This window comes from Nonomuraea sp. 3N208, from assembly GCF_052245935.1.
In the GTDB taxonomy this organism is placed as follows: domain Bacteria; phylum Actinomycetota; class Actinomycetes; order Streptosporangiales; family Streptosporangiaceae; genus Nonomuraea.
Map to the genome: position 1 here is coordinate 1 of NZ_JBQQBR010000012.1, position 55,667 is coordinate 55,667.

The 55,667-nt window shown below is 70.0% G+C and carries 55 protein-coding genes and 1 pseudogene (1 of these 56 running past the window's edge); 39 read left to right on the top strand and 17 right to left on the bottom strand.

The window, feature by feature from the left end:
* Together ACTWPT_RS19265 and ACTWPT_RS19270 are read right to left on the bottom strand one after the other, a co-directional pair.
* Positions 1–316 (bottom strand): annotated as a pseudogene (locus tag ACTWPT_RS19265) (carbohydrate ABC transporter permease); the annotation flags it as partial.
* On the bottom strand, positions 313–1,161 hold the full coding sequence (locus ACTWPT_RS19270) for a carbohydrate ABC transporter permease (protein ID WP_443178795.1): 849 nt from the start codon (positions 1,159–1,161) through the stop codon (positions 313–315). The pseudogene ACTWPT_RS19265 and the gene ACTWPT_RS19270, both read right to left, overlap by 4 nt.
* A gap of 222 nt (positions 1,162–1,383) precedes the next feature.
* Here ACTWPT_RS19270 and ACTWPT_RS19275 point away from each other — a divergent pair, with 222 nt between their 5' ends.
* Entirely contained in the window at positions 1,384–2,397 is a 1,014-nt protein-coding gene (locus ACTWPT_RS19275; protein WP_443178796.1) for a LacI family DNA-binding transcriptional regulator, read from the top strand.
* 54 nt (positions 2,398–2,451) lie between these two features.
* Here the strand turns inward: ACTWPT_RS19275 and ACTWPT_RS19280 are convergent, their stop codons facing one another.
* On the bottom strand, positions 2,452–3,150 hold the full coding sequence (locus tag ACTWPT_RS19280) for a response regulator transcription factor (RefSeq protein WP_443178797.1): 699 nt from the start codon (positions 3,148–3,150) through the stop codon (positions 2,452–2,454).
* Between the two features lie 268 nt (positions 3,151–3,418).
* Here ACTWPT_RS19280 and ACTWPT_RS19285 point away from each other — a divergent pair, with 268 nt between their 5' ends.
* From ACTWPT_RS19285 to ACTWPT_RS19345, 13 genes are all read left to right on the top strand, one after another.
* Positions 3,419–3,883 (top strand): hypothetical protein, encoded by a 465-nt coding sequence (locus ACTWPT_RS19285; protein ID WP_443178798.1) that lies wholly within the window; start codon positions 3,419–3,421, stop codon positions 3,881–3,883.
* A gap of 162 nt (positions 3,884–4,045) precedes the next feature.
* A complete protein-coding gene (locus tag ACTWPT_RS19290; protein ID WP_443178799.1) occupies positions 4,046–4,612 on the top strand; it encodes an NADPH-dependent FMN reductase in 567 nt (188 codons plus the stop codon).
* A 10-nt stretch (positions 4,613–4,622) separates the two neighbouring features.
* Positions 4,623–5,585: an ATP-binding cassette domain-containing protein gene (locus ACTWPT_RS19295; RefSeq protein ID WP_443178800.1), complete on the top strand. Its 963-nt coding sequence runs from the start codon at positions 4,623–4,625 to the stop codon at positions 5,583–5,585.
* On the top strand, positions 5,582–6,424 hold the full coding sequence (locus ACTWPT_RS19300; protein ID WP_443178801.1) for an ABC transporter permease: 843 nt from the start codon (positions 5,582–5,584) through the stop codon (positions 6,422–6,424). The genes ACTWPT_RS19295 and ACTWPT_RS19300 overlap by 4 nt, the downstream gene beginning before the upstream one ends.
* Before the next feature lie 44 nt (positions 6,425–6,468).
* Positions 6,469–7,197: a class I SAM-dependent methyltransferase gene (locus ACTWPT_RS19305; RefSeq protein WP_443178802.1), complete on the top strand. Its 729-nt coding sequence runs from the start codon at positions 6,469–6,471 to the stop codon at positions 7,195–7,197.
* Positions 7,198–7,292: 95 nt separating this feature from the next.
* Positions 7,293–8,495: a cytochrome P450 gene (locus ACTWPT_RS19310; protein ID WP_443178803.1), complete on the top strand. Its 1,203-nt coding sequence runs from the start codon at positions 7,293–7,295 to the stop codon at positions 8,493–8,495.
* 39 nt (positions 8,496–8,534) lie between these two features.
* Positions 8,535–11,828 (top strand): ATP-binding protein, encoded by a 3,294-nt coding sequence (locus ACTWPT_RS19315; protein ID WP_443178804.1) that lies wholly within the window; start codon positions 8,535–8,537, stop codon positions 11,826–11,828.
* 180 nt (positions 11,829–12,008) lie between these two features.
* A complete protein-coding gene (locus tag ACTWPT_RS19320) occupies positions 12,009–12,260 on the top strand; it encodes a hypothetical protein (protein WP_443178805.1) in 252 nt (83 codons plus the stop codon).
* On the top strand, positions 12,226–12,726 hold the full coding sequence (locus tag ACTWPT_RS19325) for a DUF6879 family protein (protein ID WP_443178806.1): 501 nt from the start codon (positions 12,226–12,228) through the stop codon (positions 12,724–12,726). Before ACTWPT_RS19320 ends, ACTWPT_RS19325 begins: the two co-directional genes overlap by 35 nt.
* 17 nt (positions 12,727–12,743) lie before the next feature.
* Positions 12,744–13,604, top strand: coding sequence for a helix-turn-helix domain-containing protein (locus ACTWPT_RS19330; protein ID WP_443178807.1), 861 nt, complete (start codon positions 12,744–12,746; stop codon positions 13,602–13,604).
* A 63-nt stretch (positions 13,605–13,667) separates the two neighbouring features.
* Positions 13,668–13,877 (top strand): hypothetical protein, encoded by a 210-nt coding sequence (locus tag ACTWPT_RS19335; RefSeq protein ID WP_443178808.1) that lies wholly within the window; start codon positions 13,668–13,670, stop codon positions 13,875–13,877.
* A gap of 29 nt (positions 13,878–13,906) precedes the next feature.
* The gene (locus ACTWPT_RS19340) at positions 13,907–14,041 is read left to right on the top strand and encodes a hypothetical protein (protein ID WP_443178809.1); all 135 of its coding nucleotides are present in this window, start codon (positions 13,907–13,909) and stop codon (positions 14,039–14,041) included.
* Positions 14,041–15,186, top strand: coding sequence for a methyltransferase domain-containing protein (locus ACTWPT_RS19345; protein ID WP_443178810.1), 1,146 nt, complete (start codon positions 14,041–14,043; stop codon positions 15,184–15,186). Before ACTWPT_RS19340 ends, ACTWPT_RS19345 begins: the two co-directional genes overlap by 1 nt.
* Here ACTWPT_RS19345 and pyrH read toward each other — a convergent pair.
* On the bottom strand, positions 15,173–15,892 hold the full coding sequence (pyrH, locus tag ACTWPT_RS19350) for a UMP kinase (RefSeq protein ID WP_443178811.1): 720 nt from the start codon (positions 15,890–15,892) through the stop codon (positions 15,173–15,175). The genes ACTWPT_RS19345 and pyrH overlap by 14 nt on opposite strands.
* A gap of 130 nt (positions 15,893–16,022) precedes the next feature.
* On the opposite strand from pyrH, the gene ACTWPT_RS19355 reads away from it, so the two are divergent.
* Together ACTWPT_RS19355 and ACTWPT_RS19360 are read left to right on the top strand one after the other, a co-directional pair.
* On the top strand, positions 16,023–16,496 hold the full coding sequence (locus tag ACTWPT_RS19355) for a hypothetical protein (RefSeq protein ID WP_443178812.1): 474 nt from the start codon (positions 16,023–16,025) through the stop codon (positions 16,494–16,496).
* Positions 16,496–16,822: a winged helix-turn-helix domain-containing protein gene (locus ACTWPT_RS19360; RefSeq protein WP_443178813.1), complete on the top strand. Its 327-nt coding sequence runs from the start codon at positions 16,496–16,498 to the stop codon at positions 16,820–16,822. The genes ACTWPT_RS19355 and ACTWPT_RS19360 overlap by 1 nt, the downstream gene beginning before the upstream one ends.
* Here the strand turns inward: ACTWPT_RS19360 and ACTWPT_RS19365 are convergent.
* Positions 16,814–17,734: an AEC family transporter gene (locus tag ACTWPT_RS19365; RefSeq protein WP_443178814.1), complete on the bottom strand. Its 921-nt coding sequence runs from the start codon at positions 17,732–17,734 to the stop codon at positions 16,814–16,816. The genes ACTWPT_RS19360 and ACTWPT_RS19365 overlap by 9 nt on opposite strands.
* A 72-nt stretch (positions 17,735–17,806) precedes the next feature.
* On the opposite strand from ACTWPT_RS19365, the gene ACTWPT_RS19370 reads away from it, so the two are divergent.
* Positions 17,807–18,769 (top strand): NAD-dependent epimerase/dehydratase family protein, encoded by a 963-nt coding sequence (locus tag ACTWPT_RS19370; RefSeq protein WP_443178815.1) that lies wholly within the window; start codon positions 17,807–17,809, stop codon positions 18,767–18,769.
* A gap of 35 nt (positions 18,770–18,804) precedes the next feature.
* Here ACTWPT_RS19370 and ACTWPT_RS19375 read toward each other — a convergent pair whose 3' ends face one another.
* Positions 18,805–19,212, bottom strand: coding sequence for a cupin domain-containing protein (locus ACTWPT_RS19375; protein ID WP_443178816.1), 408 nt, complete (start codon positions 19,210–19,212; stop codon positions 18,805–18,807).
* On the bottom strand, positions 19,209–20,204 hold the full coding sequence (locus ACTWPT_RS19380) for a branched-chain amino acid transaminase (RefSeq protein ID WP_443178817.1): 996 nt from the start codon (positions 20,202–20,204) through the stop codon (positions 19,209–19,211). Before ACTWPT_RS19380 ends, ACTWPT_RS19375 begins: the two co-directional genes overlap by 4 nt.
* 133 nt (positions 20,205–20,337) lie before the next feature.
* Between ACTWPT_RS19380 and ACTWPT_RS19385 the strand changes: the two genes are divergently transcribed.
* Positions 20,338–21,555, top strand: coding sequence for an MFS transporter (locus tag ACTWPT_RS19385; RefSeq protein WP_443178818.1), 1,218 nt, complete (start codon positions 20,338–20,340; stop codon positions 21,553–21,555).
* A gap of 2 nt (positions 21,556–21,557) precedes the next feature.
* Here ACTWPT_RS19385 and ACTWPT_RS19390 read toward each other — a convergent pair whose 3' ends face one another.
* The 5 genes from ACTWPT_RS19390 to ACTWPT_RS19410 form a co-directional block, all read right to left on the bottom strand.
* Positions 21,558–22,823, bottom strand: coding sequence for an ABC transporter substrate-binding protein (locus tag ACTWPT_RS19390; RefSeq protein ID WP_443178819.1), 1,266 nt, complete (start codon positions 22,821–22,823; stop codon positions 21,558–21,560).
* Between the two features lie 5 nt (positions 22,824–22,828).
* Positions 22,829–23,818 (bottom strand): branched-chain amino acid ABC transporter permease, encoded by a 990-nt coding sequence (locus ACTWPT_RS19395; RefSeq protein ID WP_443178820.1) that lies wholly within the window; start codon positions 23,816–23,818, stop codon positions 22,829–22,831.
* A gap of 67 nt (positions 23,819–23,885) precedes the next feature.
* Positions 23,886–24,767: a branched-chain amino acid ABC transporter permease gene (locus ACTWPT_RS19400; RefSeq protein WP_443178821.1), complete on the bottom strand. Its 882-nt coding sequence runs from the start codon at positions 24,765–24,767 to the stop codon at positions 23,886–23,888.
* Positions 24,768–24,769: 2 nt separating this feature from the next.
* Positions 24,770–25,486 (bottom strand): ABC transporter ATP-binding protein, encoded by a 717-nt coding sequence (locus ACTWPT_RS19405; RefSeq protein ID WP_443178822.1) that lies wholly within the window; start codon positions 25,484–25,486, stop codon positions 24,770–24,772.
* Positions 25,483–26,307 carry an ABC transporter ATP-binding protein gene (locus tag ACTWPT_RS19410; RefSeq protein ID WP_443178823.1) on the bottom strand — a complete coding sequence of 275 codons (825 nt, stop codon included), beginning with the start codon at positions 26,305–26,307 and terminating at the stop codon, positions 25,483–25,485. Before ACTWPT_RS19410 ends, ACTWPT_RS19405 begins: the two co-directional genes overlap by 4 nt.
* Positions 26,308–26,485: 178 nt before the next feature.
* Between ACTWPT_RS19410 and ACTWPT_RS19415 the strand changes: the two genes are divergently transcribed.
* From ACTWPT_RS19415 to ACTWPT_RS19450, 8 genes are read left to right on the top strand one after another with little or no spacing between them, the layout of a single operon-like run.
* Positions 26,486–27,868 (top strand): PucR family transcriptional regulator, encoded by a 1,383-nt coding sequence (locus tag ACTWPT_RS19415; protein WP_443178824.1) that lies wholly within the window; start codon positions 26,486–26,488, stop codon positions 27,866–27,868.
* Positions 27,855–29,360 (top strand): long-chain-fatty-acid--CoA ligase, encoded by a 1,506-nt coding sequence (locus tag ACTWPT_RS19420; RefSeq protein WP_443178825.1) that lies wholly within the window; start codon positions 27,855–27,857, stop codon positions 29,358–29,360. Before ACTWPT_RS19415 ends, ACTWPT_RS19420 begins: the two co-directional genes overlap by 14 nt.
* 23 nt (positions 29,361–29,383) lie before the next feature.
* The gene (locus ACTWPT_RS19425) at positions 29,384–30,151 is read left to right on the top strand and encodes a sulfite exporter TauE/SafE family protein (protein WP_443178826.1); all 768 of its coding nucleotides are present in this window, start codon (positions 29,384–29,386) and stop codon (positions 30,149–30,151) included.
* A 41-nt stretch (positions 30,152–30,192) separates the two neighbouring features.
* Positions 30,193–31,716: an ABC transporter substrate-binding protein gene (locus tag ACTWPT_RS19430; protein ID WP_443178827.1), complete on the top strand. Its 1,524-nt coding sequence runs from the start codon at positions 30,193–30,195 to the stop codon at positions 31,714–31,716.
* Positions 31,713–32,657, top strand: coding sequence for an ABC transporter permease (locus tag ACTWPT_RS19435; protein ID WP_443178828.1), 945 nt, complete (start codon positions 31,713–31,715; stop codon positions 32,655–32,657). The genes ACTWPT_RS19430 and ACTWPT_RS19435 overlap by 4 nt, the downstream gene beginning before the upstream one ends.
* Positions 32,654–33,421, top strand: a complete 768-nt coding sequence (locus tag ACTWPT_RS19440) for an ABC transporter permease subunit (RefSeq protein WP_443178829.1) — start codon at positions 32,654–32,656, stop codon at positions 33,419–33,421. Before ACTWPT_RS19435 ends, ACTWPT_RS19440 begins: the two co-directional genes overlap by 4 nt.
* Complete coding sequence (locus tag ACTWPT_RS19445; RefSeq protein WP_443178830.1) at positions 33,421–34,872, top strand: ABC transporter ATP-binding protein; 1,452 nt, start codon at positions 33,421–33,423, stop codon at positions 34,870–34,872. The genes ACTWPT_RS19440 and ACTWPT_RS19445 overlap by 1 nt, the downstream gene beginning before the upstream one ends.
* Positions 34,869–35,417 (top strand): GNAT family N-acetyltransferase, encoded by a 549-nt coding sequence (locus ACTWPT_RS19450; protein ID WP_443178831.1) that lies wholly within the window; start codon positions 34,869–34,871, stop codon positions 35,415–35,417. The genes ACTWPT_RS19445 and ACTWPT_RS19450 overlap by 4 nt, the downstream gene beginning before the upstream one ends.
* 190 nt (positions 35,418–35,607) lie before the next feature.
* Here the strand turns inward: ACTWPT_RS19450 and ACTWPT_RS19455 are convergent, their stop codons facing one another.
* Entirely contained in the window at positions 35,608–36,330 is a 723-nt protein-coding gene (locus ACTWPT_RS19455; protein ID WP_443178832.1) for a hypothetical protein, read from the bottom strand.
* A gap of 234 nt (positions 36,331–36,564) precedes the next feature.
* Here ACTWPT_RS19455 and ACTWPT_RS19460 point away from each other — a divergent pair, with 234 nt between their 5' ends.
* Positions 36,565–37,398: a hypothetical protein gene (locus tag ACTWPT_RS19460; protein ID WP_443178833.1), complete on the top strand. Its 834-nt coding sequence runs from the start codon at positions 36,565–36,567 to the stop codon at positions 37,396–37,398.
* On the opposite strand, the gene rarD is transcribed toward ACTWPT_RS19460, so the two are convergent.
* Positions 37,292–38,254, bottom strand: coding sequence for an EamA family transporter RarD (rarD, locus tag ACTWPT_RS19465; protein WP_443178834.1), 963 nt, complete (start codon positions 38,252–38,254; stop codon positions 37,292–37,294). The two genes, ACTWPT_RS19460 and rarD, sit on opposite strands and share 107 nt — an antisense overlap.
* A 17-nt stretch (positions 38,255–38,271) precedes the next feature.
* Complete coding sequence (locus tag ACTWPT_RS19470; protein WP_443178835.1) at positions 38,272–39,303, bottom strand: LacI family DNA-binding transcriptional regulator; 1,032 nt, start codon at positions 39,301–39,303, stop codon at positions 38,272–38,274.
* A 129-nt stretch (positions 39,304–39,432) separates the two neighbouring features.
* On the opposite strand from ACTWPT_RS19470, the gene ACTWPT_RS19475 reads away from it, so the two are divergent.
* From ACTWPT_RS19475 to ACTWPT_RS19510, 8 genes are all read left to right on the top strand, one after another.
* Positions 39,433–40,809: an ABC transporter substrate-binding protein gene (locus ACTWPT_RS19475; RefSeq protein ID WP_443178836.1), complete on the top strand. Its 1,377-nt coding sequence runs from the start codon at positions 39,433–39,435 to the stop codon at positions 40,807–40,809.
* Complete coding sequence (locus tag ACTWPT_RS19480) at positions 40,809–41,699, top strand: carbohydrate ABC transporter permease (protein WP_443178837.1); 891 nt, start codon at positions 40,809–40,811, stop codon at positions 41,697–41,699. Before ACTWPT_RS19475 ends, ACTWPT_RS19480 begins: the two co-directional genes overlap by 1 nt.
* The gene (locus ACTWPT_RS19485; RefSeq protein WP_443178838.1) at positions 41,696–42,538 is read left to right on the top strand and encodes a carbohydrate ABC transporter permease; all 843 of its coding nucleotides are present in this window, start codon (positions 41,696–41,698) and stop codon (positions 42,536–42,538) included. Before ACTWPT_RS19480 ends, ACTWPT_RS19485 begins: the two co-directional genes overlap by 4 nt.
* Positions 42,539–42,561: 23 nt before the next feature.
* Complete coding sequence (locus ACTWPT_RS19490) at positions 42,562–44,586, top strand: glycoside hydrolase family 2 protein (RefSeq protein ID WP_443178839.1); 2,025 nt, start codon at positions 42,562–42,564, stop codon at positions 44,584–44,586.
* Positions 44,587–44,946: 360 nt separating this feature from the next.
* Positions 44,947–45,390 carry a signal peptidase I gene (lepB, locus tag ACTWPT_RS19495; protein WP_443178840.1) on the top strand — a complete coding sequence of 148 codons (444 nt, stop codon included), beginning with the start codon at positions 44,947–44,949 and terminating at the stop codon, positions 45,388–45,390.
* 32 nt (positions 45,391–45,422) lie between these two features.
* Positions 45,423–45,938, top strand: a complete 516-nt coding sequence (locus ACTWPT_RS19500) for a MauE/DoxX family redox-associated membrane protein (protein WP_443178841.1) — start codon at positions 45,423–45,425, stop codon at positions 45,936–45,938.
* Between the two features lie 14 nt (positions 45,939–45,952).
* Complete coding sequence (locus ACTWPT_RS19505) at positions 45,953–46,498, top strand: TlpA family protein disulfide reductase (RefSeq protein WP_443178842.1); 546 nt, start codon at positions 45,953–45,955, stop codon at positions 46,496–46,498.
* Between the two features lie 5 nt (positions 46,499–46,503).
* On the top strand, positions 46,504–48,372 hold the full coding sequence (locus tag ACTWPT_RS19510) for an ABC transporter ATP-binding protein (RefSeq protein ID WP_443178843.1): 1,869 nt from the start codon (positions 46,504–46,506) through the stop codon (positions 48,370–48,372).
* 67 nt (positions 48,373–48,439) lie between these two features.
* On the opposite strand, the gene ACTWPT_RS19515 is transcribed toward ACTWPT_RS19510, so the two are convergent.
* Positions 48,440–49,261 (bottom strand): AfsR/SARP family transcriptional regulator, encoded by an 822-nt coding sequence (locus tag ACTWPT_RS19515; protein ID WP_443178844.1) that lies wholly within the window; start codon positions 49,259–49,261, stop codon positions 48,440–48,442.
* A 260-nt stretch (positions 49,262–49,521) separates the two neighbouring features.
* Here ACTWPT_RS19515 and ACTWPT_RS19520 point away from each other — a divergent pair, with 260 nt between their 5' ends.
* From ACTWPT_RS19520 to ACTWPT_RS19530, 3 genes are all read left to right on the top strand, one after another.
* Positions 49,522–52,749, top strand: coding sequence for a BTAD domain-containing putative transcriptional regulator (locus tag ACTWPT_RS19520; RefSeq protein ID WP_443178845.1), 3,228 nt, complete (start codon positions 49,522–49,524; stop codon positions 52,747–52,749).
* 92 nt (positions 52,750–52,841) lie between these two features.
* Complete coding sequence (locus tag ACTWPT_RS19525) at positions 52,842–53,984, top strand: FAD-dependent monooxygenase (RefSeq protein WP_443178846.1); 1,143 nt, start codon at positions 52,842–52,844, stop codon at positions 53,982–53,984.
* 33 nt (positions 53,985–54,017) lie between these two features.
* Positions 54,018–54,575 carry a hypothetical protein gene (locus ACTWPT_RS19530; protein WP_443178847.1) on the top strand — a complete coding sequence of 186 codons (558 nt, stop codon included), beginning with the start codon at positions 54,018–54,020 and terminating at the stop codon, positions 54,573–54,575.
* Here ACTWPT_RS19530 and ACTWPT_RS19535 read toward each other — a convergent pair.
* Positions 54,565–55,383 (bottom strand): SAM-dependent methyltransferase, encoded by an 819-nt coding sequence (locus ACTWPT_RS19535; protein WP_443178848.1) that lies wholly within the window; start codon positions 55,381–55,383, stop codon positions 54,565–54,567. The two genes, ACTWPT_RS19530 and ACTWPT_RS19535, sit on opposite strands and share 11 nt — an antisense overlap.
* A 275-nt stretch (positions 55,384–55,658) precedes the next feature.
* Between ACTWPT_RS19535 and ACTWPT_RS19540 the strand changes: the two genes are divergently transcribed.
* Positions 55,659–55,667, top strand: partial view of a hypothetical protein gene (locus ACTWPT_RS19540; protein ID WP_305924348.1) — the 5' portion only. 177 nt of this gene lie beyond the right edge of the window; only the first 9 of its 186 coding nucleotides appear in the window; the start codon lies at positions 55,659–55,661; its stop codon lies beyond the right edge, outside the window.

The following is a 55,667-nucleotide window of genomic DNA, read 5'->3' on the forward strand; positions in this document are numbered from 1 at the left end:
TGCACAGCATCCCCACCATGAACGCGCCCTTGCCCCTGAACTGGTACCGGGCCAGCGCGTAGCCGCCGGCCAGGGCGACGACCGTGGTGGCGACCAGGGAGGCGAGGCCGACGAGCAGGCTGTTCTGGAAGAAGATGGCGAAGCCCATCCCATTCCAGACCGTGTCGAAGTGCTCGAACGTGATCGGCCACGGCACGATCGACGTGGATCCCCGCGGCCGGAACGCGAAGACCAGCATCCAGTAGAAGGGCACCAGCGTGAACAGCAGGTACAGGCCCAGCGGTACGTAGATCTGCCAGCGGCGCGCCCCCCTCATGACTTGGCTCCGAACTTGCTCAGCCGCAGGTAGGCGATGGAGAAGAAGGTCAGGATCAGGAACGCGACCGTGGTCAGTGCGGTGGCGTAGCCGAAGTTGTGGGACTGGGCTGCCTGCTGCGCGACGTACAGCGGCAGCGTGGTGGTCTGGTGTGCGGGACCGCCGCCGGTCAGCGTGTAGAGCAGGTCGACGTTGTTGAACTCCCACACCGAGCGCAGCAGCGTGGACAGGATGATCGCGTCCCTCAGGTGCGGCAGCGTGATGTGCAGGAATCTGCGCATCCGGCTCGCGCCGTCCACGGCGGCGGCCTCGTACAGGTCCTTCGACACCGACTGCAGGTCGGCCAGGAGCAGGATCGCGAAGAACGGCACCCCGCGCCACAGCTCGGCCAGCACGGCCGCCCAGAACACGGTGTCCGGGTTCGCCAGCGGCGCCGCACCGTAGTCCATCAACCCCATGTCCGCCAGATAGCGCGACATCCCGGTGAACGGGTTGTACAGCAGCACCCAGATCGCGGTGGTCAGCACTCCAGAGACCGCCCACGGGGAGAAGACCAGCGCCCGTGACAACGCCCGGCCGACGAAGCTCTCGTTGACGATCAGCGCGAGCGCGAGCCCGAGCAACAACTGCAGCACGACCTCGACGACCACCCACTTGACGCTGAAGCCGAGGCTCTGCCAGAAGATCGGGTCCTCGAACAGCAGCGTGCGGAAGTTCTCCAGCCCGGCGAAGCCGTTGTCCCAGGGTTTGGTCACGTTGTAGTGCTGGAGGCTGTAGTAGAGCACGCTGCCCATCGGGTAGACGAGGAACCCGAGCATCGCGATCAACGACGGCGCGATCAGCAAATATGGTGTCCAAGGTCCCGCTCGGCGTGGTGGCGCCAACGTGCACGACTCCTTTGAGGGGCAGGGGGTGCAATCGGTTGCAGGAAACGTTGCGGTAGCACGACCGCAACGTCAATGGGACGGGAACGCGCCGGGCCCCACCATCAGGGCAAATGCCGAAATCTCGAAATTTTCGGTGCCATGGCCTGGCCTTTTACCCGGCATGCGGAGAAGGTGGGGGGCATGACCGCCGAAGACCAGCCCCAGCGGTTGCCCAAGCTCGCGGTGATCGCCCGCGAGGCCGGCGTGTCCGTCGCAACCGTTTCCAAAGCACTCAACGGCAGATCCGACGTCTCCCCGCACACCCGCCGCCTGATCGCCGAGGTGCTGGAGCGGCGCGGCTACCCCAGGCAGCGGGTCAAGCCGGCGCGCGGCAGCCTGGTCGACGTCATGCTGCAGGGCCTGGACTCGGTGTACGCGCTGGCGATCCTCGGCGGCGTCGAGGACGCGGCCTGGCGGCTGGGCATGGACCTGGTGGTCTCCGCGGTGGTCGACCGCACCAAGAACGGCCAGCCGCCGCCCGCCTGGCTGGACCGGATCAGTGCCCGCGACAGCGCGGGCGTGCTGCTGGTCCGCACGTCGCCGACCGCCACGCAGCGGACATGGCTGGCCGACCACGGAATCCCGGCGGTGATCGTGGATCCCCGGCGCAAGCCCCCGCCCGGGGTGCCGGTCGTCGTCTCGGCCAACCGGGCCGGTGCCAGGGCAGCCACCGAGCACCTCATCAACCTCGGGCACGAACGCATCGCCATCGTCACCGGGCGCCCGGGGGTGCCGTGCGCGGCCGAGCGGCTGGCCGGCTACCGCGAGGCCATGGCCGCGGCCGGGCTGCGGGTGGACCCACGGTGGGAGGTGTGCGGATATTTCCAGACCGAGAGCGCCCTGCAGGCCACCCGGGAACTGCTCGCCACGCTGCCCGAGCCGCCGACCGCCGTCTTCGCCTGCTCAGACTCGATGGCCATCGGGGTCTACCAGGCGCTCGGCGAGCATGGCCTGCACGTGCCTGACGACGTGAGCGTGCTCGGCTACGACGACTCCTGGGCGGCCGAACACGTGTCGCCGGCGCTGACGACAGTCCGCCAACCCTGGCCCGAGCTGGGCTCCGCCGCCCTGACCGCGCTGCTGTCCGGCACGCCCGCGGCGCGTACCGAGTTGCCCACGGCTCTCGTGCTCCGCTCGAGCACGGCTCCCGCGTGAGGCCGGATTCAGCGTCCGGCGACAGTGTCCTCCCCCGGGGTCGTCTCCTCGATGTCATTCCGCCGGTCTGAGCGTGTAGCCCGCGCCGCGCACCGTGTGGATCATCGGCGGGCGCTGGGCGTCGATCTTGCGGCGCAGGTAGGAGATGTACAGCTCGACGACGTTGCTCTGGCCGCCGAAGTCGTAGGCCCACACCCGGTCGAGGATCTGGGGTTTGCTGAGCACCCGACCCGCGTGGTGCATGAGGAATCTGAGCAGCTCGAACTCGGTGGGCGTGAGCTTGATCGGCTGGCCGGCCCGCCGTACCTCACGGGTGTCCTGGTCGAGGGTGAGGTCGCCGACCACGAGCCCGGCGTCCGGCCGAGCCCGCGCCGCGCCCGAACGACGCAGCAGGCCGCGCAGCCTGCTGACGATCTCTTCCAGGCTGAACGGCTTGGCGACGTAGTCGTCGGCACCCGCACGCAGGCCGATCAGCCGGTCCTTGGCCGAGTCCCTCGCGGCCAGGAACAGGATCGGCACGCCCGGCAGCACCGCGCGCAGCCTGGGCAGGAGCTCGATCCCATCCATGTCGGGCAGCATGACGTCCAGGACGATGGCGTCGGGGCGGAACCCGCGGGCCGCGCGGATGGCCTCGCCGCCGTTGTGGGCGCTGCGGACGTCCCAGGATTCCTGGCGCATGACCATGGACAACAGTTCCGTCAGCGGGGGCTCGCCGTCCACGACGAGGATGTTGATCGTACTGGTCGTGTGCATGGTCGTGACGATGGCAGCCGTGCATGAGGGTTTGATGATGCGGACTTATGAATCGCCTGAATCGCCGTTATGTGCTGCAGATCACTGAGTGCTGGTCAGGGCGCCTGTCTGCGCTCATGCAATTCATAAGGTCGTAACAGGTCGCTCTTAGATTCGCGCAGCAGAGTGTTCGGCATGGAGATGGCCCTTCGGGAGCTGAACGCAGATGTTCGGCCAGGTCCATCCCGGATTGGATTGTTGACTCGTGCGCTTCGCCAAGCCTTTCACCGTGACCCTCGTCAGTGCCGCCCTGCTCGCCCTGCCGCTCTCGGGCGCCGCCCTCGCGGAGACGCCCAAGCCGCAGCCCGCGGCGACGATCGCGATCGGAACCCTGAATCCGGCGCAGCCCGGGAACGTGGACCTGGCATGGGGCAAGGACACCGACGCCAAGCGCCGGGTTGCGGTCAAGGTCTCCGTCGAGCCCGGCCGCGTGCGGGCCGGCAGCACCTACGAGGTGACGATCGTGGCCAAGGGCGCTTCCTCGGGCAGGGCCACGGTGACGAGCCCTGAGGGCAAGACGTACCGCGTGGCGCTGTCCGGCGGCCGCGCCACTCTCACGCTGACCGCGCCGGCCAAGGCCAGGCCGGGCGAGAAGACCGTGACGGTCAAGGTCGGCAACAAGGTGGCCACCGCTTCGTTCACCGTGGTCGATGCCAAGAAGCCGCGCGACGACCGCCACCACGACGGGCGGTGACCGTACCCTTCCCAAGCCACCCCGCCGAGACCAGCCCATTGGATCCCTCTCCCCTGCTGGTCTCGGCGGGGTCTTTTTTGGTTGTGCCCCCAGGCCGCTAGATCTGATCTAGCGGCCTTTCTAGCGCCTAGGGGGTGACGGCGCAGGAGGGAGGGGCGGACCATGAGCCCATTGCGGGTAGCGGTGATCATCGGCAGCACCCGAGTCGGGCGCGTCGGCGACGCGGTCGGTCACTGGTTCACCGAGCGCGCCCGCTGCCGCGACGACCTCGCGGTCGAGCTGCTCGACCTGGCCGCGTACACCTTTCCCGGCTGCTACCCGGCCGCGGCCACCCCCGCCATGTGCGGCTTCACCGCGGCGGTCGGCGGCGCGGAGGCGTTCGTCGTGGTCACGCCCGAGTACAACCGCAGCTTCCCCGCCTCGCTCAAGCAGGCCATCGACTTCGCCTACGACGAGTGGCAGGCCAAGCCGGTCGGGTTCGTGGCCTACGGCTCAGGATCGGCCGGACTCTACGCGGTCGAGCAGCTCCGTACGGTCTTCTGCGCCCTGCACGCCGTCACCATGCGCGACTGGGTGGGGCTGGACCTGCTCGGCGAGGGCTTCGAGGGGTGCGGGCGGCCCCGCGACACCGACGACCGGCTGCGCGCCATCGCGGCCATGCTCGACCAGCTCACGTGGTGGGGCCGCGCCCTGCGGGAGGCCCGCCGCGCCCAGCCGTATGTCTCATGAAAGGAAGATCATGCTGGCGATAGAAACCTCAGGACTGGTCAAGACCTTCGGCGACACCCGGGCCGTCGACGGGCTCGATCTCAAGGTGCCGGCCGGCGCCGTCTACGGCGTGCTCGGCCCCAACGGCGCGGGCAAGACGACCGCGGTACGCGTCCTGGCCACGCTGCTGAAACCGGACGCGGGACAGGCCAGCGTGTTCGGGCACGACCTGGTACGCGAGGCGGACGCCGTACGGAGCCGGGTGAGCCTGACCGGCCAGTACGCCTCCGTGGACGAGGAGATGACCGGCGAGGAGAACCTGATCCTGCTCGCCCGCCTGCTCGGCCACCGCAAGCCGGCCGCCAGGGAGCGGGCGGCGCAGCTGCTGGAGGCGTTCGGGCTGGCGGAGGCCGGAGGGCGGCAGGTCAAGACGTACTCGGGCGGCATGCGGCGGCGCATCGACATCGCGGCCAGCATCCTCAACACGCCCGACCTGCTCTTCCTCGACGAGCCGACCACCGGGCTCGACCCGCGTAGCCGCAACAACGTCTGGGACATCGTCCGCATCGTCGTGGCGCACGGCACCACGGTGCTGTTGACCACGCAGTACCTGGAGGAGGCCGACCGGCTCGCGAGCCGCATCGCGGTCATCGACCACGGCAAGGTCATCGCCGAGGGCACTCCGGGTGAGCTGAAGTCGTCCGTCGGCGCGGGCTCGGTCCATGTACGGCTGCGTGACCCGGCCACCCGCCCCGACGCCGAGCGGGTGCTGGCCGAGACCCTGGGCGCGCCCGTCTACCTGGAGTCCGACCCGGTCGCTCTGACCGCACGCGTCACGGGGAGCGGCAACGAGGCGGAGCAGGCCTCGCGTGCCCTCCACCGGCTGGCCGAGGCCAGCATCGTCGTCGACGACTTCTCCCTCGGCCAGCCCAGCCTGGACGAGGTGTTCCTGGCCCTCACCGACCACCGCGCCACCGAGGAGGCGGCAGCATGAGCACAACCACCGAGAGCGGAACCACGTACGCGCCCGCGGCCGACGTCCTCGGCACAGTCCTGGCGCCGGGGGCCCGGCCGCCGCGGCCGAGCGCCTTGTCGGCGTCGGTCACGTTCGGCTGGCGGGCGATGTTGAAGATCAAGCACGTGCCCGAGCAGCTCTTCGACGTAACGGCTTTCCCCCTGATGATGACGCTGATGTTCACGTACCTGTTCGGCGGCGCGCTGGCCGGGTCGCCGACCAAGTACCTGCAGTTCCTGCTGCCGGGCATCATGGTGACGAGCGTCGTGATGATCACCATGTACACCGGCCTGGAGGTGAACAAGGACATCGAGAAGGGAGTCTTCGACCGCTTCCGCACCCTCCCGATCTGGCGCCCGTCCACCATGGTCGGCTACCTGCTGGGCGACCTGCTGCGGTACACGATCGCCTCGATCGTCATACTGGCGGTCGGGCTGGTGCTGGGCTTCCGCCCGCCGGGCGGGTTCACCGGCGCGGTGGGCGGGATCCTGCTCCTGCTCGCCTTCTCGTTCGCGTTCTCCTGGTTGTGGACCATGTTCGGGCTGCTGATGCGCAGCGAGAAGTCGGTGATGGGGGTCAGCATGCTGGTGCTGATGCCGCTGACCTTCCTGAGCAACGTCTATGTCGATCCGTCCACCATGCCGGGCTGGCTGCAGGTCTTCGTGAACGCGAGCCCGATTACTCACCTGGTGAGCGCCGTACGGTCGCTGATGGCCGGCACGCCGGACGCCGGGGAGATCACGTGGGTGCTGGTGTCCGCGGCGGTGCTGATCGCCGTGTTCGGCACGCTGACCATGCGGTTGTACAACAGGAAGTGAGCCGCCTCTGTGCCCGGTCCTGTCGGACCGGGCATATGTGGTTCATGCCAGAGAACAACTTCGACGAACGGACAGCGGAGACGTACGAGGCCAAGTGGCCGGAGCTGTTCGACCCGGCGGTGGTCGACCCGGTGGTGGACGTCCTCGCCGATCTGGCGGGATCGGGCGCCGCTCTCGAACTCGGCATCGGCACCGGCCGCATCGCCCTGCCGCTCAGCCGGCGTGGTGTCCCCGTGCACGGGATCGAGCTGTCGCCGGCCATGGTCGCGCAACTGAGGGCCGCGCCCGGCGCCGAGCACATCGGCGTGACGATCGGCGACTTCGCGACCACCCGGGTGAGCGGGCCCTTCAAGGTCGCGTACCTGGTGCGTAACACGATCACGAACCTGACGACGCAGGACGAGCAGGTCGAGTGCTTCCGTACGGTGGCGGCGCAGCTGGAGCCGGGCGGCTGCTTCGTCATCGAGGTGTACGTCCCCGAGCTTCGCCGGCTTCCACCCGGCCAGACCGTCCACCCCTTCATGGTGACCCCCGGGCACCTTGGCTTCGAGGAATACGACGTCGCGACGCAGATCGCGTACTCCCACCATTACTGGGTGGTGGACGGGCAGCTCGAGACCCGCTCGACGCCGCACCGCTACGTGTGGCCGGCTGAGCTGGATCTCATGGCGCGGCTGGCCGGGATGACGTTGCACGAGCGCTGGGCCGGTTGGAAACGCGAGCCCTTCACGGGCGAGAGCCGGAGCCACGTGTCGGTGTGGCGGAAGACGTGATCCTGCCTCACATCTGATCGACGATCACACTAGTACGGACCCTCCGGGGTTGTTACCGTTTACGCCACCAACGACGATCATCAAGAGGTTACCCAATGACCGAGTCCTCGGTGATGCCGCTGCACATGCGGCGGGTGGAGTTCGACCCCGCTCCGGAGCTGGCGGCGGCGCGTGACGAAGAGGGGGTCAAGCGCGTCCCCAGCGTGTACGGCGGCGGGGCGGAGGCCTGGCTCGTGACCCGGTACGCGGACGTACGCGAGGTCCTGGGCGATGCCGAGCGGTTCAAGATCGCACCACAGACCATCGCCCGGCTGCCCGGAGCGCCGGAGCTGACCAAGGAGCAGCTCGCCAAGATCAACGCGGGCAACCTGATCGGCGTGGACCCGCCCGAGCACACGCGGCTGCGGCGCATGCTGACCCCCGAGTTCACGATCCGGCGCATGCGCCGCCTGGAGCCGCGGATCAAGCGCATCATCGACGACCATCTGGACGCGATGGAGGCCGCCGGGTCTCCGGCCGACCTGGTGTCGTCGTTCGCGCTGCCTATCCCGTCGCTGGTGATCTGCGAGCTGCTCGGTGTCCCGTACGAGGAGCGCGAGGGCTTCCAGAACCGCTCCAGCAGGATGCTCGACATGACCGTGCCCGCCGAGGAGCGGGTGGGCCTGCAGTTCCAGGCGCGCGCGTACATGGAGGACCTGGTCCGGCGCATCCAGGCGGACCCGGGCGAGGACCTGCTCGGCATGCTGGTCCGCGAGCACGGCGACGACCTGACGACCGACGAGCTCATCGGCATCGGGAGCCTGCTGTTGTTCGCCGGGCACGAGACCACCTCCAACATGCTCTCCCTGGGCACGCTGGCCCTGCTGCGCCACCCCGAGCAGCTGGAGCTGCTGAAGAAGGAGCCCGAGCGGATCGACGGCGCAGTGGAGGAGCTACTGCGCTGGCTCAGCATCGTGAACTCGGGCACCACCAAGGTCGCCACGACCGATGTCGAACTCGGCGGGAAGAAGATCGCGGCTGGGGACCTGGTGATCTGCGCTCTGTCCGCCGCCAACCGCGACCCCGGGCTCCTGGCCGACGCGGACAAGTTCGACCTAGTACGCGGCATGCCCGGCCACGTCGCCTTCGGTCACGGCGTCCACCACTGCCTGGGAGCCCCGCTCGCCCGCATGGAGATGAAGATCGCCTTCCCCGCGCTGTTCCAGCGTTTCCCCGGGTTGCGCCCGACGGAGAACACGCCGCAGTTCCGCTCGTCCAGCATCGTGTACGGCCTGTCGTCCCTGGAGGTCGCCTGGTAGTGGATTTGTCGGTGGCGGCGGGTAGCGTGAGCAACCGTCATGCCTATCGACGCCGCCACGCACGAGCTCATCGGCAGGGACCACCCGGCCGCGTTGCTGCGTGCCGAGATCACCCGGCTGATCGGTAGCCACGGCGGCCTGGTGCTGGTCACCGGCGAGGCGGGCATCGGCAAGACCACGTTGGTCACCAGCGCGGCGCGCGAGGCCAGGCGGCAGGGCGCGCTGGTGGTGGGTGGCGCGTGCTGGGACTCCGGCAGCGCGCCGGGCTACTGGCCGTGGACCCAGGTCATCCGGGCCCTGCGCCGCGGCGCCGAGCCCGAGGAGTGGGCCGCGGCGGAGGCGGCGGCGGGCGCCAGCCTGACCGCCCTCCTCGGCGAGACCCCGACGCCGGATGGCGACCAGGCTCAGCAGGGCCACGGGAAGTCCCCCTTCCTCACGGTCGCTCCGGGCGGGGATGAGGTCCCCGACACCTTCAGGCTCTACGACGCCGTCACCTCCGCCCTGGTCGCGCTCGCGCAGCGCCGCCCGGTCGTCATCGTCATCGACGACCTGCACGTGGCCGACCCCGCCTCGCTGAAGCTGCTGGAGTTCGCGGCCCAGCAGACGTGGTTCGAGCGGCTGCTGCTGATCGGCACCTACCGCGACGCCGAGGTGGAGCCGGTCGACCACCCGCTGCGCGACCTGCTGTCGCCGCTCGTCGCCAAGGCCACCACCATCACGCTCACCGGCCTCGACGAGGCGGGGGTGGCGGCGCTCATGGCCCGCACCGCCGGCCGGCAGCCGCCGCCCGACCTGGTCGCCGAGGTCCATCGCCGCACGGGCGGCAACCCGTTCTTCGTCGAGCAGACCGCCAGGTTGTGGCGCAGCGGCGGCTCGGCCACCGCCGTCGCACCCGGCATCCGCGATGCGTTGCTGCGCCGACTGTCCCTGCTGCCGCGACCGGTCGCCGAGCTGCTGCCGGCCGCGGCCGTGCTGGGGCGCGAGTTCCACAGGCAGGTGCTGGCCGCGACCATCGCGGCCCCGGTCGCACACGTGGACCGGCTGCTGGAGCTCGCCGTGGTGGCCAAGCTTGTGGTGACCAAGGGCGGCGGCGAGTTCGCCTTCGCGCACGACCTGGTCCGGGAGACCCTCTACGACTCATTGGCCGACCCACGCGACCTGCACGCCGCCGTCGTCACCGCCCTCGACCGCGCACCCGGCCTCGCGCTCTCGTCCGGCCTGGCGAGCAGGATCCTGCCGAGCGACCTGGCCAGGCACGCATACCTCGCCGGCGACCGCATCGACCCGGGCCGGGCAACGGGCCTGCTGCTCGCCGCGGCCCGGGACGCGCGGGGACGGATGGCGGGCGAGGAGCAGCTGGGCCACCTGCGACGGGCATACGAGCTGAGCGCCGCCGATCCTCGCACCCACGCGATCGTCGCACTCGAGCTGGGCAAGGAGCTGCACCACACGGGCGAAGGCGACGAGGCACAGCGCCTCTTCGAGCAGGCCGCTGCCATCGCCGGCGACCTCGACGACGACGCCGAGCTGTCCGCCCGCGTCGCCCTGACCCTCCGCTCCCACTACGGCCGCGACAAGGCCCTCGACCAGCTGAGACAGGCCCACGCCAGACTGATCGGCGGCCCGGCGCCGGACGACCGGCTCGCGCTCGATCTGGTCATCCGCCTCGCCCAGCTGGCCAGGCAGGGAGGCGACGACGACGCGCTGGCGTTCAGCCTGTGGGCGCACCACGACATCATCTGGGGCCCGGGCACGGCCGCCGAACGCGTGGCGCTGACCGCCGAGCTGATCACTCTCGCCCGACGCACCTCGGACCCGGAGCTGGAGCACTTCGCCAGGGCGCTGCGCTGGGTGGCCATGATCGAGCAGGGCGACCCCCGCTACCTCGACCACTTCCACGACTACGCCGCCAAGGGCCGCCGTACCGAGCAACCGCACTTCGTCATGACCGCGGCGATCGACGCGAGCATCATCGCGGCCTTCACCGGCCGCTTCGCCGAGGCCGAGTCGCTCCTGTCGGAAATCCACCTAGGTGACCGTCACGACCACATGGTCTTCATGCTGCAGCACCACCGCTGGGCCATGGCATGGCTGCAGGGCAGGCTCGAGGAGCAGGAGGAGCTGCTGGAGAAGCTGAGAGGCAGCGGCCACCCGTGCCCCGGTCTACTTGAAGCACTAACGGCGCTGCAGAGCGGCGACGTCGAGACCAGCCTGCACCGCCTGGCCGAGGGCGAGCCCCGCGACCGCATGTCCCAACCGCTGTGGCTGCGCCTGCAGGCGGAGGTGGCGGCAGCCACCCAGGACCCAGAACTGTGCGCCACGGCCCGAGCCGCCCTGTCCCCGCACCGCGGACAATGGACGGTGGCACTGTGGGGCTGGGACATCAGCGGACCTTACGACCTGTGGCTCGGCATGGTGGACGCGGCGGAGGGACGCTGGGACGCGGCCGTCGACAACCTCACCGCCGCTTACCACTCGGCCGACCGCATGCAGTCCTTGCCGTGGTCGGTCCTGACCCGAGCGCACCTGGCCGAGACGCTGCTCACCCGCGCGTCTCCCGGCGACGCGGAAGCGGCGCAAACCCTACTGGACGGCGTCCGCCGGGACGCGGCCGAGCTTGGTATGCCGCACGTGCTGGGGTCCGTACGCCCGGCGCGGCAAACCCAGCCACCCTCCCTGCAATGGGACGGCCCGCATGTCCCCAGCCAGGACAACGCGCCGGGCTTGCTCGGAAACGCCTGGACACCCCTGCCGGTCCGGCAGAGAAACCCGGCCCAGCACGCGCCGAGCGGAGAATTCCGACGGGATGGAGCAGTCTGGTCGCTGATCTTCGCGGGCCGAGCCGCACACATGCCGGACGCGAAGGGCCTACGCGACCTGCACACCCTCCTCAGCCGCCCGGGCGAGGACGTGCCCGCCGTACGCCTGCTGGAACCGGAAGGCGGCGAGCTCGTCGTGGCCGCCCGCCGGATGGGCGGTGACGACGTACTGGACGAGGAAGCCAAGACCCGTTACCGCCGCCGCCTCACCCAGCTGGACGAGGAGATCGACCGGGCCGTGGAGCGGGGCGACGACGGGCGGGCGGCCGAGTTCGACAGGGAGCGGGCCGCGCTGCTGGAGGAGCTGCGGGCGGCGGCGGGACTTGGCGGGCGTACGCGCCGCCTGGGCGACGAGGCGGAGCGGGCCCGCAAGACCGTCACGGCCAGAATCCGCGACGTGTTCCGCAAACTTGATCACACCCACCCCAAGCTGGCCGCCCACCTGCGCGCCTCCGTCTCCACCGGCTCCACCTGCCGCTACCAGCCCGACGAAGAGATCACCTGGCGTCTCTGAGCGGCTCATCCCCGCATCCACCTCCTGCTGTCCTGAATGGAGCAGAGTACGAGCGCGCGCCTGCGGTTACTTTGCGCTTACTTCACATCACCCAATGCATGACTTTCCTTGACGGCCTCCCTCGGGGTGTTCAGACTTGCCGGTGCAAGGACTCGCAAGCCAACGATCCGGGAGGCTGGGATGGCGCTAGCGTTCTACGGCAAGGATCCGAACAATCCGGGCAACAACTGCCCAGCGGTGTTCCGAGACTCTGTCACGGGAGACTTCTACTTCCAGGGCGAAACCGTGACGGATCCCGAGATCCTCGCTTGGGTCGCGGCGAGCAGCCCGATCCTGGACACCGAGTCGGTCGTGCGGCTTCCCGAGCGCATGATCCAGATCATCATGGAGGCATGTCTTGGCAGACTTCAGCGAACTTCTGGCGAAGTGTGAGCGCACAGCCTTCAAACTGGAGACGCGCGACCAGTACATGACCAGCGATCCGGGCTACCTCGCCTGGGAAGCAGGTGACCCGGACGGCGCAGTCCTGTCGTATGCGGACTGGACCGCCACCGCCAAGGCCGCCGTGGATCGTGGGGTGAGCATGCGCCGCGTCCGTGTCATCTCTGAGCCGGTCAGCACCTACATCTCCTTCGAGCATGCGGTGACGCCTGGAGTGAATCTGGCCGCTGGCGAGGAGATTCGCTGGCTCCCCCGACGTCTGGCCTCGGATCTGCTGCTACCCGGAAACGATGTATGGATCTTCGACGACCGGCTTGTCCAGTTTTGCTACTTCGCCGGCGACGGGGCATGGGTCGCCAACGATGAGAACGAGTCTCCGATCGTCGTGAGGCAATGCGCTACTGCCTTTGCGGCCGCGTGGGATCGAGCCACGGATCACAAGGAGTACACGGTTTAGCACTCGCATCCCGTTCCATGGCTTCCACACCGCACTCCAGCTCAAGCGCCCAGGCGGCCCGGCAAGCGCTTGCGAGTAGGCTGCGCGAACTACGGCTCGACGCCCATCTCACCTCGCGAGCACTGTCGACCGCGGCAGGATGGCATGAGGCGAAAACCTCTCGCATCGAGCACGGCAAGAAGCAGCCGTCGGAGAGTGACATAGCGATTTGGGCGCAGGTGTGCGGCGTCCCAAGGCTGATACCCGAGTTGGTCGCCGAACTGCGAGCCGTAGAGCTGACCTGGCTGGATTGGCGTCGCGCCGAGAAGACCGGCCTGGCGCATCTGAATGTGGCGGTCAGGGAGCTCTACAAGCGCACGCGGCTGTATCGCTCGTACTGCCAAGACGTGATTCCCGGGCTTCTCCAGACGGAGGAGTACACCACGGTGACCCTGTCTGCCATCCGTGACGGACGTCGCGTCCCCGTGGATGACGTGGCCGAAGCCGTCACCGAGCGCATGGCACGCCAGCACATCCTGTACGAGCCGGGGCACCGCTTCGTGTTCGTTATCGAAGCGGCCGCGCTTTCTTACCGGCGCGGCGGGCCCGAGGTGATGGCCGGTCAGCTCGGCCACCTCTTGGAGGTGATGTCGCTGTCTTCGGTCGTTCTCGGGATCATCCCTCCCGACGTGGAACGTGCGGGTCGGTGGCCTGTCGAAAATTTCTACATGTTCGACGACGAGCAAGCGAACGTCGAGCTGGTCTCGGGCTTTCTCACGATCACTCAGCCAACGGAAATCGCGCTCTATGCCGAGACCTTCGTGCGACTGTACGACGCGGCGGTGTTCGGACGGCGGGCACGGGCTCTGATCGAGAGCGCCAAGCGGACCATGGATTGAGAGAAGCCGCAAACATCCGCAAGCTTCTGGAGCTCTGAGTGGGCCCGTGTCTACGGTCAGGGCATGACGACCAGGAAGTTCCCAGGCTGGGAGATCATGGGAGGTGCTGGTGGCGGCTACATCGCCTTTCGCACCATTCTCGTGCCCGGCCAAAGCGGACTCTCCAACGTACGCTGCGGCACCACCCTGTCCGAGCTCTTCGAGCACTTGGCGCAGGAAATGCGTCGCCAAGAACGGTCGTCTGCGGCAAGGAGACTGCCAGGCGCGGCCTGAAGCCCAGAACCTCAAGGAGGAACGTCGGCGTGGGAAAACACAAAGACCCGCAGAGTCCCAAGGACCAGCCGTTCAAGCCCGATCCCAGCAAGGCCACACCCGATGGCTACAAGGAGTCGACTGGCAAGCATGGGGACAGCAAGGGCAAGGACGGCAAGAAGTAGTGGATGAGGTCATCGTCCAGCGTGTCGAGCGCCTGGTCGAGTACGTCAGCGGTTTCGAGGATATCCAGGGCTTCGTCGCCGAGGCCGTCCGCGCCGTGCCGCGCCACCGGTTCATCCCGGATGTGGCGCTGGCGGCGCCCAGCGATCCCGATCACGCGTTCGTCATCGATCGCGACTCCGACCCTGACACCTGGTGGGAAACGGTCTACTCCCCGACTCCCATCGTCACCCAACTCGACGACGGCGACACCGATATCAGGGCCCGCGTGGGCGTCTATACATCCTCCTCGTCCGCACCGAGCACAGTCGCGCACCTGCTGCAGCTGTTGAACCCGGAGCCGGGCGACCAAATGCTGGAGGTGGGCACTGGGACAGGCTGGACCGCCGCGTTGATCGCTCACCTGGTCGGCCCGCACGGCAGAGTGACCTCGATCGAGATAGACGAGGTCGTGGCGGAGCAGGCCGCGAAGAACCTCGTCTCAGTCGGCATGCACGCGCACGTGGTCGTCGGCGATGGCGCGGACGGGTGTCCCCAGGGGGCTCCGTACGATCGTGTCCACGTCACCTGCGGTATCCGTACCGTTCCCTACGCGTGGGTCGAGCAGTGCCGGCCGGGAGGCGTCATCGTCGCGCCCTATTGCCCTGGTTTCGGCGACGATCATGCACTCCGGCTGGTGGCGCTGCCTGATGGCACCGCGATCGGTCGTTTCCCAGGCCATGCCTCCTACATGATGATGCGCTCCCAGCGACCTGCTTCGTATTCCCCCGATGACGGGAGCGGCCGGCGCTACCCCACACGGGTGCATCCGCGCACCATCGGGCTCGCGCCGCCCGGGGCGGACCTCGCCATGGCGGCCGTCACCGGCCTCTACGCGCACATCAGCCGGGAAGAGAACAGGTTCCTGACGTACGTGCTGGATCCGGCCGATCCCGGCCAGTGGGCGGTGGCCGTCCATGAGCGTGGCAATCCAGAGCACACCGTCTACCAGATGGGCGAGCGTCCCCTGTGGGAAGAGGTGTGCGATGCCTATTTCCAGTGGCTCGGCTGGGGCGAGCCCGGACGGGACCGGTTCGGGATGACGGTGACCCCCGAAGAGCAGTGCGTTTGGCTGGACACACCCGATCAGGTGCTCAATCGCGGGTGATGCGGGTGCCGATGTCCTCGCCTTCGCAGATCGCGCTCATCGCTCCCACCTGGGCGACGTCGAAGACGTGCATGAGGAGTCCCTGCTCGTTTGCGAGGACGAAGGCGCTCTGGTCCATGATCCTGACCTCTGCGGCCAGCGCCTCCCGATAGGTGAGGGTGGTGAAGCGTTTGGCGTCGGGATCGAGGTTCGGGTCGCGGTCGTAGACGCCGTCAACGCCGCGCTTGGCGACCAGCAGGGCGTCGGCCTCCAACTCCAGCGCCCGCTGGACCGCGGGATAGTCGGTGGTGACGTATGGCTGTCCGATGCCGCCTGCCAGCAGCACGATCAGGCCGCGCCGCAGGTGCCGGTCGGCGCGTAGCCGGATGAACGGCTCGGCCACGCTCTGCATCGGCACCGCCGTCATCACCCGGACATCCGACTCGCAGCGTGCTGTCAGAACACCGCGCAACATCAGCGCGTTCATCACCGTGCCGAGCATTCCGATGTTGTCGGCCTCGGCCCGGCCGATCCCCCACCCGTCGGCCATCCGGCCCCGGAAGTAGTTGCCGCCGCCGATCACCACGGCGAGCTCGACTCCGAGCGCGTGCACAGACAGCAGCTCATCAGCCAGCTGCGCGAGACTCGCCGGGTCCGCGCCCCAGCCCGAAGGCCCCGCCAGGGCCTCACCGCTGAGCTTCACCACGACACGTGAATAACGGCTCACGCCCCCAGCCCCCCTTCGGGCCGCGCGATCGGCGACCCGGCCCAGCGTAACCGGCGACGACGACTTTCCTGTGAGGAAAATAGATGCTACTTTCCTTATAGGAAAGTCGACTAACGATCAGGAGTGGCTCATGAACCCGCACGATGCCCAGTCCTCACTCGACGACATCCGCCGTCTCCAGGAGAAAACCCGTGACGAGTACATCCGCCAGGGATTCGCCCTCCCGTACGTGGTGGCATCGGCGATAGGCCTCTTCATCTCTTTTGGGTCGGTCGATCTCGAGCGCCCCTGGAGCACTGTTGCGAACGTGGTCGGAGTCATCGTGTTCGTGGTAGCGGGCATCGTGCAGGCACACCGCACCGCTGTTCGCAGGAAACCCGCCGCCCCGGATGTGCTGGTCTTCGCGGGATGGCTCGTCGGGCTCATCGTGGCTTTCGGCCTCTTCCGGATCATTGGCTGGGCGTTGTTCGACCTGCCGGCCTCTGGGTTGCTGTCGCAGGGCACGTTCGCAGCCGCCGGAATGGCCGTGATGTACGTCGCCACCGTGCCCCTGATCCGCCGGGCCATCAGGGAGATCGTCCGGCAGGAAATCGGTCGTGCCTGATGGACCCGTTGTTCGATGAGTTCCTCCACGTCCCGGCGCGGTTGTCGCTCGTCGCGCTGCTGGCCCCGGCCGACTGGGTGGACTTCGCCTTCCTGCGGGACACGATCGGGACCAGCGACTCGGCACTGTCCAAGCAGATCTCGGCGCTGGCCGGTGCCGGGTACGTCGAGGTACGCAAAGGGCAGGAACGCAGGACCCGGCGCACCTTCGTGCGGCTCACCCCGGCAGGGCGGCAGGCGTTCGAGCGGCACGCGGCCGCGCTGGAGCGGATCGTCGCGGCCGCGCGGGCACAAGCAGTCCATCCCCCGGCGAACGGCTCAGCCTAGGACCGCGCCGATCGTCGTCATGATCGGAATGGACAGGACCGTGGTGATGAGGACGGCGCTGCGGGCCAGGCGTCGGCCCGTGTCGTAGTTCACCGCGTACACATAGATGTTCTGTGCCGTGGGCAGTGCGGCGAACAATGTGGCGGCCAGCAACGCGCTGTCGTCGAGGCCCAGGGCGAAGCGGGCGGTCAGGTACGCGATCGCGGGCTGGACGACGGATTTCAGCGCGACCACGAGGCCGATGTCCCAGCCGAGGCCGCCGCTTTTCTCGGTGGGCGCGCGCTGGGAGCCGTACAGGCTGAGGCCGTAGGCGAGCAGGGCGACGGGGATGGCCGCGCCACCGAGCAGCTCGATCGGGCGCATGACCGTGACGGGGAGGGAGACTCCGGTCAGGGCGCAGGCCAGCCCCAAGAGGGAGGCCACGGTCAAGGGGTTGCGGAAGGGGAGGAGGAGGGCCGAGCGGATCGATCGGGCGCCCTTGTCGAGGATCAGGAAGGAGATCGGGGTGATGACGATCAGCTGGAAGAGGAGGATGGGCGCGACCAGGGCGCCGTCGCCCAGGACGTAGATGGAGATGGGGACGCCGAGGTTGCCGGCGTTTACGTAGGAGGAGGCCAGGGCGCCGATCGTGGTTTCTCTGCGGTCCCTGCGCCAGAGCAGCTTCGCCACCAGCACGTACGCCAATTGCACGCACACCACGGCCACGACCTCGGTCAGCAGCACCGGTGAGAGGAGCGTGCCGAGGTCAGCGCGGGAGACCGTGGCGAACATCAGCGCCGGTGTCGCGACGAAGAAGGCCAGCCGGGACAGGACCAGCTCGTCGCTGGCTCGCAGTAAGCCGCCGGCGCCGACGACGTAGCCGAGCACGGCAACGGACACCAGTGCGGCGAACGCCGCGACAACCCCCGACACGCTGACCTAACCTCCGAAAATCGGACGTTTAGCAGCGTATCGGGTGGCCCAAGTGCAGGTTAGGCTGCGTCCATGCGTGTAGTGGTCATCGGCGCCAGCGGTCATATCGGCACTTATCTGGTCCCAAGACTCGTCGAAGCAGGTCATGACGTGGTCGCGGTGAGCAGAGGCAAGCGGGACCCCTACAGCCCTCACGGGGCGTGGCAGCGGGTCACCACCGTCACGGCCGACCGGGATGCGGAGGACGCCGACGGGACGTTCGGGCGGCGGATCGTCGAGCTCGAAGGTGACGTCGTCATCGATCTCATCTGCTTCCAGGAGGACAGCGCACGGCACATCGCCGAGGCGCTCCACGGGCGGGTGCGGCAGTTCCTGCACTGCGGGACGATCTGGACGCACGGGCCGAGCGCGCAGGTGCCGACGACCGAGGACCGGCCGAAGCGGCCGCTCGGGGAGTATGGGAAGCAGAAGGCCGCCATCGAGGCGTATCTGCTGGAGCGGGCCCATCGGGACGGGTTCCCGGTGACGATCGTTCATCCGGGACACATCACCGGCCCCGGGTGGGTGCCGGTCAATCCGGCCGGAAACGTCAATCCGGCTGTCTTCCAGACTCTGGCCGACGGGGAAGAGCTCGCGCTGCCGAACTTCGGCATGGAGACCGTGCAGCACGTGCACGCCGATGACGTGGCGCGGCTGTTCATGGACGCCATGAACACCCCGTCCGTGTCCGTGGGTGAGAGCTTCCACTCCGTGGCCACGAGCGCGCTGACGCTGCGCGGGTACGCCGAGGCGGTGGCCGGGTGGTTCGGGCGGGAGGCGCGGCTGGCGTACCTGCCGTGGGAGCAGTGGCGGGCCACGGTGTCCGAGCTCGACGCGCAGATCACGCTCGACCACATTTCCTACAGCCCGCACTGCAGCATGGAGAAGGCCGAGCGGCTGCTCGGGCACCGGCCGCGGTACACCCCGCTCGAGGCCATCGCGGAGGCCGTCGACTGGCTGGTGAGGGCCGGGACCATCGCGCGCCACGACGACTGAGCCGCCGTCAGGTCGCGGTCACCGGCTCAGCGCCGTCATGTGGTGGCCGGCCACGTCAAGGAGGCGTCCGGTGCCTCCTCCAGGCCGGCCCAGTCGCTGCGGACCGGAGAGAAGACCTCGACGACGACCGCGCCCCGCGGTCCGGACTTGACCACGTGCGGCACGTTGGAGAGGATCCGCCACATGCCGCCGGGGCCCAGGTCGCGGGTCTCCTCGCCCACGGTGAAGGTCAGCGAGCCCGCGAGACAGAGCCCCACCTGCTCGTTCCCGTGCTGATGCGCGGGCACCAGCCCGTCCGGCGGAATCTCCACCACCGCCATCGTGATCCGCTCGCTCTGCAGGACGCGGGCGGTGACGTCCTGCCAGATCCGCAGGGGGCGAAGGTCGGCGAGTTCGGTCAGTGCGCCGGCCGTCGTGGTCTCGCGGGTTTTCTGCTCGCTCATCGTGCCTCCATGGCCTCGTCGTATGCGGCGTCGTCGTGTGCGGCCTCGTCGTACGCGGCCTCGTCGTATACGGGTGTCGTCCATTCGTGGTGCCGGTCGCTGTCGCGGCACGCGATCTCCCGCAGGGTGCGCTGCACGGCCAGCGTGGTCTCGCCGGCGACGCCCTCGCCGATCGGGCGGCCGTCCACCTCGGTGACGGGGACGACGATCGCGGCCGTGCCGCACAGCAGCGCCTCGTCGCAGGCGTACAGCTCCGAGCGGTGGATCCGGCGCTGCGTGACGGTGCTGCCGAAGTCCTCGGCCAGCAGGTCCATCACCTGCCGGCGGGTGATCCCCTCCAGGATGTCGTCGGTGACCGGCGGCGTGGCCCACTCCTCGCCGATGCGCACGAGGATGTTCGAGGTGGTCGCCTCGGCCACGTGGCCGTCCCCGGTCAGCAGCAGGGCCTCGTCGAACCCGTGCCTGATCGCCTCGGTCTTGGCCAGGGCGGGGCCGACGTAGCTCCCGATCACCTTGGCACGGTTGGGCACCGCGACGTCCGTGCCGCGGCGCCAGGTGCTCACCATGCAGCGAACGCCACGCGGGTTGATGTAGTCGCCGGGCATCGGGGTCGCCGGGATCAAGAGCCGTGTCCCGGAGTCGTGCATCCGCACCGCGAGTTGCTCGCCGGCCAGGAGCAGCAGCGGCCGGACGTAGGCGTTGGCCCGCACCTCGTTCCTGCGTAACAGCTCCATGTTCACGGCCACCAGGTCTTCGGGCCGGTACGGCAGCTCCAGGCCGAGGATCCGCGCCGAGCGCGCCAGCCGCGCGTAGTGCGCCTCCGCCTCCAGTAGGTAGAGCTGCCCTTGCCCGGCGTTCCACGTCGCCCGGATGCCCTCGAACGTCCCGGTCCCGTAGGAGACCACGTTGGCGAGGACGCTCAGCCGCGCGTCGTCCGAGCGGACGAACTCGCCGTCTGCGAAAACCCAGTCGTACGGCTGCCCGAAGGTCATACCGTTGACTTTATCAAGCAATTCGCTGACTCCGTCAATAGATGGCCGAATCGCGAAGTCGCCTGACAAGATGCTGTGGGGGTGGATTTCAGGGCACCCGCCACGACTGAGCCACGACGAAAGGGTCTCGACCGTGCGCAAGGCCATGGCTCCCCTGCTCGTCACCATCCTCGCCGTCTTCTCCGCGCAGCAGCTCCTCACTCCGGTCCTGGCGCCGCTCGCGCGGGAGCTGGCGCTGACGGAGACGCAGCTCGGACTGGTGATCACGATTTCCGCGGCCACCTTGACCGTCGCCAGCCCGATGTGGGGACGGGCCATGCGCAGGCTGCGGCTGCGTACGGTGCTGCTGAGCGGGCTCGGGCTCGCGGGCGCCGGCCTGATCGGGTTCGCCGTGGCGGTCACCCTCGGGCTGGAAGAGGTGGTGCCGCCGCCGGTCACGTTCGCCTTGATGATCGCCACTCGTAGTCTTCTGTTCGGCCTCGGGCTCGCCGCGCTGCCGGTCGCCGCCCTCACCGTGGCGGGGCTCGTCACGACCGGGGAGGCCGATCGGACCAAGGTCACCGGGCTGGTCGGAGCGGCACAGGGGCTCTCCCTGGTGGTCGGGCCCGCGGGCGGCGGCGCGCTGGCCGTGGCGTCGCTGCTGCTGCCCCTCTACGTGTCCCCGGTGATCTGCCTGCTGCTCGCGGTTTGGGTGCTGATGGCCGTGCGCAACGAGCCGGCCAGAGCTCCCCAAGGCATCGAAGGTCCCCGGCTGCGGCTGTGGGACGCGCGGCTGTGGCCGCTGTTCGCGATCGGCTTCTGCGTTTTCCTGTCGCTCGGGCTCGTGCAGGTGATCCTGGGTTTCCTGATCGCCGACCGCCTGCACGTGGATCCCCAGGCCACGGCCGCCGGCGTGGGCCTGGCCCTGGCCGTGGCGGGCATCGTGATCGTCGGCGTGCAGGGTGTCCTGGTGCCGGCGCTCGGGTGGCGGGCGCTCCGGCTGATCCGCGTCGGCGCGCCCATCGCCGTCGCCGCCTTCGGGCTGCTCGCCGTCGCACACAGCCTGTGGTTGATCACCGTGGCGTTCGGGCTGCTCGGGGTGGGGCTGGGACTGGCCATGCCGGGGGTCACGGCGGCGCCCGGCCTGCTCGTCGGGCCCGAGGGGCAGAGCTCGATGTCCGGGCTGCTCAACGCCGTCATCGGCTCGACCTTCGTGGCAGGGCCGCTGCTGTCCACGGCCCTGTACGAGCTCGCCCCGGTGGCCCCGGTCCTCGCCGCGTTCGTCGCGGCGGCGACGGCCGTGGCGCTCGCGTGGTTGTCACCGGCTGCCCGCCACGCCAAAGCCGCGGCCGAGGCCGTCGCCGCCCCGTAGCGTCACCCGGTCAGCGGACCGAACTCCTTACGCGTGTCGATCACGTCACCGAACAGCTCCCACCGCTCGCCCTTGAACGTCATGAGCTGCATCGACTCGATCGGGAACCCGTCACCCTGGGCCGTGTTGAGCGTCACCCCTGGCAGCAGCATGTCGATCGGAACGCTCTGGAGATTGCGTACGGAGTCCCGCAGACCTTCGCGAGTCGGGCACTTGGCCGCTTCCATGGCCTTGTGGAAGCTGTTGGCGACCGCCCAGCCGAAGGTGTGGTACGGGATGTTCGGGTCGGCGCCGGGCGCGTACTGCTGCATCTTCTGCTTGTACAGCGTCATCTCCGCGTCGCTCTGCCAGGTCGGATCGTTGGGGTCCTTGTAGTACGAGCTGGACACGATGCCCTGCACGTTCTCGAACCCGACGGGCTTGAGCACGGTGATCGAGGCGGACACGTTGTTGATGATGTGCAGCGGGTTCCAGGCGGTGTTCTTGGCGTCGGCCGCCAGCGCCTGCGAGCCGAACTTCGGCGTGGTGATGTTGAGGAAGACGTCCGCCTTCGACTCGGCGAGGTTACGCATCTGGGGGTCGATGCTGGGGTCCGAGACCTCATAGCTCTGCTCGGCGACGATCTGGACCTGGGTGCCCTCGATGGCCCGTTTGAAGCCGCCGAACAGGTCCTTGCCGAAGTCGTCGTTCTGGTAGAGCACGGCGACCTTCGCCTGGGGCTTCTCGGTCTTGAGGTATTGGGCGTAGACGCGGGCCTCGGAGATGTAGTTGGGCTGCCAGCCGATGGTCCACGGGTGCGCGGCGTCGGTGCCCCACTTGGAGGCGCCGGTGGCGACGAAGACCTGCGGCACCTTGCGCTGGTTGGTGTAGTCCCAGGTCGCGGTGGTCGAGGGCGTGCCGAGAGTCTGGAACAGCGCGAACACCTGCTCCTGCTCGACCAGCCTGCGGGCCTCCTCGACGGCCTTCGGCGGCTGGTAGCCGTCGTCGCGCACGACGAACTCGACCTTGCGCCCGCCGATGCCGCCCTTCTCAGCGTTGACGTAGTCGAAGTACGCCTTGATGCCCTTGGGGATGTCACCGTACGCCGAGGCGGGGCCGGACAGCGGGTAGATACCGCCGAGCTTGATGCTCTTGTCCGTGATGCCGGTCGTCTGCTGTCCCTGGCACTGGCCCGACGCCGTGGTGCCCGTGCCGCCGCTGTCCCGTCCCCCGCAGGCGGCGACGGCCAGCACGAGCAGTGCCGTACAGCCGATCGCTGATACACGCATCCCTCTTACTCCTTCCGGGGAATTTTCCTGATCAAGCGGCCGGCCAGCCCGGCGAGGCCCGTCGGCGCCACGTACATCACCGCGATGATCAGCAGGCCGAAGATCACGCCGGGCGCGGCGTCGTTGATCTCCTGCGAGATGCTGGGCACGAACATCACGAACAGCGCGCCGAGCACGGGCCCGGACATCGCGCCGAGCCCACCCACCACCAGGCCGGCCAGCAGGGTGATGGACAGGTTGACGGTGAAGGAGTCCGGCGAGACGAACCCGATCACCCACGTGTAGAGGCAGCCGGCCGCCCCGGCGAACATCGCACTCCAGGCGAACGCGAGCGTCTTGTAGAACGACAGCCGCACGCCCATGACCTCGGCGGCGATCTCGTTGTCCCGGACGGCGTGCAGTGCCCGGCCCACCCGGGACCGCAGCAGGCTGCCGGCCAGCAGGAACGCGGCGACGGCGGCGCCGAGGGTGAGGAAGTACAACCACTGGTCCTCGGCCAGGCCGCTCCAGGCCGGCGGCGCCGGCTTGGCCAGCGTCAGCCCCATCGAGCCGCCGGTGACCTCCTCGAACCGCTTGAGCAGGGGCACCAGAAAGATCGCCATGGCGAGCGTGACGAGTGCCAGGTACAGGCCGCGCAGCCGCATGGCCGGCACGCCGAACGCGAGGCCCAGCACGAAGGCGACGGCCGCCGCGATCGGCAGCGTCAAAGGGTACGGGAGGTTCCAGCGCTCCATGAGAATGGCGGCCGCGTACGCGCCCACCGCGAAGAACGCGCCGTGGCCGAGCGAGATCTGGCCCGCGTGGCCGACGAGGAGGTTCAGCCCGAGCAGCGCGACCGCGTACACCAGGACCATCGTGAGCTGGAAGACGTGGAAGGGGATGAGCTGGAACGGCGCGTAGACGGCGGCCGCCAGCGACGCGGCGGCGGCCACCCACCGCCACCGGAACGTGAGAAGCCTCGCGGGCACCATGGTCACCTGCGTTGATCCACTCATGCGCCCTCCTTCGTCGGTCGCATGAGCGGACCACTGCTGCGTCCATTTGTTCGTTCGCTACGCTCTCTCACGATCGCTCCACCACCGCTCGCCCGAACAGCCCTTGGGGCCGCAGCAGCAGGACGCCCAGGATGATCGCCAGCGGCACCCCGATCTTGAGGTCGGAGCCGATGAAGGTGACGTAGGCCCCGGCGAGCGTCTCCGCGACGCCGACGATCACGCCGCCCACGACCGCCCCCGCCGGGCTGTCGAACCCGCCGAGCGTCGCCGCCGCGAACGCGTAGATGAGGACGCCGCCCATCATGTTGGGCTCCAGGAACAGCAGCGGCGCGATGAGCACTCCGGACACCGCGCCGACGGTGGCCGCGAGGCCCCAGCCGAGCGCCAGCGTCCAGCCGACCCGGATCCCGACGAGCCGCGCGGACGAAGGGTTGGTGGCCACCGCCCGCATCCCCAGGCCGATCTTGGTGTGCTGGAAGAGCAGGTACAGCAGGCCCATGACCAGCGCCACCACGCCGAGCACGCCCAACGTCGAGAAGCCGACGCTGATCCCGCCGAGCTCCAGAGCGCCTTGCGGGAACGGGTTCGGGAAGTCCTTGATGAGGAAGGTCCAGATCCACCCGGCGGCGGCGTTGACGAAGATGAACAGCCCGACGGTGACGATCACGATGGTCAGCTCGGGGGCGCCTTCCACCGGCCGGATGATCAACCGCTCGATGAGCATGCCGCCCGCGAAGGACACGACGAGTGTGAGCGCCAGCGCCGCCCAGAACGGCAGCCCCGCCGCCACGCACGTCCAGGCGATGTACGTGGAGAACATGGCCAGCTCGCCCTGGGCGAAGTTCACGATCCCGGTGAACTGGTAGATCAGCACCAGGGCCAGTGCCATGCTGGCGTAGATGGCGCCCGCGCCGAGCCCTTCGACGACCTGTTGCAGGAATCCGGCCATGCCTACACCCGGTATCCGAGGTAGGACTGCGCGACCTGCTCGTCCGCCCTGATCTGCTCGGCCGTCCCGGACAACACGATCCGCCCGGTCTCCAGGACGTGCGCCTGCTGGGCGATGCCGAGTGCGAGGTGGGCGTTCTGCTCGACGACGACCACGGTGGTGCGCTCCTCTTCGTTGATGGCCTGGACGATGCGGAACAACTCCCGGGTGACCAGCGGCGCGAGGCCGAGCGAGGGCTCGTCGAGCAGCAGCACCCTGGGCCGCAGCATGAGGGCCCGGCCGAGGGCCAGCATCTGCTGCTCGCCGCCGCTGAGGCTGCCCGCGGCCTGCTTGAGCCTGGTCTTCAGGACCGGGAAGTAGGTGTAGATCCGATCGAGGTCGGCGTCCACGTCGTTCTTGCCGCGCCGGACGAACGCGCCGAGCCGCAGGTTCTCCTCGACGGTCAGCGGCATGCACGTGCCCCGCCCCTCGGGCACGTGCGCGACGCCCAGCCGGGCGACGGCGTCGGGCGAACGGCCGGTCAGGCTCACCTCGCCGAGCCGGACCGTGCCGCGGGCCTTGACCATGCCGCACAGGGCGCGGAGCAATGTCGTCTTGCCGGCGCCGTTGGGCCCGAGGATGGCGCAGATCTCGCCCTCCCCCACGTTGAGGGAGACGCCGTGCAGCACGCGGGCGTCGCCGTACCCGGCGACCAGGTTTTCCACGATGAGCGCTGTCATGCGCCCTCCTTCGTCGGTCGCATGACAGATGTGCTGTGTCCATTTGTTCGCTCGCTGCGCTCACTCACGGCCGTCCCCAGATAGGCCTCGATGACGCCGGGATCACGTTGCACCTCGGCCGGCGGGCCCTCGGCGATCTTGCGGCCGAAGTCCAGGCAGACGATGCGCTCGCAGAGCCCCATGACGAAGCCCATGTGGTGCTCGACCACGATCACGGTCAGGTCGTACGCGTCCCTGATCGCTCGCAGCGTGCCCGCGAACTCCTCGACCTCGGCCGCGTTCAGCCCGTTCACGGGCTCGTCGAGGAGCAGCAGCCGGGGACGCGAGACCAGCGCGCGGGCCAGCTCCACCCGTTTCAACGTGCCGAACGGCAGCCCGGTCGCCGGATGCCCGGCCACCTTGGTCAGGCCGAGCCGCTCCAACACGGCGTCGGCCTCGGCTCGCAGGGCCCGCTCCTCGCGGCGCACACCGGGCAACCGCAGCCCCGCCGTCAGAAAGCCGGCACGGCCCCGATGATGCGCGCCGACCAGCACGTTGTCGCGTACGGACAGGCGCGGGAACAGTCCGAGGTTCTGGAACGTGCGCGCGATGCCGAGCCGCGCGATCGCGTACGGGTCCACGGCGGTCAGGTCCCGCCCCTCGTACGTGATCGTTCCGGAGTCGGCCTCGTACCGCCGGGTCAGGCAGTTGAACAGGGTGGTCTTGCCGGCGCCGTTCGGCCCGATGAGCCCCACCATCTCGCCGCCCGCCACCTCGAAGCCCACGCCGTCCAGCGCCGTGATGCCGCCGAAGCGAACGGTAAGATCGTGTACCTCCAGCATCCGGCCTCCTGGAGAACAATGTTCTGAACGTGGGCTCAGCGTAGGATCCGCTCGTCTGGAGCCGCATTGGGCACGGTGACCCAAGATGTTTCGGGCGAGTTGTCCGCTGAGCACAGCGTGGGTCTCGGACCGGTTACAACCCGTTGACCTCCCGGCAATGGGCATGGATCATCCCGGCATGTCCGGTGGTTTCAGCACGGAAACACTCGCTGGTGCCGAAGCGGTCCGCGCCGAGCGCGTCCGCATCGTCTCCGAGCTGCTCGGCGACGTCGCGCGACTGGCCGACATCGCGGTCACAGCGATCATCGCGGAGATCCCCGCATACGCGGCCCAGGGTCACGACTTCCTGGCCGACGTGCGCGACCAGGTGGTCAGGCACTATCGCGCCAAGCTTGCCGTGCTGCTCGAAGAGCGCCGGGTGACGTTGGAGGACATCGCCTTCTCCCGGCGGGCGGCGATGCGCCGGGCCAGGGCCGGGGTGGCGCTGGCCGACTACATGAACGCCTACCGGGTGGGGCAGCGCGTCTTCTGGGAGTCGCTGGTCGAGCGGGCGGGGCGCACGCCGGCCGGGCGCGAGGCGGCGCTGTCGCTGGCGATGTCGCAGATGCGGTACTGCGACTTCGCCAGCACGCAGGCGGCCAACGCGTACATGGAGTTCCAGCAGTACGCCTCCGCGGAGGCCCTGCGCGAGAGCCGCGACCTGCTCGAGACGTTGCTGGCAGGGGGCACGCCGACGCGCGGCAGGGAGCTGGCCGCCGCGCAGGCGCACGGTCTGGCGCCGGACACGCGCACGCCGCTGCTCGTGGTGATCGCGGTGCTGGTCGCCGCGCCCGCGGGGGCCGAGCTCGACCGGGACGCCGAGGCCAGGCACGCGGCCTGCGCGGCGATCGCCAGGACGGTCGGCAACGGCACGCGGACGTTGTCCGTCGTGCGCCGCTCGGAGATCGTGGCGATCCCCGTGCTGGGTCCGGGCACGGGGCCCGAGGAGTTGTGCGACCGGCTGCAGGCGGTGCTGGACGGGCTGGCCGGCGAGGGCATCAGGCTCGCGATGGGCGTCAGCACGGTGTCGGCCGGGGCGGCGCAGATCCCGCAGGCGTACCAGGAGGCCAGGGCCGTGCTGGACTTCGTGCCCGAGGAGGGCGGGGTCGCGGCGCTGCCGAGGATCACGCCGTTCCAGTACCTGGCGCTGCGGGCCGACGACACCGCTCGCCACCTGGTGGACCCGCGCATCACGGCGCTGCTGGCCGAGGACCGGGCGCGTGGCGGCGTGCTGACCGCCACGATCAGGGCGTTCGCCGCCGCCGACCTCAACCTGCGCAGCGCGGCCGAGCACCTGCAGATCCATCCCAACACCGCCCAGTACCGGCTGCGCAGGATCCAGGAGCGCACCGGGCGCAGCCTGCGCTCGATCAACGATCTCGTCGAGCTGCTCGTGGCCATCGCCCTGCAGGACGCCCTGCCGATTTCTGGGCCCACAAACGCCGGGCGGGAAAGACTGGCCACGGCGACCAATGAGGGGCGTGGGGTCGCCGACGTACGGTCGTTCCATGAACCTCGCTGACCGGCTCCACACCGCCGCGGGGCGGCTCGGTGGCAGAGCGGTTCTCACGCTGGACGAGGCGGAGCTCACCTACGGCATGCTCGACGAGCTGAGCGCCCGCCTGGCAGGGCTGCTGCGGTGCCGCGGTATCGGCCCCGGCGACCGCGTCGCGATCATGCTGCCGAACGTGCCGGAGTTCGGTGTCGTCTACTACGGGGTGCTGCGGATCGGGGCCGTGGTGGTGCCGCTCGACCCGCTGCTGAAGCGGCGGGAGATCGCCGCGTACCTCGGGGACTGCGGGGCGCGGCTGCTGATCGCCTGGCACGCGTTCGCCGAGACCGCCGAGGCGGGGTCCGCGGGCACCAAGGCGGACTGCTTCTTCGTCGTGCCGGAGGAGTTCCGCCGGCTGCTGCGGGGCGTGCCGGCCGAGCACGACATCGCGGCCATGGCGGCCGACGACACCGCGGTCATCCACTACACGTCCGGGACCACAGGGCGGCCCAAGGGTGTCGAGCTGACCCACGCCAACCTGGGCGGCAACGCCGCCACGGTGGCCCGCATGCACGCGCTCGGCGTGGACGACGTGGTGCTCGGCGCGCTGCCGCTCTACCACACGTTCGGCCAGACGTGCTCGCTCAACGCCACCGTGCACGCGGGGGCGCGGCTGACGTTGCTGCGGCGCTTCGAGGCGGGCCGGGCGCTGGAGGTGATCAGGCGCGACGGGGTGACGGTGTTCCAGGGCGTGCCGACCATGTACATCGCGCTGCTCGACCACCCGGGCGCCTCCGACATCTCGATGCTGCGCGTGTGCACGTCGGGCGGCGCAGCGCTGCCGCTGGACGTGTTGCGGGCGTACGAATCCCGCTTCGGCTGCCAGATCATCGAAGGGTACGGCCTGAGCGAAACCTCGCCGGTGGCCGCCACGAATCGGGGCGGCGACGGCCGCAGGGCCGGCTCGATCGGCTGGCCGATCAGGGACGTGGAGATGAAGGTGCTCGACGAGGAGGGCCGTGAGACGCCACGCGGCGAGATCGGCGAGATCGTGGTCCGCGGCCCCAACGTCATGAAGGGCTACTGGAACAACCCGGCGGCCACCGCCGAGGCCATCCGCGACGGCTGGTTCCACACCGGCGACCTCGGCCGGCTCGACGAGGACGGCTTCTTCTTCCTGGTGGACCGCCGCCGCGACGTGATCATCCGCGGCGGCTACACCGTCTATCCGCGCGAGGTGGAGGAGGTCCTGTACGAGCACCCGGCGGTGCGGCAGGCCGCCGTGCTCGGCGTGCCGCACCCGGAGCTGGGCGAGGAGATCGAGGCCGTGGTGGCCGTACGGGAGCCGGTGAGCGGCGAAGAACTGCGTGACTTCGTACGGGAGCGGGTGGCCGCCTACAAGTACCCCCGGCACATTTCGTTCGTGGACGAACTTCCGATGAGCCACACTGGAAAGATACTCAAACGCGCGCTCACGGCATCCAGGGTCTCATATATCGAGAGCAATCGTCTTATCAATTAAGACCTCCTCTAGAGTCTCCCGGCATGACACCTTGGGAGATGGCCGCGGTGCTGGCGGCCGGCGTGGCGGGCGGGGCCATCAACACCGTCGTGGGGTCCGGATCACTGATCACGTTCCCCACGCTCCTGGCCGTCGGCCTGCCGCCGATCACCGCCAACGTCTCCAACAACATCGGCCTCGTCCCCGGCGGCTTCACCGGCGTCATGGGCTACCGGCCCGAACTGAAGGGCCAGCGCGGGCGCCTGCTCGCGCTCGCCCCGGCCTCCGTCATCGGCTCCCTGACCGGCAGCTTCCTGCTGCTCAACTTGCCGGAGAGCAGCTTCAACATGATCGTGAGCGTGCTGATCGGGGTGTCCTGCGCGCTTGTGGTGATCCAGCCCAAGCTCAGCCGCCTGCTCGCCGCGCCGGAGCTCGACGCCCCGCCGAGCTCCGGCGAGCACGGCGGGCCGTGGCTGTGGCTGGGCACGCTGGCCGCCGGCACGTTCGGCGGCTATTTCGGCGCCGGGCAGGGCATCCTGCTCCTCGGCCTGATGGGCATCCTCCTCGCCGATGACCTGCAGCGGCTCAACGCGGCGAAGAACGTGCTCGTGCTGTTGGTGAACTCGGTAGCCGCTGTGCTGTACGCGGTGGTGGCGGACGTGGACTGGCTGGCGGTGCTGCTGGTGGCGCTGGGCTCCATGGCGGGCGGCTTCGTCGGGGCCAGGGTCGGGCGCAGGCTGCCGGCCGCGGTCCTGCGCGGTGTGATCGTCTGCATCGGCGTCGTGGCGATCGTGAAACTCCTCACAGACTAGAAGGCTTGCGACATAAATGAAAATCGTTACCATTGTCGGCTATGCGCCTCGATCGTCGTGCCTTCCTTTCCGCTGCCACCATCGTCCTGGCCGGATGCGCCGCTCAATCTGAAACCGGGACCGTGTCGTCGCAGCCCAGGAGGGGCGGCCGGCTGCGGGCGGCGTTCGCGGGCGGCGGGGCCCAGGAGAGCCTGGACCCGCATCTGGCCAACCTGTTCCTGGAGGCGTCGCGATCCAAGGCGATGTTCGACAAGCTCGCCGACTACGGGACCGACGTGTCGATCGTGCCCCGCCTGGCCGCCAAGTGGGAGGCGGACAAGAAGCTGAGCACGTGGCGGATCACGCTGCGTGAGGCGGCCTTCCACGACGGCCGGCCGGTGCGGGCGGCCGACGTGCTCCACAGCTACGCCCGCATCGCCGACGAGAAGCGCACCTTCCGCGCCAAGGCCAACCTCGCCCTGATCGACATGAAGAACAGCCGCGCGATCGGCGACCGCACGGTGGAGTTCGTGCTGAAGCGGCCCTACGCCGAGTTCCCCAACGTGCTGGCGGCCTTCGGCGCCTACATCGTGCCGGAGGGGGCCGACGAGTTCAGCCGGCCCGTCGGGTCGGGGCCGTTCGTGTTCGGTTCGTTCCAGCCGGGCCGGTCGCTGCTGCTCAAGCGGAACGCGAACTACTGGGACGGGGCGCCGTACCTGGACGAGCTCGAATACCTGATCGCCAACGAGGAGTCCGCCCGGGTGAACGCCGTGCTCGGCGGGCAGGCCGACTACGCGCACGACCTGACCCCGGCCACGGCCCGCACCCACCAGGACGGCGGCCGGATGGCGATCACCCGGCTCAACAACAGCGGCATGCAGGCGTTCGCGATGAAGGTGGACCGGCCGCCCTTCAACGATCCCCAGTTGCGGCAGGCCATGTTCCTGCTGGCCGACCGCGAGCAGATGATCGACAGCGTGCTGGCGGGAGCCGGGCAGGTGGGCAACGACCTGTTCGGCAAGGATTACCAGTACTACGCGGCCGGCATCCCGCAGCGCACCGCCGACCTCGAGCAGGCCAAGTGGCTGATCGACAAGGCCGGCGCGAAGGGCATGAAGGTGCGACTGGACACCTCGGCGGCGGCCAGCGGCTTCCTGGAGGCGGCCAGCGTCTTCGCCGACCAGGCCAGGCAGGCCGGGCTCGACATGACGGCCGCCACCGGCAACAAGGACACCTACTGGGCCGACGTGCTGAACAAGGGCGTCATCTGCTGCTACCGCTCCGGGGCGATGCCCATCGAGACGCACATCTCGCAGCGGCTGCTCACCGGCTCCACCACGAACGCCACCAAATGGGCCCGCCCCGAGTTCGACGCGCTCTACGACCAGGCCGTCGCCAGCCCCGACGAGAAGAAGCGCGGCGAGATCTACCTGGAGATGCAGCGCACGCTGCACGCCGAGGGCGGCTTCCTCATCTGGGGCTTCGCCGACTGGCTGCTCGGCACCTCTCCCCGGGCGCGCGGGATCGCCAACGCCCCCGCGAACACCCTCGACTGGGCCCGCTTCGACAAGGTGTGGCTGGCTTGAGCCTGGCCCGCTACGCGCTGCGGCGGCTACTGCTCGGCGTGGCGCAGGTGGTGGCGGTGGCCACGCTGGTGTTCGTGCTGACCGAGGCGCTGCCCGGCGACGCCGCCGTCGTGCTGGCCGGGGACATCCCTGACGAGGAACGCATCGCCCAGATCAGACACGCCCTGGAGCTGGACCGGCCGGCCGCCGAGCGATGGGCGGGCTGGCTGGCCGGGCTGGCACGCGGCGACCTCGGCGTATCGCTCGTCTCCGGGCGCCCGGTGTCGGGCGTGCTCGCCGACGGCCTGCCGGCGACTCTGGTGCTGGCCGGGCTCACGCTGCTGCTGCTCGTGCCGATCTCGGTGGCCGCGGGCGTGGCGGCGGCGGTACGTCAAGGCCGGCCGCTGGACCGGGTGCTGACGACGGTGACCGTCGGCCTGTACTCGATCCCGGAGTTCGCGCTGGGTGTGGTGCTGGTGGCGGTGTTCGCGGTGCGGCTCGGCTGGTTCCCGCCGACTGCGGTCGGCGCGCCGCCCAACCTGCTCCAGCAGCCCGCGCTTCTGGTGTTGCCGGTCGCCGTGCTGCTGGCCAGGCCGGTCTGCTCGATCAGCCGGCTGGTACGCGCGGGCATGATCGACGCGCTCGGCTCCGGGTACGTGGCGCACGCCCGCCGGCTGGGCCTGCCGCGCGGGCGGGTGGTCCTGACGCACGCGTTGCCGAACGCCCTGGCCCCGGGCGTGCAGCAGCTGGCCAGGACCACGGACTGGCTGCTCGGCGGGGTGATCGTGGTGGAGTCGGTGTTCGTGATCCCGGGCCTCGGCACGTTGCTGAACGACTCGGTGGCGGCCAGGGACATTCCGGTCATCCAGGCGCTTTGCGTGGTGTTCGCCACGACGACCGTCGTGGTGAATCTGGTGGCGGATCTGGTGGCGTACCGGCTGGCGCCGAGGGCCTTCGCATGAGGGCGCGCCGGAGTGCCGGGGTCGTGTTGCTGGCGGTGCCGCTGCTGCTGGCGCTCGCCGGGCCGTGGCTGACGGGCGCGCCGGAGCCGCGTGGCGTCTCCTTCGCCGCCGTACCTCCGCTGGGCACGGACTTCGTCGGGCGGGACGTGTGGGAGCAGGTGCTGCTCGGCGGGCGTTCGGTGGTGCTGGTGGCGGTGCTGGCGACCACGCTCGCCTACGCGGCCGGGGTGCCGTTGGGGATGGCGGCGGCGCTGGCCGGGCGGCGGTGGGTCGACGAGTTGCTGATGCGCCCGCTCGACCTGCTGCTCGCGGTCCCGTCGCTGCTACTGCTCATCATGCTGGCGGGGCTGTTCTCGCCGGGTCCCGCGGTGCTGGCCGGGATCGTGGCGCTGATCGGAGTGCCCGAGGTGGTGCGGATCTCCAGGGCAGCGGCCCTGGAGGCGGCGAGCAGCACGGCGATGGAGGCGCTGCGGCTGCAGGGCGAGACGTGGTGGCGCCGGGCCATCGGGTACGCCGGCCGGTCGATGCTCACCACGCTGCTGGCCGACGTCGGGGTCCGGCTGGTCGGCGCGTTGTATTTGGTGGCCTCGGCGAGCTTCCTCGGGGTCGGTCTCGCGCCGGACGCCGCCGATTGGGCGGTCATGGTGGACCGCAACCGTACGGGGATGTTCCTGCAGCCGTGGGCGGTGCTGCTGCCCGCACTGCTGATCGTCGCCCTGTCGGTGGGGCTGAACCTGACGTTCGACCGGGCGAGGAGACGGTGATGCTGCGGGTTTCCGGGCTGCGGGCCGAGGCGGACGGGCGCGCCCTGGTGGACGGCGTGTCCTTCGAGCTGGCCGCGGGCAAGGTGCTGGCGCTGGTGGGAGCCTCTGGCAGCGGCAAGACCACCACGGGGCTGGCGCTGCTGGGCGAGCACGCGCCCGGGGTGCGGATCACGGGCGAGGTACGCCTCGCCGGCACCGCGGCCTACGTCCCGCAACACCCGTCCAGTGTGCTGAACCCGGTGCGGCGGGTGGGCAGCGTCCTGCGGGAAGTGGCGCGCCACCAGGTCACGCGGGCCGCGAGCGAACAGGCGGCCGACGGGACGCCACAGCAGGGCCGCACCCGGCGGCGACGAGCGCAGATCGCCGATGAACTCGTGGTCGAGGCGGCGCGGCGGGCCCGGCTGCCGGTGGACCTGCTCGGCCGCTACCCGCACCAGCTCTCCGGCGGCCAGCAGCAACGTGTCGTGCTGGCCCAGGCATTGCTGCCCGACCCGGCCGTGATCGTCGCCGACGAGCCGACGACCGGCCAGGACGGCCTCATCAGGGCCGAGGTCATCGAGGAGTTCCGCCGGCTACGCGCGCAGGGCATCGCCCTGGTCCTGCTCAGCCACGACCTGGCCATGGTGCGCGCGCTGGCCGACCGGGTGGCGGTGATGCACGCGGGCCGCGTCGTCGAGTCGGGACCCGCCGCCTCCGTCCTGGACACACCACGACACGACTACACCAGGCGCCTGCTCGCCGCACGCCCAGAACCCCGGGCCGCGACCGACGCAGGGGACGACCTGCTCGAGGTGCGGGATCTCGTGGCGACGCACCGGGGCGGCGCGCCGGTGCTCGCGGGGGTGAGCATGAGCGTCCCAGCGGGGGCGTGCCTGGCTGTCGTGGGCAGGTCGGGCAGTGGCAAGACCACGCTCGCACGCTGCGTCGCGGGCCTGCACCGGCCGGTCTCCGGCACGATCGCCCTGGACGGCCGCCCGCTCCCCCGTCAGCTGGCCAGACGCGCCCGCGACGTCCAGTACGTCTTCCAGGACGCCAGAGCCTCGTTCGACCCGTACCGCGCGGTGTTCACCCAGGTGGCCAGGACGGCGGTGCGGCTACGCGGCGCCACCGCGCAGGAGGCCGCGGCGCAGGCCGGCAGCCTGCTGGAGCGTGTCGGCCTCGACGAGCAGACGGCCGGTCGCCGCCCGTCGGCGTTGTCGGGCGGGGAGCTGCAGCGTGCCGCGCTCGCCCGCGCGCTGCTCGCCGACCCGCGCGTGCTCGTCTGCGACGAGATCACCTCCGGCCTGGACGCGCTCGTCCAGGCGGGCATCCTCGGCCTGCTCGACGAGCTGCGCCGCGACCTCGGCCTGACGCTGCTGCTCATCAGCCACGACATGGACGTGGTCGCCAGGCTGGCGGACCGCGTCGCGACCCTCGACGAAGGCCGGCTCACTTGGGAGGAAACACCATGACCCCCTACGTCATCCAGCGCGCCGCACCTCGCCATCTCGACGGCGCGCGGCAGATCATGCTGGACACCTTCTACCGCGACTTCGGCTACGGCTACCAGCCTCAATGGCACGGTGACGTGGTGGATCTGGAAGGGACGTACCTGCTGGCCTGCAGGCACACGCTCCTCGTGGCCCTGCACGGCGAGGAGGTGGTCGGCACCACGGCCGTGCGCGCGCACGGCCCGAAGAGCCCGCCCCACCCCGACTGGCTGGCCAGGCTCTACCCGGACGGCACGACGGCGCAGCTCTTCCGCGTGTACGTGGCCCCCGCGCATCGCAGACACGGCCTGGCCCGCGACATGGTCCGCGAGGCCTGCCGCTTCGTCGCGGAGTGCGGCGACTACCGGTCGATCTATCTGCACACCGACACCCGGGTGCCGGGAGCCGAGGCGTTCTGGCGCTCGCTGGCCGAGCCGGTCTTCGACGACCGCGACGGCGACCCCGACCACCTCCAGACCCTCCACTTCGAGCTCCCCATGCCGACTGCGTGTGACAAGCCTCATTAGCTTGTCCGAAAACCTGAATTTCGCTCGTACGCCCGCGACCACCGCTGCCGTCGTCACCCGAGCGCGTCGGGTCAGGACACCAAGCCCGCGCTGGCGGAAACCCGCAGCACCATGACCCGGAGCTCAAGGTCGAGGTCGTCGGGCTGAACCGGGTCAAGGCCCGCCCATGCCGGACGTGCCGATCAGTGACTCATCCGGACAGGCCGGCGACGAATGCCGCGGGGATCAGCGCGATCGTCAGCACGACGGCCCACCAGCGAGGAGCCGGCCCGTCGCGGAGCACGGTGACACCGAGGGGCACGAGAGCGATCGCCAGGCCGACCAGTGCGACCAGGGAGATCGGGTCGGTGCTGCCCTTGAGCACGCCCAGCGGCAGCGCGCTCGCGAGAGCCAACGCGACGGAGCTCGCGCATCTGGCTGTGCCAGCGAGCCCACCGCCGAACACCCTGGCGCGGTAGGCGCCGATCGCCAATACGATCCAGCCCCCCATGATCGCGACATTGGCCCCCTTGAACACGTGGAAGGCGCCGTACGTCGAGGCCACCGCCTGCCGCGCCGCTGCCGGCCCGAGCGCGTCCACCATCTGGAACGCCAGGTGGCCCGCACCCGCGTGGAACACCCGCCCGAACAGCCCGAGCACCACGAGCGTGCCGCCCCATGCCGCCCACCCAGGGTGCGTCGCCCCGATCAGGCGAGCCAGCGCGGCCACGGCAGGCCACAACAGCACGACCCCGGCCGCGAACAGGCTGTAGGACAGCGTCATCTTCGCCGGCTCCACCGCGTAGGCGGCGAGCTGGCCGGGGAAGAAGTCGTCCTCACCCATCCGGACCAGCACCGCGGCGAGCAGCAGGAGCGGCCCGAGCACCAGGCCTGTCCCCTCGATCCAGCGGCCGGGAACTTGATTGATCGTCATGCCACCGATTGAACCGGCGGCCGGGGGGATGGCACACGGGCGCTCGGGCGAGAGCCGCGGTAGACCCAGCACTAGTTTCGACGACGTGCGTAGATCGCCGACCTGCCTGCCGTCGCCCATACCGAACACCCTCTGTGACAGGCACTGACGCACAGGAGCATGCCAAACTAATGTTGCATTCCCCGATCTTCAGGAGACTCCGTGAAGAGGCCTGCGAGGAAATCATCGCCACTCGTGCTGGATCCCGTCCTGATCATCGGCACCACCCTGTCAGTCCTGCTCGGCGTGATCTTCTACGTCCGTGAGGACACCGCCCAGGGACTGGCGCTCGTGGCCGGTCTCATCGGCGGCGTGATCACGTTACAGGTGCAGACTCTGCTCAGGGAGAAGCGCAGGGTCGATCACGAGACCACGGTGGGCCAGCTGGTCTCCACGATCGAGAAGATCCCATGGCTTCCCGACCTGATGGTGCCCATGCTCCGTGCGGCCAAGCACGTGGAGCGCGAATACCCCGGCACTCCGGCCGTCGACGCTTGCCGGGCGGCGTTCGAGGAGTGCCTGCGCACTCTCACCGACCTGGAGCGGGGCCACTTCCGCACGCCCTACGGCGACAACGCGGTGTTCCAGCGCCTGATCGACCAGACGGAACACACCATGTGCGCCACCAGCGTGCCCTCGGTGGATCTCACCTGGTGGCGCGAGCCGGTCGGCAGGCAGTACTGGCAGGCCCAGCTCAATGCGCTGAAGCGGGGCGTGAAGATCCGCAGGGTGTTCATCTACCGCGAGTGGAGCGACGAGCTCGACGAACTGGCGCGCGAGCAGATCGCCGCCGGGGTTCGGGTGCGCCGGGTGCATGTCGACCGGCTCCCCACCGCGATGCGGGTGATCAGCGCCCTGTGGGACGGCTCGTGCGGCCACGAGCTCAGCTACACCGCCGCGGGCGAGGCCGTCTACGACACGTTCACGGTCTCGCCTCCTGATCTCGAACGTCTGATGACGCAGTTCGAGATGATCGAGAGGAGCGCCGTGGAGCTGGACGATCCGCGGACGTCGGACTCCGTGTCCTGAGCCCTTCGGCGGTCAGCACGGCGAGCGCGACCCACAGCAGCGCGAACGCCGCCCACCTGGCCGCCGGCATGACCTCACGGAACACGAGGACCCCGATCAGGAACTGGACGACCGGCTCGATGAATTGCAGCATGCCGACCAGGCTGAGCGGAATCCTCGTGGTCGCCGCGCCGAACAGGAGCATCGGCGCCATCATGACGAACCCCGAGCCGACGCCAAGGAGCGTGTTGGCCACGGATATGTGCCCGAACGTAGCCTGGCCGGACGCTTGGAGCACGACCGTGTAGACCACGGCGAAGGGGAACAGCACTGCCGTCTCCACCATCAGCCCTTCGACGGCCCCGACACCGACCCGCTTCTTGATCAGACCGTACGCGCCGAAGGTAGCGGCCAGAGAGAGCGCGATCCAGGGGAACCCGCCGTGCGCGACCGTGAGAACGGCCACGGCGGCGGCGCCCAGCCCGATCGCCGCCCATTGCCCGGCCCGCAGCCGCTCCCCCAGTAGCGCCACCCCGAGCGTGATGCTGACCAGTGGGGTGATGAAGTAGCCGAGTGCGGCGTCGACGACGTGGCCGTTCATCGTGGCCCAGATGAACAATGCCCAGTTGACGGACGTCAGGAGGCCGGCGAGGGCGAGCAGCGCCAGGTCGCGCGGCCGGCGCACGATCGCCGCCACCTGGCGGCGGCGGCCCAGCGCGAGCACCAGGATCCCGACCGCGACCGGCGACCAGAGCACGCGCAGCGCCAGGATCTCGACCGCGCCGGTGGGCTCGACCAGCGGCCAGTAGAGCGCCGACAACCCCCAGAGCAGGTACGCCGCCACGCCGAACAGGACGCCTTGGCGAGCAACGGACATCCGTCAACAGTACGCGCTCACTCCCGGGAGTCCGCCTCCTCGCCCACGGTGCTCTCCCGGACGATCAGCCGGTGGGGAACCACGATCTCGGCGGGCGCGGCGGCCGTGCCGTTGATCGACTCCAGCAGTGTGTCGACGGCCCGCCGGGCGATCTCGCCCTTGTCCGGGGCGACCGTGGTCAGGCTGGGCGTGCTGTACTGACCCTCCTCGATGTCGTCGATGCCGACCACGGCCACGTCATCGGGGATGCGCCGCCCCGCCCTGGTCAGCGCCCGTATCGCGCCGAGTGCCAGCAGGTCGTTGTAGCAGAACACGGCGTCAGGCGGCTCGGGGAGCGCCAGCAGCGCCTCCATGGCCTCCGCGCCCAGCCGCCGATGGAAGTGCGGGGTCGACACGATCAGGCGCTCGTCCGTCTCCATCCCCGCTCGCGCGACCGCCTGCCGGTAGCCGGCCGTGCGCAGTTGTGCGGTCTCGCCGGTTGCGTACGGCTGGTCACCGATGGCGGCCACCCGGCGCCGTCCGAGGCCCAGCAGGTGGGCTGTGGCGTCCCGGGCCGCGGCCACGTTGTCGATGGCCACGTGGTGGAGGCTGCCGTTGAAGATGTGCTCACCGAGCAGCACGATCGGGATCCGGTTGCCCCGCGCCCGCAGCTCCTCGGCCGACACGGTCAGCGGGCTCAGGAGGAGACCGTCGAACATGGTGGCCCGCGAGTCGCGGCCGAGCAGCTCGCGCTCCCGGTCGCCGTCGCCGTCGGTCTGGTCGATCATCACCACGTAACCGTGCGCGCGGGCGGCCGTGATCACCTCGCGGGCCAGCTCGGCGAAGTACGGCACGTCCAGCTCGGGCACCACCAGGGCGATCATCCCGGTGCGCCCCTGCTTGAGGTTGCGGGCGATGAGGTTGGGGCGGTAGTCGAGCTCGTCCAGTGCCTCCTGGACCCGGGCCCGCAGCCCGTCGGAGACCGGCGCGTAGCCGTTGACCACGTTGGACACCGTGCGGATCGACACGTTCGCCCGCTTGGCGACGTCGCGCAGGGTTGCACCGGCCATGCGTCTCCTATACCTGCGAGTGCTTGATTCAGGAAGAGTCTAACCCGGTCTTGCATCGTTGCAGAGGAGTATGCATGATGTCTGCATCGTTGCAGAGCCCTCACTTGAGGCGAGGCCGAGGAGTCAGAGATGTCCGAACCGCCCATGGATCGCCGTGGATTTCTCAAGGGAGCCCTGGGCCTCGGCGCGCTCGCCGCGACCGGCGGCCCGCTGGCCGCCTGCGCCCCCGGCGCCCCCGGCGGGCCGGGGGCCCAACCGAGCAAGCTCGCCAAGCCCACCGCCTCGGCCGCGTCGGCGAAGGGCGAGATCACGATCTGGAACCGGTCCGGAGACCTGTTCAAGGTGTTCGACGCGGCGATCGCCAAGTTCCGCGAGGCGTACCCGAACGTCACGGTGAACCACCAGGCCGTGGACATCGACGCCAAGCTGGCCAACACGCTCATCAGCGGCACGGACGTGCCCGACGGCAGCTTCTGGGACGACGCCAAGATCGGCGGGCAGGCCGAGCACCTGTACGACCTGACCGACCTGATCGCGCCGTACCGCGAGCAGACGTCGCCGTACAAGCTGTCGGTGAACACCGTCAGGGGCAAGATCTACGGCGTGCCGTGGGACCTGGACCCCGGACTGCTCTGGTACCGCGAGGACATCCTGGAGAGCGCGGGGATCGACCCGGCGAGCCTGGCCACGTACGACGACCTGCTGACCGCGGCCCGCACGATCAAGGAGAAGGACCCCAAGACCAGGCCCATCCACCTGGACAAGAGCCCGTTCCTGGGCCAGCTGTGGCTGGAGATGCTGGCCAACCAGCAGGGCACCAGCCTCACCGACGCCCAGGGCAAGCTCCGGCTCGACTCCGCCGAATACCGGCGGATCTTCGGCTGGGTCCAGAGCGCGGTCAAGGACGGCCTGGTCACCCACGCGCCCTACCTGGAGCCGGCCGACGTCAACACACTGGAGAGCGGCCAGCAGGTGTTCGTGCCGTGGGCGATCTGGTGGTCGTTCGCACCGCAGCAGCTGCTCAAGGCCACCAAGGGCAAGTGGCGGGCGGCGCCGCTGCCGGCCTGGACGCCGGGCGGTCCGCGCAGTGGCGCGATGGGCGGCAGCAGCTTCGTCATCCCCGCCAAGGCCAAGAACCCCGAGCTGGCCTGGCTGCTGTACGAGTTCCTGTGCTTCAAGGAGCCCGGTTACACCGCCGTGTACGGTCCCAACAGCATCTACCCCGGCGGCCTGTCCACCTCGATCCCCAGCTACCAGCCCGCGCTCGACCCCGCCAAGCCGCTGTTCCAGCCGATCGACGCGCTCGGCGGCCAGGACCTGTGGAAGGTCGCCGTGGACGCCGCCGCCACTATCCCGGCCGCCGCGCCGATCCCGTGGTGGTGGGCGCAGTCGGTGGACTACCTCGGCAACAACGTGCAGCGCCTGATAGAGGGCAAGATGGCACCCGACGACGTGATCGCCGAGTCGGCACAGAAGATCCAGCGCAACCTCATCGACCGGTCGTGATGGCGAGCCACAAGACACGCGTCCGGTCCCGGGTTCCGCTGTCGCCGTACCTGTTCATCGCCCCGTTCTTCGTGGTCTTCGCCGCGTTCGGGCTCTATCCGCTGATCTACGCGCTGCAGCTCAGCTTCATGCGCTGGCGGGGCGCCGGAGAGGCTCACTGGGTGGGGGTCGGCAACTACCTCTACCTGCTGACCAGCCCGGATTTCTGGGCCTCGCTCGGGAACAGCGCGGTCATGTGGCTGCTCATCGTGCCGATCCAGGTCATCGCCGGGCTGGGCGGAGCGGTGCTGCTGGCCAACGCCAAGCTGCGGCTGCGCGGGCTGTTCCGGGTGGCGTTCATCGCGCCGTTCGTGACCCCGCTGGTGGCCATGGCGCAGGTGTGGATCGTGGCGTTCGATCAGGACTACGGCCTGGTCAACCATCTGCTCAACCTGGTGGGCCTGCCGGACGTGGGCTGGCTGACGTCCACGGCGTGGGCCAAGCCGACGCTGGCGCTGCTGTTCCTGTGGAAGACCACCGGTTTCGCGATCATCATCCTGCTGGCCGGCCTGCAGGCCGTACCCGGCGGCGTGTACGAGGCCGCCGCCCTCGACGGCGCCTCCCGCGCCCGCCAGTTCTGGTCGATCACCGTCCCGCTGGTGCGCCGGAGCATGGCGTTCCTGGTGGTCGTGCAGACGCTGGCCGTGTTCCAGATGTTCGCCGAGCCGTTCGTGGTCACCGAGGGCGGCCCGTACGGCTCCACCACCACCGCAGGCCTCTACCTGTATGACCACATCACCGCCTCCGACCTGGGCACCGGCGCCGCGAACTCGTTCCTGCTGGTGCTTCTGGTCTTCGGCCTGTCGCTGGTCTCGGTCAGGCTGCTGCGGCCGAAGGACGAGGCGTCATGAACCAGACCAGGCCCGGCCCCGTGCAGTACGCGGTGCTGGCGCTGCTCGCGATCGTGTTCCTGTACCCGATCTGGTGGGCGGTCAGCTCCTCGCTCAAGCCGGCGGCCGAGATCATCTCCGACCCGCTGTCGATCGGCGCGCTGACGCTGGACAACTACCGGGCGATGTTGGCGGACGTGCCGATCGGCACCGGGTTCGCGAACACGGCGCTGGTGCTGGTGGTCAAGGGCGCGGTGACGATGTTCTTCTGCCCGCTGGCCGGCTACGCGTTCGCGAAATATGCCTTCCCCGGCAAGAATCTGCTGTTCGGCGTGGTGCTGCTGACGTTGATGCTGCCGACGCTGGTGCTGATCATCCCCCTGCTGCTGGAGATGAGCGCGCTGGGCTGGGTGAACACGTACCAGGCACTCATCCTGCCGGGCAGCATCGACGCGTTCAGCATCTTCTGGATGCGGCAGACCATCGCCGCCATCCCGAACGAGCTGATCGACGCCGGGCGGGTGGACGGCGCGGGCGAGTTCGGCATCTTCGCCAAGGTCGTGCTGCCGGTGATCCGGCCTGGCCTGGCCGCGCTGGCCGTGCTGACCACCATGAACGTCTACAACGACTTCGTCTGGCCGGTCGTCGCTGTCAACGACACCTCACACCAGACGCTGCAGGTGGTGCTGGCCACGCTGGCGCAGAACGTCACCGGCAACCGGATCGGCGCCGACTTCGCGACGGTCTGGGGCGAGCTGCTCGCCGCGGGGAGCATCGCGCTCCTGCCGCTGCTGGTGATCTTCGTCCTGCTGCAGCGCCACTTCATCAACGGCATCCTCGCGGGCAGCGTCAAGGGCTGACCCGCCTTAAGAAACGGAGCATCATGACGCCGCGTGCGGAATATCCCCGGCCCCACTTCGACCGGTCCCACACCTGGTCGAGCCTGAACGGTGAGTGGGACTTCCGGGCCGACGCCGAGCCGGGCTGGAACCGGACCATCACCGTGCCCTTCGCCTGGGAGACCCCTGCGTCGGGCATCGAGGCCCACTGGCTGCCGGTGGCCTGGTACCGCCGCCAGATGACCGTCCCGCAGGCGTGGGCCGGTCAGCGGGTGGTGCTGCACTTCGGCGCCGTGCACCACGAGGCCACCGTCTGGGTCAACGACATCGAGGTGGTCACCCACCGGGGCGGCTACACGCCGTTCGAGGCCGACATCACCGACGCGCTGCGCGACGGCGCCCAGGAGGTCGTGGTACGGGTCTCCGCGCCGCTCGACAAGCGCGAGATCGCACACGGCAAGCAGCGCAGCATCCCGCGGGACGACTTCGACGGCGTGTGCTTCACCCCGTCGTCGGGGATCTGGCAGAGCGTCTGGCTGGAGGCACGTCCCGCCACCCATCTGGCCGCGCTGAGCCTGCGTCCTTCGGAAGGGCTGGACGCCATCGAGGTCGAGGCCCGGGTGGCGGGCCGGTCGGAGGGCGTGCTCCGGCTGACCCTGCGCGGGACGAGCACGACCGTCGAGATCCCGGTCGCTGCTCGGCTCGTGCGCGCCACCCTCCCGGTCGCCGATCCTCGCCTCTGGCGCCCTGAGGACCCGCACCTCTACCACGTCGACGCCACGCTCGTCTCGGCCGACGGCACGGACGACGTCGCCGCCTACACGGGGCTGCGCCGGATCGAGGTGATCGGCGAGGACCTGTACCTCAACGGCCGCCGCCTCTTCGTACGCGGCGTGCTCGACCAGGGCTACTGGCCGCGCACCGGCATCACCGCACCGGGCGACGCCGCGCTCCGCCACGACCTGGAGCTGGCCGCCGCGGCCGGATACAACCTGGTCCGCAAGCATCTCAAGCTGGAGGACCCGCGCTTCGTCCACCACGCCGACACGCTCGGCATCCTGGTGTGGGCCGAGCCCGCCGCGACCGGCCGCTTCTCCGCCGAGTCCGTGGCGGCGTTCGAGGAGCAGATCGCGCCTATGGTCGAGCGCGACGGAAACTCCCCGGCGATCGTCATCTGGGGCTTGTACAACGAAGAGTGGGGCCTGGACTGGGACATCCCCGGCGACCCGGCCAAGCAGCAGGCCGCGGCGCGGGCGTACGACCTGCTCAAGGCCCTCGACCCGACCAGGCCCGCCGTAGACAACTCCGGCTGGACGCACGTCAAGACCGACTTGCTGGACTGGCACTACTACGACGAGTCCGCCGCCTCCTGGGGCAGGACCGTTGCCGCGCTGCTCGACGGCGATCAGGACGACTTCCCGGTACGGCTCGGCCCCGACTACGTCGTACGCAAGAAGCTGGCCGGCGTCCACTCGCAGCCCCTCCGCGGCCTGCCCAACCTCAACAGCGAGTACGGCGGCGGCTTCACCAGCGTGGAACGCGCCTGGCACCTGCGCTGGCAGACCCAGGAGCTGCGCCGCCACGACCGCCTGGCCGGCTACGTCTACACCGAGCTGTACGACATCGAGCACGAGTCCGCAGGCCTGCTGGACTTCGAGCGCCGGGTCAAGGACCTGGCCGGCGTGGACCCGGCGCACGTGAACGCCACGACCACACTCGTCCTCGACGTCGTCCCCGTCGCACCCGGCCGCGACCTGCTGACCGGGATGCGCGAGATCACCGTGCCCGTCCGCGTCTCGCACCACGGCACGGAGCCGGTCAACGGCCACCTGCACACCGCCTGGACCCCCGTCTTCGGCCCCGCCCCCTCCGATCACGGCGCCGGGCCGTGGATCGAGGCCAAGCCGTTCCTGCTCAGCACCCCCGTCGACGTCCGCACCGAGCTGCCCGCCGGCTGGACGAGCGGCCGCCTGCACCTCGCCCTGGTCAGCGACGGCGTCGTCGTCGCCCGCTCGGCTGTGGACGTGGAGACCCACACCGCCCCGCTCATCGGAGACGACCGCCCCTAACAGAACAAGAGCGCGGCGGAGCCGGATCAGCGTGGGCCGCGACCTGATGACCGCCACGATCGGCTGACCTGGTGAATGTATGCACGCCATACGCGCTCAGTATGTGAATTGTCAGGCCCGTTTCTAACGTTTCCGATGATCCCCAAACGCCAGACGAAAGGCGGTTCGCGTGAGAATCGGAAAGTTGAGCGACTGGCTTCTCTCCAAGGTGGTCCCGGAGCACTCTGCCCAGGCGGCTTGTCCGTGCTGGTACGAGGGCAACTCCTGCCTCGTCCGCAAGTGCTGCACCTGGGGTGCCTCCTGCGGTACCGGCGAGACGTGCGGTCCCTGGCACTGCAACTGCTGCTGACGGCCGCATAGATGACCATGTTCGCGTGGATGGCCGGTCTCCTCGCGGTCGCCGGGCTCCTGCTCGTTCTCCTGCACCTGCGACGCCGGCTCGCCGTCGTCGTGGTGTCCGGCCTCAGCATGGAGCCGACCTTCCACGCGGGCGACCGGCTCCTGGTCAGGCGGACGCGGCTGGCCCGGATCTCCGTCGGGGACGTCGTCGTGTTCGAGACGCCCGACTGGCTGGGCATCGGCGAGCCGCCGCCGCCCGAGCGGCGCTGGATGGTCAAGCGAGTGGTGGCGCTGCCCGGCGACCCCGTCCCGGCCTCGGTCCGAGCCGTGGTGCCGGAGCCCCGGGTGGCGCCGGACCGGCTGGTCGTCCTGGGCGACAACCCGCCGGCCAGCTTCGACTCCCGGCAGTGCGGCTTCATCGACGCCGGCACCTTGCTGGGGGTCGCGCTCCGCCGTATCTCCTGACCGGCCGTCCGTCGTAGTGGGAGGAAAGCTCCGTGGAGTACGTCGCCCTCGGCTGCCGCAGTCTGGTGGCCCTGCTGTTCCTCGTGTCGGCGGCGAGCAAGCTGCGCGGCAGGAGCGCATACGCCGATTTCCTGGCCGCGACCCGCCGGCTCGCGCCGCCGTGGCCGCCGGTACGCGTGGCGGGCGCGGCCATGGTGGCCGGCGAGCTCGCGATCGTGGTGCTCGTCGCCGTGCCCGGCACCGTACGGGCGGGGTTCGCCCTGGCGCTGGGCCTGCTGGCGGCGTTCACCTGCGCGATCGTCGCCGCGCTGCGGCGGGCCGAACGCGCCCCCTGTGCCTGCTTCGGCGCCTCCGACCGCCCACTCGGCTACGGCCACGTGGCACGCAACCTCGTCCTCATGGCCGTGTCGGCTCTGGGACTCCTTACGTACGCGCCCGTGACCGGCGATGTGGTGGCCATGCTGACCGCCGTCGTCGCCGGAGCGGTCGCCGCGATCGTCGTGGCCCTCGGCGACGACCTGATCGACCTGTTCAGCCCGACTGCCTGACCTGGAGGTCAGCCATGCCTTATGTCGTCACGCTCGTCATCCTGCTGGGCGTGCTCTGCCTGCTGAACCTCGCGCTGACCGTCGGCGTGATCCGGCGGCTGCGCAAGCACTCCGAGGCCCTCGCCTCCCGCTCCGACGACGGGCACGGGCGTCAGGCGATCCTCCCCGAGGGCGCCGTCACGCCGCCGTACGACACCGTGGCCACCGACGGATCCACCGTCTCCCGTGACCTGACCACGGAGCCGGTCCTGGTGGGCGTCTTCTCTCCTGGCTGCGACGCCTGCCACAAGGCGATGCCGGACTTCCTCGCCTCGGCCGAGCGCTTCCCCGGGGGTCCTGAGCAGGTCCTCGCCGTGATCGTCGACGAGAAGGGAGACACGGGACCGCTACGGGCGGAGCTGGAGCCGGTGGCCCGGGTGGTGGTCGAGGACATGGGCGGGCCGGTCACGTCGGCGCTGCAGGTGCAGGCGTTCCCGGTCTTCGCGATAGTGGGCGGCAGCGGCCGGATCATGGCCAGCGGGCTGAGGTTGAGCCAGGTCTTCTCTTTCGCCCGGGCATAACCGCCGTGACCTCGGAGACCACCTTCCCTGAGATCGCCGCACCGGTGGCGGAGGTGCGGATGAAGACCAGCCCGGCCGCGCTCGCCCGGGCGCTCGGGCTGGCCTGGCAGGCGGGCCGGTGGCACGTGCTCGCGTACGCGCTCCTGGCCCTGCTCGAAGCGGCCGTGCCCGTGGCCGCCGCCTGGCTGACCAAGTCGGCACTGGACGTGATCGCGTACCGGACGTCCGGTTCGTCCGCGCTGGTGGGGGTGGGTGCGGGACTGGCGGTGGCGGGCGTGGCGGCCATCACGCTCCCGCACGTCTCCAGCTACCTGCGCCAGGAGCTCCAGCGCCGCACCGGCCGCCTGGCCCAGGACCGGCTCTTCGCCGGCGTGGAGCGGCTCGCCGGCCTGGCCAAGTTCGAGGACCCCGCGTTCCTGGACCGGATGAACCTGGCTCACACGTCAGGCGGCGCAGCCCCGAGCGCGGTGGTCTCCGGGACGCTGGCGGTCGGCCGCGGGCTCGTCACGGTGCTGGGCTTCCTCGGCTCGCTGCTGGTCCTCAGCCCGCTGCTGGCCGGCGCGGTCCTGGTGGCGGCGCTCCCCGCGCTGGCCGCCGAGCTGCGCCTGTCGCGCCAGCGCGCGTCCATGATGTGGCGGATCGGGCCGATGGAACGGCGCGAGCTGTTCTACCGGCAGCTCCTGACCAGCGTGCGGGCCGCCAAGGAGCTGCGCCTTTTCGGCGCCGGCCGGTATTTCCGGTCCAGAATGAACGCCGAACGGCTCGCGGCCGACTCGGAACGCCGCAGCCTCGACCGCCGCGAGCTGGGCGTCGAGGGCGGACTCGGGCTCTTGTCGGGCGTGATCTCCGGGGGCGGGCTGATCTGGGCGTTGTTCGCCGCCGTCGAGGGCCGGCTCACCCCGGGCGACATCGCCCTGCTCGCCACCTCGATCGTCGGCGTGCAGTCGGCCCTCGCCGCGCTGGTCGGCGAGGTGACGATGGCGCACCAGCAACTGCTCAACTTCAGCCACTACCTGACCGTGACCACCGCCGAGCCCGATCTGCCGGTCCCCGCGAGGCCGGCGCCGCCGCCAACCCTGCGGCACGGCATCGAGTTCCGTGACGTGTGGTTCCGCTACTCTCCCGAACATCCCTGGTCATTGCGCGGCGTCAGCTTCACCATCCCGTACGGCTCCGCGGTCGGGCTGGTGGGCAGGAACGGCGCGGGCAAGAGCACGCTCGTCAAGCTGCTGTGCAGGTTCTACGACCCGGACCGGGGGGCGATCCTGTGGGACGGCGTCGACCTGCGCGACCTCGACCCCGCAGAGCTACGCGGCCGGGTCGGCGCGGTGTTCCAGGACTATATGGAATACGACCTGACCGCTGCCGAGAACATCGCAATCGGCGACGTGGCGGGCCGCGACAGGTCGGCCGTCTCCGCCGCCCGTATCGAGGCCGCGGCCAGGAAGGCAGGCGTGCACGACACGGTCAGCGCGCTGCCACGCGGCTACGACACGCTGCTGACGAGGATGTTCTTCGGGCCCGACCCCGAGGCCGGGGTGGTGTTGTCGGGCGGGCAGTGGCAGCGGCTCGCGCTGGCCCGGGCGGTGCTGGGCGAGGGGCATGATCTGCTGATTCTGGATGAGCCGAGTTCGGGGCTGGACGCCGAGGCCGAGCACGAGATCCACAACCGGCTGCGCGCGCATCGTGCGGGGCGTACCAGCGTGCTGATCTCGCATCGGCTGGGAGCCGTGCGGGAGGCGGACGTGCTCGTGGTTCTCGACGACGGGCAGGTGGTCGAGCAGGGGACGCACGAAGAGCTGATCACGCTGGACGGGCTCTACCGGAAGCTCTTCGACCTGCAGGCCCAGGGCTACCAATCCGCCGATGCCTGACCCCGTTCTCGGAGGACCATCGTTCTCCTCTCTCAAGATCCTCAGCCGACGGGAGGAGGCGGGGCGATCAGCGGCGGCCGGTGAAGCGGAGCCGGACGGGGCGGCGGTGGCAGCGGGGGCGGCGGCCGCGCCAGCCCAGCGCGGGGCCGCTCAGGCGCGGATCCCGGTTCAGCATGAGCTGGTGCAGCTCGGCCAGCTCCGGCCCGGGCTCGATGCCGAGTTCGCGGTCCAGCGCCCGCCGCGCCTCGGCGTACACCGTCAGCGCGCCCGCCACGTCCCCGGTGCGGTAGAGCGCCAGCATGAGGTGCCCCCACAGGCGCTCTCTGGTGGGCCGCAGCGCCAGCGTCTCACGGAGGCCGCCGATGATCTCGCTGTGCCTGCCGAGCGCCAGCCGGGCTCGCGCGCACTCCTCGATCGCCAGGTAGCGCTGCTCCTCCAGCGCGTCGAGCTGGGCGGCCACCCCCACCGTCCTGGGCAGGTCCTCCGCCGCGGCGCCCCGCCACAACGCGAGCGCCGCGGTCAGGTATCCCAGCGCCTCCTCGTAGCGGTCGCCGCCCATCGCGCCGCGCCCCTGCCGTACCAGCTCGTTGAAGTCGGCGACGTCCAGCTCGCCGGGCTCGACGGCGAGGCGGTAGCCGGGCGGGTGCGCCCGCAGGCGGCCGAGCAGGTCCTTGCGCAGGAGGTTCGCGTAGCTGCGTACGTTGGCCAGCGCCGACTTGGGCGGGCTGTCCTCCCACAGCGCGCTGAAGAGGCGGGCGTGGGAGACCGCACGGTTCGGCTCCAGCAGAAGCCGGGCGAGCATGAGCCGCTGTTTCGTCGTCCCCAGCGGCACGTCAACGCCGTCTCGCCACAGCCGTACCGGTCCGAGGATGCCGAATCGCAGACCCATGTTCCCCCCGAACACACGATTTTGGGAGCGCTCCCACGACACGCTACGTACGTGTCGATCATGTGTCAATGGCCTGTCAACCCGCGCCTGCACGGCATGAAAGTTTCACCCGTCGACGCAGGTCAGGCCACCGGCCGCGGGCGGACGTGCTCCCGCCTGCGGCCTCCTGACCGAGCGTCCGTCCCGCGGCTAATGACCGAGCGCCGCGGGACGGGCGCTCGCTGGCCCAGGCCCGCAGGGGCATGCGGGACAATCAGGGCGTGCAGTTCGGCATCTTGGGGCCGCTCGCGGTGCGATCGGGGGACGGCGCGGCCGTCGAAGTCGGCGGTCCCCGGCCGCGCGCCCTGCTCGTGCTGCTGCTGCTCGACGCGGGGCGGATGGTGAGCATCGAGCGGCTCATCGACGGCCAATACGGCGACCGCCCGCCGGCGGGGGCCGCCAACGCCATCCAGGCGCAGGTCTCCCGGCTCCGGCGCCGCCTGCCCGCCGGCGTGATCGAATTCCACGGAGCCGGTTACCGACTGGCGGTCGATCGCGAGGACGTGGACGCCCACCGGTTCGAGCGGCTCGCCCGCGAGGGGCGGCGGCTACTCGCGAACGGGCTCTACGCGGCTGCGGCCGCCTTGCTCCGTGACGCGCTGGACCTGTGGCGAGGGCCGGCGCTCGCGGACGTGTCCGACGCGCCGTTCGCGGGACCGCAGGCGCGGCGTCTGGAAGAGGCGCGGCTGGCGGCCATGGAGGACCTGCTGGAGGCCGAGCTGGCGCTCCCGGAGGCCAGCCCGGTAGGCGCGCTGCGGGAGCTGGTGGCCGCCCATCCGCTGCGCGAGCGGGCGCGGGGATTGCTGATGCGGGCGCTGCTGGCCGCCGGACGGCAGGCAGAGGCGCTCGCGGTGTACGACGACACGCGGCGGCTCCTCGCCGACGAACTCGGCGCCGATCCCTCGCCCGAGCTCACAGCCCTGCATCTGGAGATCCTGCGGGGCGAACGGCGCCGCGAACGGGTCACCCGAACGGCACCGCCGACCCAGCTGACCAGCTTCGTGGGGCGAGCGGAGGAGCTGGCCCGCCTCGACGCGCTCCGCGAGGCCCGCCTGGTGACGATCGTCGGCCCTGGCGGCACCGGCAAGACCCGCCTCGCCATCGAGGCGACCACAGGTGAGAACATTCGTGCCGGGGACGTGTGCTTCGTTGACCTGTCGCTGGTGGACGGCACGGGACAGGTGGCGATGGCGGTGCTCGTGGCTCTGGGGTTGCGGGAGCCGGCGCTCCGCCCGCCGACCGTGACCGGATCGGCGCTCGATCCTACGGAACGTCTCGTCGCGGCGCTGGCCGGGCAGGACCTGACGCTCGTCCTGGACAACTGCGAGCACGTGATCGCCGAGGCCGCCACGCTCGCCCGGCGCCTGCTCGCCGCCTGCCCCGGCCTCACCGTCCTGGCCACCAGCCGAGAGCCCCTGGGGATCACCGGCGAGCACCTGGTCCCGCTGACGCCCCTGCCCACCCCGCCGCCCGACGCCGAGCACCCGTACGGCTACCCAGCCATCAGGTTGTTCGCCGACCGGGCGGCCACCGTGCGGCAGGGTTTCACGGTCGGCCCGGGCAATCTGGACGCGGTCCGGCGGATCTGCGCCGCGCTGGACGGGTTGCCGCTGGCCATCGAGCTGGCGGCGGCCCGGGTACGCACGTTCGGCATGGACGAGATCGCCGACCGGCTGGCCGAGCACGGCAGGTTCAGGCTGCTCTCGCGCGGCGACCGCACGGCCGCCGCCCGCCATCAGACGCTGCACGCGGTGGTCGAGTGGAGCTGGAGCCTGCTGGATGCCGAGGAGCAGGCGCTGGCCAGGCGGTTCTCGGTGTTCGCCGGAGGTGCCGGGCTGGAGGCGGTCGAGCGGGTCTGCGGTGAGGACGCCGCCGGGCCGCTCGCGGGCCTGGTGGACAAATCGCTGGTCGAGACCGACGGCGAGCGCTACCACATGCTCGACACCATCCGGCTGTTCTGCGCGGAACGGCTGGCGGAGGCAGGCGAGGAGGACCGGCTCCGGCAGGCCCATGCCGCCTGGTTCCTGGAGCTGGCCAGGCGCGCCGACGAGCATCTGTACCGGGCCGAGCAGCTCGACTGGCTGGCCCGGCTGTCGGCCGACGACGCCAACCTGCGGGCGGCGCTGCGGTGGAGCGTGGAGCAGGACAGGCCGACGGCGTTGCGGCTGGTGGCGGCGCTGGCGATGTACTGGTGGCTGAGCGGGCGGCGCGCTCAGGCGACCGGGCCCGCCGTACGCCTCCTCGACGCGATCGGGCCGGAGCCCCTCCCCGGGCTCAGCGAGGAGTATGTGCTGACCGTGCTGCACGCCGTACCGGATCCCGGGTCGCCGCACTGGGAACGGGCGCGCGCCATCGTCGAGTCGTTGGAGCGGCCGTGGCACTCCCGGTTCGGTGTGGCCCTCTGGGGCATGATCGCGGGACCGTCCGCCGAGCGGGGAGCGGATACGCCGGGCTCTCAGGTGCTGGGCTCCGATCCGTGGAGCCGGGCGCTGGGCCGGCTCGGTCATGCGTTGATGGCGCTGATGGGCGGCGAGATCGCGGAGGCCGAGCGAGGGATGGAGAAGGTGCTGGCGGACTTCGGCGCGGTGGAAGAGCGCTGGGGGAAGGCGCAGGCACTCGACTGGCTTGCGTTGATCGCCGGCTGGCGTGGCGAGTGGGCGCGCGCCATGGGCTTGTGGAAGGACGCGATCGGGCTGCTCGAGGAGCTCGGCGCGCTGGATGAGCTGGCGGACGTGTTGGGACGGCGGGCCGAGGCCCGCCTGCGTGCCGGGGACGCGTCGGGGGCGCGCGCCGACTGCGAGCGCGCCGGAGATCTGGCGCGGGCGATGGGCAGGCCCGGGCTCACCGCCGCAGTACGGCTGCGGCTGGGCGAGATCGCCCGGTGGCAGGGCGACCTGGCCGGCGCGGCCGATCGGCTGGCCGCCGCGCTGGAGCTGTCCGCTGAGGACGGCGTGTTCACCGCTACGGGCATCAGGTCACGGGTGCTGACGGCGCTCGGCCGTCTCGCCGAGGCGACCGGTGACACCGCGGAGGCGGGCCGCAGGCACCACGAGGCACTGGCCGCGGCACTGGCCTCTCCGCTGACGACCGACCTCGCCGACGTTGCCGAGGGCCTGGCCGGCCATGCGCTCTTCGCCGGCGCATCGCCCCACGCAGGCGAGAACGCTGCGGAACGGGCGGCGGTGTTGCTCGGGGTGGCGGTGGCGCTGCGGGGGACGACGGTGGCCGGGGACCGGGACGTTGCCGCGGTCGCTGCCGCTGCCGCCCTCACCCTGGGTCCCGAGATGTTCGCGGCGGCCTTCGCCAAGGGTGCGGCCATGGACAAGGACGCGGCATTGGCAGCACTGCGAGCAGGCAGCGCGAGCGACCCGGAAGACGCGGGCGATCCGCCCGGGGCAAACGGCACAAGCAACGCGAACGGCCCGGGCGGCGCGGACGGCAGGCAGTGAGGGAGGAGTGAGGGAGGGCCGCTGACAGCGGGTGGGGCGACTGTCAGCCGGTGGTCGCTGGGTTGTCAGCGCGCACGGCGAGTCTGCCTGGCATGAGCAACGCGAACATCCTCATCTCCGGCGCCAGCATCGCCGGCCCGGCCCTGGCCCACTGGCTCGTCCGCTACGGCTTCAACGTCACGGTCGTCGAGAAGGCCCCGGCGCTGCGCCTCGGCGGCCAGGCCGTCGACTTCAAGGGCGAGACCCACCGTACGGTCCTGACCCGCATGGGCATCCTGGACGAGGTCCGCAAGCTCCAGACCGGCGGCACCGACCAGCTGATCGTCGACGCGAACGGCCGCACGCTGGCGGTCATACCGGGCGAGTTCACCGGCGGCGACCTGGAGATCAAGCGCGGCGACCTGTCCAGGCTCCTGTACGAGAAGACCGCCCCGTCCTGCGAGTACGTCTTCGGCGACTCGATCACCTCGCTCACCGAGACCGCCGGCGGCGTGCATGTCACGTTCGAGCGCGCCGCACCCCGCACGTTCGACCTGGTGGTAGGCGCGGACGGCATCCACTCCAACGTCCGCCGCCTGGCTTTCGGCCCCGAGTCCGACTATGTCCGGCATCTCGGCCACTACTACGCGCTGGTGGACTCGGAGGAGGACTTCGGCCCGGTCTCGATGATGTACAACGAGCCCGGCAGGCTGGCGGCGGTCGGCGGGCCGAAGGCCCCGGCGTTCTTCGTCTTCGCCTCCGACCGGCTGGACTATGACCGCTACGACGCCGGGCAGCAGAAGGACATCCTGGCACGCGCCTTCGCCGGCATGGGCTGGCAGGTCCCCGCCGTCATGAAGGCTGTGCACCGCGCCGACGACGTCTACCTCGACTCGATCAGCCAGGTCAGGATCGACCGCTACAGCAAGGGCCGCGTGGTGCTGCTCGGCGACTCCGCGTATGGCAACACCCTCGGCGGCTTCGGCACCGGCCTGGCGATGGTGGGCGCGTACGTGCTGGCCGGCGAGCTGGCCGCGGCCGGCGGCGATCACCACGTGGCCTTCGCGGAGTACGAGCGCCTGCTCCGCGGATACGCCAAGATCGCCAAGAACGGCAACGCCGGCCCCTTCCTCGCCCCCGCGACCCCGGCCAGGATCCGGATGCGCAACTGGATCTTCAAGTACCGCTTCCTGCTGGCTTTGATGATGAAAATGGGCGACAAGTTCGCGACCGACATCGACCTCAAGACGTATTGAACTTTTGCCACATCCGCCGCATCCAACCCCGACGTGACCAGATTTCAGCAGCTCGCAGCCCTGTCCGCCGCGACCGTGGCCGCAGCGATGATCGCCGTCCCCGGCACCGCCCAGGCCGCCGCCCGCCCTTCGTGCCCGATTCCCGCCAACGCGAAGTCCAGGACCGATGAGCCGGCGAAAGGCGGCAAGGCACTCAAGGGTGTCCGGCTGCACTACCTCCCGAAGGGCTTCACGCATGGCGAGGTGATCGTCGACAAGCATGACGGCCTCACCGAGTACAGCTACCTGTGGTCGGACGACCGGGACGACCTCGACAGGAAGCGCAAAATGCTTTGGGTTCGGGTGGTGTGCTGGCCGGAGGCACGCACACTGGCCCAGCTGAAGAAGGCGCCGCTCCACCTGGGGACGTTCGCCGCCGCGAAGACCGCGAAGATCGGCGGCCGCAAGGTGCTCACCAAGGAAGGTGACGGTGCGCTGGGCCCCGGCCGGTATTCAGGCTGGGTCGAGCGCGAGGGTGTCATCGTCACCGTGATGGCCTCCGAGCCGCTCGTCCCCCGGCTCGGCCAGATCATCAGGTGGATCAGGCTTTGAGCCGCCCCACCCCGGCCTTGATCAGGAGCTGCGGCTCGCTGTCGAGCAACGGGAGGTGATCTTCGGCCGGGCCGACGTGCCACTGGTGGACGGGCACCAGGCCAGGCTCGATCAGCTCGAACCCGTCGAACAGCCTCAGCACCTCCTCGTGCCCGCGGAACCTGCCCTGGGCCGATGTCCTGGCCGTCGCCATCTGGAGCTGGCTGATCGCCTCCGGATCACTCTCCGCCATCGCGTGGGAGATGATCAGGTAGCTGCCGGGCGCCATCCGCTCCCTGAAGGCGGCCACGATGCCGGCGGGGTCCTCTTCGTCCATCACGAAGTGCAGCACACCGACCATCAGCACGCAGACCGGCTGGTCGAAGTCGATCAGGCCGGTGATGTGCGGGTCGCCGAGGATGTCCGCGGGGCGGCGCAGGTCGGCCTGGAGGGAGGCGATGCCGGGGGCGTCGGCCAGCATCACCTCGGCGTGCATGCGCACCACCGGGTCGTAGTCCACGTAGATCACCCGGCAGGCCGGGCTGACCTTGCGGACGGTCTCGTGGATGCTGGGCGAGGTCGGGATGCCGGTGCCCAGGTCGATGAACTGCCGCACGCCCTGCTCGGCCACGTGGCGTACAGCCTCGATCTGGAAGGCCCGGTTGGCCCTGGCCACCAGGCGCGTGTCCGGGGCCACCGCGAGGACCTTCTCGGCGACCGCGCGATCGATGGCGAGGTTGTCCTTGCCACCGAGAAGGTAGTCGTACACCCGGGCTGAACTCGGGACACTCGGGTCGACACCGGGCGGAACGCGTTCTAGCTCGGTCACGTAAGCGCCGTCTCCTTCGCCAAGTACTACGTGGGCCCATCCTACTCGGCTCCTTCGTGAGGACGAACGGCCAGGAGAGAACACGTTCTCGTTACCGAGGTGCCGCACCGATAGGGGCCGTGGAGATCGCGTGGAGGTGTGCGGCGCCGGGGCCGCCGGGCCGGGATTGTAACGCCGAGCAGGACCGTAAATACAGCCAGATGGCCGATGCGCTTTGGACATCGGCCTGTGCATCCTGGTGAGGAGGGTTCCCATCGGAGAGGAGTCACGAGGGCATGGAGATC

What these genes read in the sequence shown, in the direction of transcription:
- ACTWPT_RS19275 (WP_443178796.1), top strand. Translation starts at nt 1,384, where the DNA reads ATGACCGCCGAAGACCAGCCCCAGCGGTTGCCCAAGCTCGCGGTGATC.
- ACTWPT_RS19280 (WP_443178797.1), bottom strand. Translation starts at nt 3,150, where the DNA reads ATGCACACGACCAGTACGATCAACATCCTCGTCGTGGACGGCGAGCCC.
- ACTWPT_RS19290 (WP_443178799.1), top strand. Translation starts at nt 4,046, where the DNA reads ATGAGCCCATTGCGGGTAGCGGTGATCATCGGCAGCACCCGAGTCGGG.
- ACTWPT_RS19295 (WP_443178800.1), top strand. Translation starts at nt 4,623, where the DNA reads ATGCTGGCGATAGAAACCTCAGGACTGGTCAAGACCTTCGGCGACACC.
- ACTWPT_RS19300 (WP_443178801.1), top strand. Translation starts at nt 5,582, where the DNA reads ATGAGCACAACCACCGAGAGCGGAACCACGTACGCGCCCGCGGCCGAC.
- ACTWPT_RS19305 (WP_443178802.1), top strand. Translation starts at nt 6,469, where the DNA reads ATGCCAGAGAACAACTTCGACGAACGGACAGCGGAGACGTACGAGGCC.
- ACTWPT_RS19310 (WP_443178803.1), top strand. Translation starts at nt 7,293, where the DNA reads ATGACCGAGTCCTCGGTGATGCCGCTGCACATGCGGCGGGTGGAGTTC.
- ACTWPT_RS19315 (WP_443178804.1), top strand. Translation starts at nt 8,535, where the DNA reads ATGCCTATCGACGCCGCCACGCACGAGCTCATCGGCAGGGACCACCCG.
- ACTWPT_RS19320 (WP_443178805.1), top strand. Translation starts at nt 12,009, where the DNA reads ATGGCGCTAGCGTTCTACGGCAAGGATCCGAACAATCCGGGCAACAAC.
- ACTWPT_RS19330 (WP_443178807.1), top strand. Translation starts at nt 12,744, where the DNA reads ATGGCTTCCACACCGCACTCCAGCTCAAGCGCCCAGGCGGCCCGGCAA.
- ACTWPT_RS19335 (WP_443178808.1), top strand. Translation starts at nt 13,668, where the DNA reads ATGACGACCAGGAAGTTCCCAGGCTGGGAGATCATGGGAGGTGCTGGT.
- ACTWPT_RS19355 (WP_443178812.1), top strand. Translation starts at nt 16,023, where the DNA reads ATGAACCCGCACGATGCCCAGTCCTCACTCGACGACATCCGCCGTCTC.
- ACTWPT_RS19360 (WP_443178813.1), top strand. Translation starts at nt 16,496, where the DNA reads ATGGACCCGTTGTTCGATGAGTTCCTCCACGTCCCGGCGCGGTTGTCG.
- ACTWPT_RS19370 (WP_443178815.1), top strand. Translation starts at nt 17,807, where the DNA reads ATGCGTGTAGTGGTCATCGGCGCCAGCGGTCATATCGGCACTTATCTG.
- ACTWPT_RS19375 (WP_443178816.1), bottom strand. Translation starts at nt 19,212, where the DNA reads ATGAGCGAGCAGAAAACCCGCGAGACCACGACGGCCGGCGCACTGACC.
- ACTWPT_RS19380 (WP_443178817.1), bottom strand. Translation starts at nt 20,204, where the DNA reads ATGACCTTCGGGCAGCCGTACGACTGGGTTTTCGCAGACGGCGAGTTC.
- ACTWPT_RS19390 (WP_443178819.1), bottom strand. Translation starts at nt 22,823, where the DNA reads ATGCGTGTATCAGCGATCGGCTGTACGGCACTGCTCGTGCTGGCCGTC.
- ACTWPT_RS19395 (WP_443178820.1), bottom strand. Translation starts at nt 23,818, where the DNA reads ATGAGTGGATCAACGCAGGTGACCATGGTGCCCGCGAGGCTTCTCACG.
- ACTWPT_RS19400 (WP_443178821.1), bottom strand. Translation starts at nt 24,767, where the DNA reads ATGGCCGGATTCCTGCAACAGGTCGTCGAAGGGCTCGGCGCGGGCGCC.
- ACTWPT_RS19405 (WP_443178822.1), bottom strand. Translation starts at nt 25,486, where the DNA reads ATGACAGCGCTCATCGTGGAAAACCTGGTCGCCGGGTACGGCGACGCC.
- ACTWPT_RS19410 (WP_443178823.1), bottom strand. Translation starts at nt 26,307, where the DNA reads ATGCTGGAGGTACACGATCTTACCGTTCGCTTCGGCGGCATCACGGCG.
- ACTWPT_RS19415 (WP_443178824.1), top strand. Translation starts at nt 26,486, where the DNA reads ATGTCCGGTGGTTTCAGCACGGAAACACTCGCTGGTGCCGAAGCGGTC.
- ACTWPT_RS19420 (WP_443178825.1), top strand. Translation starts at nt 27,855, where the DNA reads ATGAACCTCGCTGACCGGCTCCACACCGCCGCGGGGCGGCTCGGTGGC.
- ACTWPT_RS19425 (WP_443178826.1), top strand. Translation starts at nt 29,384, where the DNA reads ATGACACCTTGGGAGATGGCCGCGGTGCTGGCGGCCGGCGTGGCGGGC.
- ACTWPT_RS19430 (WP_443178827.1), top strand. Translation starts at nt 30,193, where the DNA reads ATGCGCCTCGATCGTCGTGCCTTCCTTTCCGCTGCCACCATCGTCCTG.
- ACTWPT_RS19440 (WP_443178829.1), top strand. Translation starts at nt 32,654, where the DNA reads ATGAGGGCGCGCCGGAGTGCCGGGGTCGTGTTGCTGGCGGTGCCGCTG.
- ACTWPT_RS19445 (WP_443178830.1), top strand. Translation starts at nt 33,421, where the DNA reads ATGCTGCGGGTTTCCGGGCTGCGGGCCGAGGCGGACGGGCGCGCCCTG.
- ACTWPT_RS19450 (WP_443178831.1), top strand. Translation starts at nt 34,869, where the DNA reads ATGACCCCCTACGTCATCCAGCGCGCCGCACCTCGCCATCTCGACGGC.
- ACTWPT_RS19455 (WP_443178832.1), bottom strand. Translation starts at nt 36,330, where the DNA reads ATGACGATCAATCAAGTTCCCGGCCGCTGGATCGAGGGGACAGGCCTG.
- rarD (WP_443178834.1), bottom strand. Translation starts at nt 38,254, where the DNA reads ATGTCCGTTGCTCGCCAAGGCGTCCTGTTCGGCGTGGCGGCGTACCTG.
- ACTWPT_RS19470 (WP_443178835.1), bottom strand. Translation starts at nt 39,303, where the DNA reads ATGGCCGGTGCAACCCTGCGCGACGTCGCCAAGCGGGCGAACGTGTCG.
- ACTWPT_RS19475 (WP_443178836.1), top strand. Translation starts at nt 39,433, where the DNA reads ATGTCCGAACCGCCCATGGATCGCCGTGGATTTCTCAAGGGAGCCCTG.
- ACTWPT_RS19480 (WP_443178837.1), top strand. Translation starts at nt 40,809, where the DNA reads ATGGCGAGCCACAAGACACGCGTCCGGTCCCGGGTTCCGCTGTCGCCG.
- ACTWPT_RS19485 (WP_443178838.1), top strand. Translation starts at nt 41,696, where the DNA reads ATGAACCAGACCAGGCCCGGCCCCGTGCAGTACGCGGTGCTGGCGCTG.
- ACTWPT_RS19490 (WP_443178839.1), top strand. Translation starts at nt 42,562, where the DNA reads ATGACGCCGCGTGCGGAATATCCCCGGCCCCACTTCGACCGGTCCCAC.
- lepB (WP_443178840.1), top strand. Translation starts at nt 44,947, where the DNA reads ATGACCATGTTCGCGTGGATGGCCGGTCTCCTCGCGGTCGCCGGGCTC.
- ACTWPT_RS19505 (WP_443178842.1), top strand. Translation starts at nt 45,953, where the DNA reads ATGCCTTATGTCGTCACGCTCGTCATCCTGCTGGGCGTGCTCTGCCTG.
- ACTWPT_RS19515 (WP_443178844.1), bottom strand. Translation starts at nt 49,261, where the DNA reads ATGGGTCTGCGATTCGGCATCCTCGGACCGGTACGGCTGTGGCGAGAC.
- ACTWPT_RS19525 (WP_443178846.1), top strand. Translation starts at nt 52,842, where the DNA reads ATGAGCAACGCGAACATCCTCATCTCCGGCGCCAGCATCGCCGGCCCG.